This window comes from Pseudomonas sp. 43(2021) (assembly GCF_017490805.1).
Lineage (GTDB): Bacteria > Pseudomonadota > Gammaproteobacteria > Pseudomonadales > Pseudomonadaceae > Aquipseudomonas.
In genome coordinates this window covers 1-57,671 of record NZ_JAFGYJ010000022.1, presented here as the reverse complement: position 1 = coordinate 57,671, position 57,671 = coordinate 1, and the positions used below count along the sequence as shown (strand labels likewise).

Below are 57,671 nucleotides of genomic sequence, written 5' to 3'. Positions count from 1 at the left end.
ATCACCCACTCGATCTGCACCCTGGAGTTCGAAGGGCATCGTCCGCTGTACGACTGGTTCCTCGACAACCTGCCGGTGCCGGCTCACCCGCGCCAGTACGAGTTCAGCCGCCTGAACCTGAACTACACCATCACATCCAAGCGCAAGCTCAAGCAGCTGGTTGACGAAAAGCACGTCGAAGGCTGGGACGACCCGCGCATGTCGACCCTGTCCGGCTTCCGTCGCCGTGGCTACACCCCGGCCTCGATTCGTAACTTCTGCGAAATGATCGGCACCAACCGTTCCGACGGCGTGGTCGACATGTCGATGCTCGAGTTCAGCATCCGTGACGACCTGGACCGCACCGCGCCGCGCGCCATGTGCGTGCTGCGCCCGCTGAAAGTGGTCATCACCAACTATCCGGAAGGCCAGGTCGAGCAGCTCGAACTGCCGCGCCACCCGAAGGAAGACATGGGCGTGCGCGTGCTGCCGTTCTCCCGTGAGCTGTACATCGACCGCGACGATTTCATGGAAGAGCCGCCGAAGGGCTACAAGCGCCTGGAGCCGGCCGGTGAAGTGCGCCTGCGCGGCAGCTACGTGATCCGCGCCGACGAGGCGATCAAGGATGCCGACGGCAACATCGTCGAGCTGCGTTGCTCGTACGACCCGGACACGCTGGGCAAGAACCCGGAAGGCCGCAAGGTCAAGGGCGTGATCCACTGGGTGCCGGCCGAGGGCAGCGTCGAGTGCGAAGTGCGCCTGTACGACCGTCTGTTCCGCTCGCCGAACCCGGAAAAGACCGAGGAGGGCGGCAGCTTCCTGGACAACATCAACCCAGGTTCGCTGCAAGTGCTCAGCGGCTGCCGTGCCGAGCCGTCGTTGGCCCAGGCGCAGCCCGAGGACCGCTTCCAGTTCGAACGCGAAGGCTACTTCTGCGCCGACCTGAAAGACAGCCAGCCGGGGCGCCCGGTGTTCAACCGCACTGTCACCCTGCGTGACTCCTGGGGCAGCTGAGGAACCGCCGTGCTTACCATCTACAACACGCTGAGCAAAGCGAAGGAAGTCTTCAAGCCGCTGGATGGCAACAAGGTGCGCATGTACGTGTGCGGCATGACCGTATACGACTACTGCCACCTGGGCCATGGCCGCAGCATGGTGGCCTTCGACCTGGTCACCCGCTGGCTGCGCAAGAGCGGCTATGAGCTGACCTACGTGCGTAACATCACCGACATCGATGACAAGATCATCAACCGGGCCAACGAGAACGGCGAGAGCTTCGACGCCTTGACCGCCCGCATGATCGACGCGATGCACGAAGACGAGCGCCGCCTGAACATCCTGCCGCCGGACCAGGAGCCGCGTGCCACCGACCATATCGCCGGCATGCACGCAATGATCCAGACCCTGATCGACAAGGGTTACGCCTACGCCCCGGGCAATGGCGACGTGTACTACCGCGTCGGCAAGTTCGTCGGCTACGGCAAGCTCTCGCGCAAGAAGATCGAAGACCTGCGCATCGGTGCCCGTATCGAGGTCGACGAAGCCAAGCAGGACCCGCTGGACTTCGTGCTGTGGAAGGGCGTCAAGCCGGGCGAGCCGAGCTGGGAATCGCCATGGGGCCCGGGGCGTCCGGGCTGGCACATCGAGTGCTCGGTGATGTCCACCTGCTGCCTGGGTGAAAGCTTCGACATCCACGGTGGCGGTAGTGACCTGGAGTTCCCGCACCACGAGAACGAGATTGCCCAGAGCGAGGCGGCCACCGGCAAGCAGTACGCCAATGCCTGGATGCACTGCGGCATGATCCGTATCAATGGCGAGAAGATGTCCAAGTCGTTGAACAACTTCTTCACCATCCGCGACGTGCTCGAAAAGTATCACCCGGAAGTGGTGCGTTACCTGCTGGTGGCCAGCCACTACCGCAGCGCAATCAACTACTCGGAAGACAGCCTGCGTGATGCCAAGGGCGCACTGGAGCGCTTCTACCACGCCTTGCGCGGCTTGCCGCGGGTGGCGGCCAAGGGTGGCGAAGAGTTTGTCGAGCGCTTCAGCGTGGCCATGAACGACGACTTCGGCACCCCCGAAGCCTGCGCCGTGCTGTTCGACCTGGTGCGCGAGATCAACCGCCTGCGCGACAGCGACGTGGAGGCCGCTGCCGGCCTTGCCGGTCGCCTGCGCGAGCTGGGTGATGTGCTGGGTGTGCTGCAGCTGGAAGTCGATGACTTCCTGCGTGCTGGTGCCGAAGGCAAGGTGGATGCCGCTGAGGTCGAGGGCTTGATCCAGGCGCGCCTGCAGGCGCGTGCGGACAAGAACTGGGCCGAGTCCGACCGTATTCGCGACCAGCTGACCGCCATGGGTGTGGTGCTGGAAGACAGCAAGGGTGGGACTACCTGGCGTCTGGCTGACTGATCGGCTTCAAGGGGGGCCGCTTTGCGGCCCCGGCTTTTATTTGGCCAGTCCAGCCAATGGGCAATGTAGAACCAACCTGGCCCCACCCAATTCGCTTTCCCCCACCTCCAGCCCGAACCCATGCAGGTCGACGATCGCCGCAACGATCGACAACCCCAGCCCGAACCCCGCATGGCGGTGGCCTTCATCGCTACGGTAGAAGCGCTTCAGCACTGCCGCACGTTCCTCTTGCGGAATACCCGGCCCGCTGTCCTCGATGGCCAGGTGCAGGCCCTTGTCATCCTGGGTGGCAGCAATCCGCACCCGCCCACCCTCAGGCGTGAACTTGATGCCGTTGCCCACCAGGTTGGCCAGCGCCTCGAACAGCAGTTCGCGATCACCGTGCAATGCTGGCAGTTCAGCTGGCTGCTGCAGCTCCAGGCGAATGCCGCCATCTTCGGCCAACGGCAGGTAAAAGTCGTGCAACTCCACCAGCAGTTCGTGCGGGTCAAGCTGGACGAAACCGGCCCGACGCTGGCGATCTTCCAGTTCACTGATGCGCAACAACCCGCGAAAACGCGCCATCAGGGTGTCGGTTTCGCCGATGGCCTGGTCCAGCGCCTCTGCCTGGGTGGAGTCGACGTCACTTTGCTGGCGAATGCGGTACAGCTGGGCGCGCAGGCGCGTGAGCGGGGTGCGCAGGTCGTGGGCGATGTTGTCGCACACGCCCTTGACCTCATGCATCAGCCGCTCGATGCGGTCGAGCATGGCGTTGACGATGGCCGCCAGCATGTCCAGCTCGTCACGCCGGGCCGACAGCGGCAGGCGGTGGGTAAGGTCACCGGCGACGATCAGTTCGGCCTGGGCCTGGATCGCGCGGATGCGCTTGAGCGGCCGGCGCCTTAGCAGGTACCAGCCGGCAAACCCCGGGATCAGGGTCAGCGAGATCCCCCAGAGCAGGGCATGCAGGATGATCCGGGTGACCACGAACAGCGAGCCGTTGTCGCGCACCAGCACCAGCCAGCGGCCATCCTGCACCTTGATCGCCACCGCGTCGCAGCTGTCACGCGGCATGTGCGGGTCGTCGGCGTCCAGGCAGCGCTTGAGTTCGTGAACCTTGCCGTCCAGCCCCAGCTCTGGCGGGACAGCACGAATGCGCCCGCCGATCGGGTTGAGCTGGTTGTCGAACAGGCCATAGGCGTCGAAGCTGCGTTCTTCGAAGGCCTGGCTGGCAACCAGGGCGTCATCCAGCTGCTTGCCGCTCATGTGTGCGAACAGGTGCTGGCGCTGCAGCATGGAATGGCGAGTGAGTTTGTTCAGGTAGCTGGACACCTCGAAGTACAGCACCCCCATGAGGATGCTGCTCCAGGCCACGAACAGAAAGCTGTACAGCGCCAGCAGGCGGCTGGTCGAGGAGCTCCAGCCCTTAGACGGGTTCAGCAATGGCATAGCCGGAGCCCCGTACCGTACGGATCAGTGGCGACTGGCCGGGTGAGTCGATTTTCTTGCGCAGACGGCCGATGTGCACGTCGATCAGGTTGGTGCCCGGGTCGAAGTGGTAGCCCCAGACTTCCTCGAAAATCATCATCCGCGTGATCACCTGGCCGCTATGGCGCATCAGGTACTCCAGCAGCTTGTACTCGGTGGGCAGCAGGTTGAGGGTTTGTTCGCCGCGGCGGGCTTCGTGGCTGATCAGGTCCAGTTGCAGGTCGGCGACCTGCAGGCGGGTCTGGGTCATGGGCACGCTGTTGCGGCGCAGCAGTACTTCGACTCGTGCGGCCATCTCGTCGGAGGCGAACGGCTTGGTCAGGTAGTCGTCACCCCCGGCACGCAGGCCGCGTACCCGCTCGTCGACATCGGAGAGGGCGCTGATCATAAGGATCGGTGTGGCGATCTTGAGGCTGCGCAGGGTGGTAACGATGGTCAGCCCATCGACCTCGGGCAGCATGCGGTCGAGGGTGATCAGGTCGTAGCCGCCGGCAATGGCCTTGGCCAGGCCTTCACGGCCATTGTCGGCCCAATCCACCTCCAGGCCGTGGCTGGTAAGTTCGGCGACGATTTCCTGGCCGGTGACGGCGTCGTCTTCGATGGTCAGTACGCGAGGCATGCTGGTTTCCGGGCATCTAATGGAGACTTGATTGTGCCAAAGAATAGCCAAACGGCGATTTAAGAAAAATTCATCTAGCGTCTTTTGCCTGCACTGGCCTCTTGGCCGGTAAACCCGCTCCCACAGGTGCAGCGTCGCCCCCAAGAGCGGTGACATCCCTGTGGGAGCGGGTTTACCCGCGAAGCAGGCGCCGTGGTGTTTCAGCGTGCGCCAATCCCTTCGGCATGCATGATCTGCGCAATGATCGGCACCGGGGTCATCAGGTGCGAACGCATCATGGCACTGGCGCGCTTGGCGTCCCGGGCCAGAATCACTTCGACCAGTGCTGCATGCTCCTGGCGCTTGAGCTCCAGCGCCTGTTCGGAAAACACCGTCTGGGTCAGCCACAGGTGCCGGTAGCGCTCGGCCTGGTCGAACAGGTAGGTGCGCGCCTGCAGCAGGTGCTTGGAGCCGCAGCCCGAGGCAATGGCAGTGTGAAACGCCTTGTGCCGTTCGTCCCACACATCCAGGCGCTGCTCGCGGGTCTTCACTTCCACCACCTTGGCCAGGGTATGCGAGTGGGCCAGTACCGACGCCTCCCAGGCGTCGTCGCCACGCTCGATGGCCAGGGTGATGATCATCGCCTCCAGGTTGGCGCGGGCATCGTAGATGTCGTTCATCTCGTCCAGCGACATGGGCGCCACGCGGTAGCCCTTCTGGCTGATCGCGTTGACCAGGTGCTCGGCCACCAGCTGCGACAGCGCTTCGCGCAGCGGGCCCACGCCCAGGTCGTAGCGGTCCTTCAGGGTGCTCATCAACAGCTTTTCTCCGGGCTTGAACACGCCGCGGATGATGTCCTTCTTGAGCCTCTCATACCCGCTGAATGCTGAGTTTTGTCGGGGGGCGAGCGCTTCCAAGATCCTGTTCCTCAAACGGTTTTGTCGATCATACCGAAAGCGTTCGCTGGCGAAAAACAATGGACAAACAAACGTTTTGTCGTCGAACAACAAAAATGTAGACATTTTCAGTTTGTGGCGATATTTTTACCTCGCCCGCACTGATCCAGCTCATGCCCGGACGGCGCCACCCCACTTTTTTCTGCCAGGACACTGCCATGAACGCTTTTACGCAGATCGACGAACTTGTGATGCCACTGCCGCTCGAACCGCGTGGTTACACCATCGCCCCCTCGAAACAGTCGCCGCGCCTGCTTGAACTCACCTTTGCCCGCGAAACGGTCGAAGCGTTCGTCCAGGCCGTTGCCCAGTGGCCGGTGCAGGCGTTGGAGTACAAGTCGTTCCTGCGCTTCCGGGTTGGCGAGATCCTCGACGAGCTGTGCCAGGGCACCCTGCGGCCGGTGCTGCTCAATACCATCCTCAATCGCGCCAGCGGCGGCATGCTGATCACCCCGGTCGGCCTGGATGACGTGAGCCAGGCCGAGGACATGGTCAAGTTCACCACCGCCTGCGCACACCTGATCGGCCGCTCCAACTACGACGCCATGAGCGGCCAGTTCTATGCCCGCTTCGTGGTGGTCAACACCGACAACTCCGACAGCTACCTGCGTCAGCCGCACCGGGTCATGGAGTTGCACAACGATGGCACCTTCGTCAACCAGATCACCGACTACGTGCTGATGCTGAAGATCGACGAAAAGAACATGGAAGGCGGCAACTCGCTGCTGCTGCACCTGGACGACTGGGAGCAGTGCGACGAATTCTTCCGCCACCCGCTGGCCCGTCGGGAAATGCGCTGGACCGCACCACCGAGCAAGAAGGTGTCCGAGGATGTGTTCCACTCGGTGTTCGACACCGATGCCGAAGGCCGTCCGACCATGCGCTACATCGACCAGTTCGTGCAGCCGGAGAACTACGAGGAGGGCATCTGGCTGAACGCCTTGTCCGAATCGCTCGAAGGCAGCGAGAAGAAGCTGTCGGTACCGGTGGGCGTGGGAAGCTTCCTGCTGATCAACAATCTGTTCTGGCTGCATGGCCGCGACCGCTTTACGCCGCACGAAGGCCTGCGCCGCGAGCTGATGCGCCAGCGCGGCTACGTCGCCTTCCCCAAACCGCTGTACCAGCGCGGGCAATAATGACAGGGCGCGGGGCGGGCGCCCGCCCACGCGCCTTTGCACAAAACGATGCCACCATGACCCGTGCGGGCCATGGTGAGCCAGTCAGGCAATGCCTGCGTGTGAGGTAAGGCTGTGTACGATTTCATCATCATTGGCGGTGGCATTGTGGGCATGTCCACGGCCATGCACCTGATCAAGGTCTACCCGGACGCGAAGATTCTCCTGCTGGAGAAAGAGTCCGGCCCGGCCCGCCACCAGACCGGCCACAACAGCGGCGTGATCCACGCCGGCGTGTATTACACCCCCGGCAGCCTCAAGGCGCGCTTCTGCCTGGAAGGCAACAAGGCCACCAAGGCCTTCTGCACCCGGCACGGCATCCGCTTCGATGAGTGCGGCAAGCTGCTGGTGGCCACCAACGACCTGGAAATGCAGCGCATGAAAGCGCTGTGGGAGCGCACCGCGGCCAATGGCCTGGAGCGCTACTGGCTGTCGGCGGCCGAACTGCGCGAGCGCGAGCCCAATATCGTCGGCATGGGCGGCATATTCGTGCCCTCCAGCGGCATCGTCAATTACGCCGAAGTGACTGCGGCCATGGGCGCCGAGTTCCAGCGCGCCGGCGGCGAAATCCGTTACGGCGCCGAGGTGGTCGGCCTGCAGGAACTGGCCAGCGAAGTGATCGTGCGCACGCAGGGTGACGAATTGCGCAGCCGTTTCCTGGTGACCTGCTCGGGCCTGATGGCCGACCGGGTGGTGAGCATGCTGGGCTTGCGTACCGAGTTCGTCATCTGCCCGTTCCGCGGCGAGTACTACCTGCTGCCCAAACAGCACAACCAGATCGTCAACCACCTGATCTACCCGATTCCCGACCCGTCCATGCCGTTCCTGGGCGTGCACCTGACGCGCATGATCGACGGCACCGTCACCGTTGGCCCCAACGCCGTGCTGGCGATGAAGCGTGAGGGTTATCGCAAGAGCGACATCAGCCCCAGCGACCTGTTCCAGACCCTGACCACCCCCGGCATTCTCAAGGTGCTGGCGAAGAACTTCCGCCCGGGCCTGATCGAGATGAAGAACTCGCTGTTCAAGGGCGGCTACCTCAAGCAGGTACAGAAGTACTGCCCGAGCATCACCAAGGCCGATCTCACGCCTTACCCGGCCGGCGTGCGTGCCCAGGCCGTGTCGCGTGACGGCAAGCTGATCGACGACTTCCTGTTCGTCAACACTGCGCGCAGCGTCAATGTGTGCAACGCGCCGTCGCCGGCCGCCACCTCCGCCATCCCGATCGGTGCCTACATCGTCGACAAGGTCTGTGAGCAGGTTGCCCGCCAGGGCAGCGGGTTCCCCAAGGCCGACCTGGCGCCCCGGCAGCGGGCTGCCGGCTGACATAGCGGTAATACGTTCTGCGGTTTCGTTTTACTCAACCCGTACTGCCCTACTCACCATCTAGGGCAGGGCGGGCTTTTTCGCGCCTGCGTCGGTGACGTGCAAGCCGGCGGCCCCCGCGTGGGCATGACAAAAACAACAAGGTAGCGCCATGCAAACCCACAAGAACAATTTGAGTCATGGATTGAAATCACGGCATGTCACCATGCTGTCCATTGCCGGCGTGATCGGTGCCGGCCTGTTCGTCGGCTCCGGCCGTGCGATTGCCGAAGCAGGGCCCGCCACCATCCTGGCCTATATCCTGGCCGGCGCACTGGTGGTGCTGGTGATGCGCATGCTGGCCGAAATGGCCGTTGCCTCGCCGGACACCGGTTCGTTCTCTACCTATGCCGACCTCGCCATTGGCAAGTGGGCCGGCTACACCATCGGCTGGCTGTACTGGTGGTTCTGGGTACTGATCATCCCCATCGAGGCCAATATCGCCGCCACCATCATCAATTCCTGGGTCCCGCAGATGGAGATCTGGGTATTGTCGCTGGTGATTACCCTGTTGCTGACCGCCACCAACCTGTTCAGCGTGAAGAACTACGGTGAGTTCGAGTTCTGGCTGGCGTTGGTGAAGGTGGTGGCCATCGTCGGTTTCATCGCGCTGGGAGTGTGCGCCATCTTTGGCCTGCTGCCAGGCTCCGGTGTCAGCGGTGTGTCGCGCCTGTGGGATAGCGGCGGTTTCATGCCCAATGGTTTTGGTGCCGTGCTGAGCGCCATGCTGATTACCATGTTCTCGTTCCTCGGGGCCGAGGTGGTGACCATCGCCGCGGCCGAATCCGACGAAGCAGGCAAGCATATTTCCAAGGCCACCAACTCGGTGATCTGGCGGATCACCCTGTTCTACATCCTGTCGATCTTCATTGTCATCGCGCTGGTACCGTGGACCGACCCGCGCCTGGCCACCGAAGGCTCGTATGTCACGGTGCTGGACACCCTCGGGGTGCCGAATGCCAAGGCCATCATCGACTTCGTGGTGCTGACCTCGGTGACCAGCTGCCTCAACTCCTCGCTGTACACCGCCTCGCGCATGGTCTATTCGCTGAGCCGCCGCGGTGACGCCCCTGCCTGCGCCCAGGTGACCAGCCGCAGTGGCACGCCGGTGGTGGCGGTGCTGCTGTCTACCGGTGCGGCGTTCCTGGCGGTGATCGCCAATTACCTGGTGCCGGCCAAGGTGTTCGGCTTCCTCATGGCAAGCTCCGGCGCCATTGCCTTGCTGGTGTACCTGGTGATCGCCGTTTCCCAGCTGCGCCTGCGCCAGCGCCTGACCGCACAGGGCAAGACGTTGGGCTACCGCATGTGGCTGTTCCCGTGGCTGACCTGGGGCGTGATCCTGTTCATCAGCGGTGTGCTGGTGCTGATGCTGTTCCGTCCGGACCACCGCCTGGAAGTGGTATCGACCATGGTGCTGGCGGTGCTGGTGGTGTGTTCCGGGCTGCTGGTGACACGGCGTCGGGCGCGCGGGGTGGCGGTTGGCAGTGTAGGGCAGGGCGCCTGAGTCGTTCGCCCTGAAGACAGACGAGCAAGTCGCATCAGGCTGTGAGAGGATGTCCGCCAACACAGCCAGGACCCCGAACGCAGCCTGATGAAGACACCGAAAAGAATCGAACCCCTGATCGAAGACGGCCTGGTCGATGAAGTACTGCGGCCATTGATGAGTGGCAAGGAAGCCGCCGTGTATGTGGTGCGCTGCGGCAGCCAGGTACGCTGCGCCAAGGTCTATAAAGAAGCCAACAAGCGCAGTTTCCGCCAGGCCGCCGAGTACCAGGAGGGCCGCAAGGTGCGCAACAGCCGCCAGGCCCGGGCCATGGCCAAGGGCAGCAAATACGGCCGCAAGGAAGCCGAAGACGCCTGGCAGAATGCCGAAGTGGCGGCGCTGTTCCGCCTGGCCGGTGCCGGCGTGAGGGTGCCCAAGCCCTATGACTTCCAGGACGGCGTGCTGTTGATGGAGTTGGTGACCGATGCCGACGGTGACGCGGCCCCTCGCCTGAACGACGTGCACCTCGACGCCGAGGATGCCCGGGCGTTCCATGCTTTCGTGATTCGCCAGATCGTACTGATGCTGTGTGCCGGACTGGTGCATGGCGACCTGTCGGAGTTCAACGTGCTGCTTGGCCCGGACGGGCCGGTGATCATCGACTTGCCGCAGGCTGTGGACGCAGCGGCCAACAACCATGCCTTCAGCATGCTGCAGCGCGATGTGGCCAACATGGCCCACTATTTCGGGCGCTTTGCGCCGGAGCTGAAAAGTACCCGGTATGCGCAGGAAATGTGGGCCTTGTACGAGGCGGGCGAACTGCGCCCGGACAGCCCGCTGACGGGGCTGTTCGAGGATGACGAGCAGGCGGCTGACGTGGCCGGGGTGATGCGCGAGATCGATGCGGCGCGGCTGGATGATGCGCGCCGGCGTGCCGCGCGGGTCGAGGCCGAGCATGGGGTGGCCAGGGCAGAGGAGCCTGCGCCGCCCTGGCTGCAGTAACAGGTTGCTTGCAGTGGCCTCTTCGCGGGTAAACCCGCTCCTGCAAGTGCAGCGCGAATTCTGTGGGAGCGGGTTTACCCGCGAAGAGGCCGGCCCAGGAAAAATGCAGCCATTGCCTTTGACGCAAGACAATATCTCGTCATCTGGCCTTTTCACTGGCGCGAGACAGGCATAAGGTATACGCCGTTCAAATTCCCTGGAGCTGTCATGTCCAACCAATTCCCGTCCGTTCGTCCACGCCGCCTGCGCCAGAACGAGTCCCTGCGCACGATCTTCCAGGAAACCGAGTTCCGCCTTGAAGACCTGATCCTGCCGATCTTCGTCGAAGAGGGCATCGATGACTTCGTGCCGATCACCAGCATGCCGGGCGTCAACCGCATCCCCGAGAAGCTGCTGGCCCAGGAAATCGAGCGCTATGCCCGCGCCGGTATCAAGTCGGTAATGACCTTTGGCGTTTCGCACAACCTGGACGCCGTTGGCAGCGACACCTGGAACGAAAACGGCCTGGTCGCGCGCATGTCGCGCATCTGCAAGGACACCGTGCCGGAAATGGTGGTGATGTCCGACACCTGCTTCTGCGAATACACCAGCCACGGCCACTGCGGTGTGTTGCACGACCATGGCGTGGACAACGACGCCACCCTGGCCAACCTGGGCAAGCAGGCAGTCATCGCCGCCGCTGCCGGTGCCGACTTCATTGCCCCGTCGGCGGCGATGGACGGCCAGGTCCAGGCCATTCGCAGCGCGCTGGATGGTGCCGGTTTCCACGATACCGCGATCATGGCCTATTCCACCAAGTTTGCCTCGTCGCTGTATGGCCCGTTCCGTGAAGCCGGTGGTACCGCGCTGAAGGGCGACCGCAAGAGCTACCAGATGAACCCGATGAACCGCCGCGAAGCCGTGCGTGAGTCGCTGCTCGACGAGCAGGAAGGGGCGGATGTGCTGATGGTCAAGCCGGCCGGTGCCTACCTCGACGTGATCGCCGATATCCGCGCAGCATCGCGCCTGCCGCTGGCGGCCTATCAGGTGAGCGGCGAGTACGCGATGATCAAGTTCGGCGGCCTGGCTGGCGCCATCGATGAAGGCCGGGTGGTGCGTGAAAGCATTGGCGCGATCAAGCGTGCCGGTGCCGACCTGATCCTCACCTACTTCGCCATGGACCTGGCCCGCGAAGGCATCTGATTTCAGTGCGCGCCGCTTTCGCGGCGCATCGCCAACCAGCTTCCACAGGTGATCAGCGCGGCATGTAACCGCGCTGCCAGGCGCCCGGGATGAACCGCGACACCATGGCCAGTACGCAGGCCAGTGCGCAGCTGCCGGTCAGTGCCAGCAGGCCCAGGTGTTGTTGCAGCCAGGCACCCAGCGCGGCACCCAGCAGCATGCCGGCCCAAGGCACCAGTTGCACCCGCCAGCCATTGCGCCGCTCGCCCAGCAGCCAGCGCCCCAGGCCACGACCGAAGCGCGACAGGGCACCGGTGACGTAGGTCAGGCCGATAGGCAGGCCATTCACCTGTTCGACCACGGCATTGATCATGCCCATGGCCAGTGTGGCTGCGAGCAACGCCGGAAAAGTGACCGCCAAGGGCCATGCCGCCGCGAAGGCCAGCAGGGCGGCGACCACCAGCAGCACCGGCCAGGCCCGACGGCGGAAGCCGCGCGCCAGCAGCACGCCCAGGGCGTTGCCAGCGACGAAGCCCAACACCGCAGCACTCAGGCGCAGCACCAGGGCCAGGTCCGCCTCGCTGATGGCGACGGCCAGGCGCGTGGTATTGCCACTCATGAACGATACGAAGTCGCCCAGGGCCAGCAGGCCAATGGCATCGGTCATGCCGGCCAGCACCGACAGGCCGGCGACCAGGCCAAGGCCGACACGACCACGCAGAATTTGCAGGCGCAGCCGTTTGGCTGTGCGTGCGGGGAGGGCGGTAGGCAGCATGGGCGGGTCTCAGGGCAGCAGTTTTTCGCGGGCCAGGGTGCCTTTGATGGTGCGCTCCACCACATCGACCAGGACCATGGTCTGGTGGTCCACTTCGATATTGAGCAGCTCGCCGGCCTTGTAGCTGGCGAAGGTAGTCTGGCGCAGGGTTTCCGGGATCAGGTTGATGGTGATCACGTTGTCCTCGACATCGGCGACGGTCAGGCTGCAGCCGTTTACCCCGATGAAACCGCGCGGGAACACGTACTTGCCCCATTGCGGTGGCATGCGGAACTTGATGAAGGCACCGGTTTCCTTGATCGACAGCTCGACGATTTCGGCGGTGGTGGCGATGTGGCCGGCCATCAGGTGGCCACCGACTTCGGCGTTCATCTTCGCCGAGCGTTCAATGTTGACGCCCTGGCCGGCCTTGAAGTTGCGCAGGTTGGTGCGCTCGAGGGTGGCGGTCATGGCGTCGAACCTGACCTGGGTGCCGTCGATTTCGGTGACCGACAGGCAGGTGCCCTCGACACTGACGCTGGCGCCGATCTTCAGCTCGTCGAGCAGTTCCGGGGTGAGGTCGATGGTGAACTGGTTGTGGCCCGGGTAGGTGGTCACATCAAGCAGAGGGCGGACGGCCTGGACGATGCCGGTGTACATGGAGTTGCTCCTGGGCACAGTAAAGAAAACTCCCGAACGCTATGCCCGTGGAGCGGTAAAAGCAAGCCGGCCTTGGTCTGGATACTTGAAAGCCACGCGGCCCCTGTGGGAGCGGGCATGCCCGCGAAGAGGCCGGGCCGGCAAAAAACTGGTCAGCGCCGTGCCGACAACTGCTGCGGCGCCAGAAATGCATCATGGAAGTAATTGCGCACGGCCTGCATCGCCGGGCTGAACGCCCGTTCCCGGTGCCAGGCCAACCCCACGCTCATCGGCGTCACCGGGTCGCTGATGGTCACCGTCTCGATACGCTTGCCCTCCAGCGACCACGGGCGGTGCACCAGGTCCGACAGGATCGCCACACCGCTGCCATTGGCGACCATACTGCGCACGGCTTCCACCGAACTGGTCCGCACCCGCACTTTCGGCCGCTGCCCGGCCTGTTCCCAATAGCGCATGGCGCTTTGCTCGGCTTCATCCACGGTCAGCAGGATGAACGGCTCGCAAGCCACATCGGCCAGGCTTACCGCCGAGCGCTCGCACAGCGGATGGTGGCCGGGCAGCCACAGGCGGCGTTCGGAGTTGAACAGGGTTTCCGAGACGATGTCCGGGTGGGTGAGGTTGGCGGTGAGCACCACCGCCATGTCGAAACGCCCCTCCAGCAGGCCTTGCTCGATGGCGCTGCGCTCTTGTTCGTAAAGTTCCAGGGTCACGTCCGGGTGCCAGTGTTCCAGGCGTTGCAGGTGATGCGGCAGGAAGTAGCCGATCACCGTATAGCTTGCTGCCAGGCGCAGCAGGCCGCTGGCGCGCACATCCGGCAGCGGGCTGTTAAGCGCATCGTCCACGCTGCGCAGGATCACGTAGGCGCGGTTCAGGAAGTGCCGACCGGCCTCGGTCAGGCTCATGCCCTGGGCCGAGCGCTGGAACAGCATCACGCCGAGCATCGCCTCCAGCTCCTTGATCGCCGTGGTCACGGCAGACTGGGAAATGTTCAGGTGGATCGCCGCCTGGGAAATCTGGCCGATCTCGGCGGTGGCGACGAAGTAGCGGACCTGGCGCAGGGTCAGTGACACGGTAGGCTCCCTGGGTATCTGATTTTCCGAAGACACCCCATCTGTTTATAAATCTTCCCAAGGGGGTGCGGAGAATCTAACGTGGCTTGCATGCAGTCACAAGCGCCAGGAGAGACAGTCATGCAGGTGGTGGATTTCAACTCGGACATGGGGGAGGGCTTTGGCCCGTGGACCATTGGCGACGGCGTCGACAACGAGCTGATGGGCTACATCAGCTCGGCCAACATCGCCACCGGCTTCCATGCCGGTGACCCCGGCACCATGCGCCGCACCGTCCAGCGGGCCAAGGCCCTAGGCGTTGCTGTGGGGGCGCACCCTGGGTTCCGCGACCTGGTCGGCTTCGGCCGCCGGCACATCAATGCCCCGGCCCAGGAACTAGTCGACGACATGCTCTACCAGCTCGGCGCACTGCGTGAAATTGCCCGCGCCCAAGGCGTGCGCCTGCAGCACATCAAACCGCACGGTGCGCTTTACATGCATCTGGCACGTGACGAAGAAGCCGCGCGGCTGCTGGTGGAAAACCTGCGGGTGATCGAGCCGGAGCTGCTGCTGTACTGCATGCCGGGTTCGGTGATCTGCCGCATTGCCCAGGCACTGGGCCAGCCGGTGATTCGCGAGTTCTACGCCGACCGCGAGTACGACCTGAGCGGGTCGATCGTGTTTACCCGCAATGTGCGGGGCTACGAGCCCAGGGCCGTTGCTGAGCGGGTGTTGCGGGCTTGCCAGCAAGGCGTGGTGCGCACGGTCGAGGGGCAGGACCTGGCCATCGCGTTCGATTCCATCTGCCTCCACAGTGATACCCCAGGTGCGCTCGACCTGGTGGAGGCCACGCGCAAGGCGCTGGACGCTGCCGGTATCGTGGTACGCGCGCCACGCTGAGCCTGTGCAGTTTGCTTTCGCCTGCCTTTCTATAAAGACTCCAAGAAAAGGAACAGTCATGGCCGAACCGCTTGCTACAACCCCGATCCGCTACAGCTTTGGCGCCGACGAGCACCTGTTTGCCGAAGTCAGCGAGAGCATGTCGCTGGAGGCTTTTTTCAAGGGCATGGCCGTCACCCGTGCGGTGGAACGGCTGGCCCTGGATGGCGTGCTGGATGTGTGCCTGGCCAACGCCTCGTTCCAGATCCGCTACGACCCGGACCGTATCGCCCCGCAGGCGCTGCTGGCAGCGGTGCGCGGTGCTGAAGCGCAGGCGGTGGCCGAGCGCTCGTTGCAGACGCGGATCATCGAGATTCCGGTGCTGTACAACGACCCCTGGACCCATGAAACGCTGATGCGTTTTCGTGACCGCCACCAGGACCCGGGCAGCACCGACCTGGAGTACGCCGCGCGGGTCAACGGCCTGGCCGATGTCGAGGCATTCATTGCCGCACACAGCGGCGCACCGTGGTTCGTGTCGATGGTGGGCTTCGTCGCTGGCCTGCCGTTCATGTTCCAGATGGTCGAGCGCGAGCGGCAACTGCAGGTGCCCAAGTACCTGCGCCCGCGTACGGACACCCCCAAACTTACCCTCGGCCATGGCGGCTGCTTCGGGTGCATCTATTCCGTGCGCGGGGCCGGCGGCTACCAGATGTTCGGCGTGACCCCGGCGCCGATCTACGACCCGCAGCAGACACTGAACTACCTGAAGGAGCATATGGTGTTCTTCCGCCCGGGAGACATCGTGCAGTTCAAGCCCATCGATCGCCGTACCTACGACCAGGCGGTGGCGGATGTGGAAGAAGGCCGTTTCGACCTGCGCATTCGCCCGGTGGAATTCTCCCTGGACGCGTTCCTCGCCGACCCGGTCGGCTATCCACGGACCCTGCAAGAGGTGCTGGCATGATCAAGGTACTCAAACCCGGCCTGGCTACCTCGGTGCAGGACCTGGGCCGCGAAGGCTACTACCACCTGGGCATCCCGCCGTCCGGCGCGCTCGATCAGTACGCCCTGAGGGCGGCCAACCACCTGGTGGGCAACCCGGCCGGCGCCGCGGGCCTGGAGTGCGCGCTGGTGGGGCCGGAGCTGGAGTTTCAGCAGGATGCACTGGTGGCGGTGTGTGGTGCGCAGATGCCAGCCTTGCTCGATGGCCGCGAGCAACGCCCGGACACCGCATTTGCCGTGCGTGCCGGGCAGGTGTTGCGTTTCGGCTTTCCTACCGCAGGCGCCCGGGCGTATCTGGCGGTGGCCGGTGGTATCGATGTACCCGAGGTGCTCGGCAGCCGCTCAACCTATGCGCTGGGTGCATTGGGTGGCTTCCATGGGCGCAAGCTGATGGCGGGCGACCTGTTGCCGGTCGGCGTAGCCAGCGGCAAGACCCGCGCTGGTGCAAGCCTGCCGATGGCCTTGCGCCAGGCCCTGGGTGGCGAGGTGGTGCTGCGGGTGGTGCCGGGGCTGTATTTTCACCGCCTGACCAAGGCTGCGGCGCAGAGCTTTTTCACCGAGGCCTGGACGGTCGGTTCCGAGGCAGACCGTATTGGCTATCGCTACAAGGGCGGCAGTGCCTTGAGCTTTCAGCCGCGGGAGCAGCCGTTCGGGGCCGGCTCGGACCCCTCGAACATCGTCGACAGCTGCTACCCGATCGGTTCGATCCAGGTACCGGCGGGGCTGGAGCCGATCATCCTGCACCGTGATGCGGTGTCGGGTGGCGGCTACGCCATGATCGGCACGGTGATCAGCGCCGACCTGGACCTGATCGGGCAGATGCAGCCCAACCAGCAGGCGCGGTTCCTGGCGGTGAGCCTGGAGGATGCGCTGGAAGCACGGCGCTCGTACAAGAAGAAGCTGGGTTTTCTGGCCAGGTTGTTTGGCTGATTGAACGGTTGCGGCGCTGCACCGCCCACACGACGGCTGGCGCAGTCGTTGCAGGAGCGGCCTTGCGTCGCGAAAGGGCCGCAAAGCGGCCCCAGAATTCCGGCATCACGGCGACAATAGCTGGGACTCGGGGTAACCGATCAACTGCTGAGGCGTCCAGAAAAGGAGAAAAGGAGAAAATTCCTACAACGTTTTGGGACGCCCCAAGCTCCTCGAAGAATTGATTCCCCGATAGTGTTCATGTCTTCAGTCTACTGGAAGACAAGGACCTCTTCATGCCCGGCCCATCTGCTGTTCCTCCTGGAAAATTCCAGTCAGCCAACACTGCCCATGACGTAACTGAAAACAGCCTGCATGCCATGCTCGATGTCCCGGAGGGCACCGATTCACCCTATCCGCCCGGTCAGGGCAGGCGCGCAGGTCATGAGGGTTATCCGGCCGACCCGGACTTCCAGCTACGCGGCGGCTTCGCCAACCTGATGCTTGACGCGGCAAACCCGCTGTTCGGCCTGGTCATGCGCCTGCGCACGCTGGATGACTTGCCCAACATCGAATACGTGCACAAGACCCTGCAGACCCAGGTCAGCGCCATCCGCGAGGAAATACAGCAGCACGGTTATTCCACTGCGCATCTCGAAGTCTATTCCTATGCCTTGTGCCTGTATCTGGACGAGGCCGTGATGAGCCGACCCTGGGGCAACAATTCGTGCTGGAGCCAAGAACCACTGCTCAGCATCTTCCATGACGAAACTCACGGTGGCGAGAAGATCTTCCTGTTGCTGGAGCGGATGATGCAGTCGCCCGAGGAATTCCAGGATGTGCTGGAGTTCCTGTACTTCTGCTTTTGCCTGGGCCTGAAGGGCAAGTACGCCCTAGACCCAAAGTGCGATGAAATCATCAACGCCCTGATTTCGCGGATGCACAGGGTCATTCGTGAACTGCGCGGCCCCGCGCCGGAATTCCCGGGCGACGATCCCTATACCAACGTCGTCCATCGCCCACACCGCATGCGGCGCTGGGAATGGCCCTGGTGGAGCCCGTTGGTGATCTCTGCTATCGCCATGGTCTGCGCCTACTGCTACTACAGCTACCGCCTGAGCTTGATCACCGCCGAGGTTCTGGAATCGCTCAACGGCATTTTGCAGCAGTAGCAGGGGGAATCCACATGCCTAGCCAATCCGCTTTGCGTTTTACCTTCCAGCCGCTGGCTGGCCAGCATGAGTTCGAAGTGGTTTCGTTCGAATTCGACGAAGCCATCAGCACACCGTTCCAGTTGAAGCTGGAGTTGATCAGTTTCGAAGACGATGTCGACTTCGGCCAGTTGCTCGACAAGCCGGTGCTGTTCACGATCTGGCGCGGTGAGCGCCCCCTGCGCTATGTGCACGGCCTGGTCAGCAGCTTCAGCCAGGGTGAGACGGGGTTCTATCGCACCCGTTACCGCGCCTTGGTCGAGCCCGTGCTGGCCCGTGCCGGCTTGCGTTCGAACTGGCGCATCTTCCAGCAGAAAACCGTGCCGCAGATTCTCGAATTGATGCTCAAGCGCCAGGGCATTGCCCGTTTCGAAATCAAGAGTATGGGCGAGCATCAGGTGCGCGAGTTCTGCGTACAGGCCGGTGAAACGGACCTCGACTTCATCGCCCGCTTGGCTGGTGAAGAGGGTTTCGTCTATCGCTTCGAGCACACGCCGAAACACCACCAACTGGTCATCACTGACCGACTGTTGGCGCTGGGGCAGATCAGCCGGAGCGCGATCAAGGCCGACGACGAGGATGATGTCTTCTTCGATGAAGGCGACATCGGCCCCGACCAGGTGCTGTACCGCGCCAACAGCGGTGGCGACCAGGCCAGGCCTTGCCTGCGCCGCCTGCGTTACAGCGAACAGGTGCGCACCGCACGCCAGGTGCAGCGGGACTACACCTTCACCAATCCGCAGTACCGGCAGGAACACCGCGCAGGTGACAGTGGCATCACCCATCAGTCCCGGGACTATGAGCGCTTCGATTACCCCGGCCGCTACAAGCGCGATGCGGTCGGTGTACCCTTCACCGCCACCCGTCTAACGGCCCTGCGCCATGACGCCCATATTGCCGAAGTCGAGGGTGACGATGTCCGCCTGCAACCGGGGCTGAGCTTCACCCTCATCGAACATCCGCGCAAAGACCTCAACGCACATTGGCGTGTGATGCGTATACATCACGAGGGCAGCCAATTCACCAGCTTGCAAGAAGAAGCTGCCGGAGCCGAACAAGGAACGCGCTACTCGCAGGAAGCCGTGCTGGTACCCGGCCGGATCGAATGGCGTCCGGCGCCGTTGCCCAAGCCACGCATCGACGGCCCACACATGGCCACCGTCGTCGGGCCGCCCGGGGAAGAGATCTACTGCGACGAGTGGGGCCGGGTCAAGGTCAGCTTCCCCTGGGATCGGGAGAGCGAGAACAACGAATTCAGCTCCTGCTGGGTGCGCGTGTCGCAAGGCTGGGCCGGCGGCAGCTGGGGCTCGATGGCCATTCCGCGCATCGGCCAGGACGTGATCATCCAGTACGTCAACGCCGACCCCGACCAGCCGATGATCACCGGGCGTACCTACTGCGGCAACCAGTTGCCGCCGTACGACCTGCCCGAACACAAGACTCGCATGACCATCAAGAGCCAGACCCACAAGGGCGATGGCTTCAACGAGCTGCGCTTCGAGGACGAACTGGGCAAGGAAGAAGTGTTCATCCATGCCCAGCGGGACCAGAACAATGTAGTCGGTAATGATGAGACCACGCGTGTCGGGCGTAATCGTGTCGAGCAGGTCGGCAATGATGAGCACTTGAATATCGGCAATGACTTCCGCCAGGAAACCGGGCGTGACCATACCCAGCTCATCGGGCAAACCTGCAGCGTAGACATCAAGCATGACCTGATCGAGAAGGTAGGCAACGACCGTAGCGAATCAACGGGGGCCAATCACCAGGTCTTTGTCGGAAAGGACGCCGAGCTTGTCGTCAAAGGTGTGCAAAAGGTCACCGTCGGGCAGGGCATGGAGCAACGTACGACGACCTATCAGGTGCGCGCCAGTGAGCGCATCGAGTTCAGAACCGTGGGCGGTAGCATTGTACTGGATGAGCAGGGCATCACCATCAATGGGCTGAAACTCGACCTGCTGGGGCCAACCAGCGCGGCTACGTCAGGGGCTGGAAATAGCCAGTCACTCATGCTTACCCCTGACGCCAGCAACAAGTGCGAGGCCAAGGTCTGATGGACACTGATGACTTGGTCAGGCTCATCGAAAGCCACCATCGGGCGCACTTGTACTGCCATGTGCTGATAGACCCGCTTGCGACTGCTCACGATGGCGACCACGCCTTGCTTGCCCCGCTGCGCAATGCCCTGGGTGAGCAGGCATTGGCCCGTGTGTACCGGGCCGACCTGGCCCATGCCCCCCAACTGCATCCCGTACTGGTCTGCCTGGCTTCGCCCGGCACTGTCCCCAGTCGCCGTTTGCTGGAACTGACCGCCCGGGCAGCGCAGAGGGCGTTGTTTCAGCAACGGCGTTACCTGTGTGGCTGGCTGTTCAGTGAGGCACCTTCGGCCGCTGTCGCGTCCCATCTCACGGCCTTGTGTCGGCTGCCCGATTCCAATCGGGAATTTGGCTGCTACCCGGTCTACGAACCCGTCCGTCTGGAGTTGCTGGCGGCGACGTTCGAGCGGCTTGAACAAGGCCCATGGTGGCCGATCAGTGATTGGTTGTTCCTGAGTAGCGGTGGGAGGTTGGCAAGCCTGAAAGGGCAGAGCGGGCAGCGACACCCTTTGCCGCCCCCTGCGCGGCGAATTCAGGATGACGTGGGGCTGATCGAACGTGTGCTGGCTACCTGGAGAGTGTTGCGGGCGGGTTCGCAGCATATCAATCAGTGTCAGATTCCACCGTTTGCTGCGGTGCGTGCTTCGAACCATGTCGATGATGCACGCAGGTTGGGCCTGAGCGAGATGGAGGACATCGTGGCCTTCGCTCTCCATCACCTGTGCATTCACCCTAGGCTGCATACCGTACCTGTGGTGGGCGAAATGATCGACGCAGCTGCCAGAGGTCAGGCGCCTCTTGCCGCATTGCTCGCCCGCTACTCCGAGGCGCAATGGCGCCAACTGATCGAATGCCTGCCGAAACCCGAGAGTCGTTTATGACCATCAGCCAACGTATTGCCCTCGCGATCGCCGAAGCCGGGCTGCCACACGACCAGTGCATGTCCTGCGAGCGGCAGGGCCTGCCGATCTTGCCGCTGCGTCGCGCCCTGGTGCCGGATACCCGCCCCGGGTGTGTCTCCACCGTGGCGGATAACCGGCATATCTCGACCAAGATCGGCTTGCGCACTTTGCGCAGGGGCTACCTGTATGTCCTGCTCTACCAGCAGGTCTGGCACGCCTATGCCGTCAGCGAGCAAGGTCATCTGCGCCGCTTTAATCCTTATGAGCCGCCAGACGGCCCGCCTTCGCCGCTGCCCGAAAAATGCGTGAACGCAGATCACGACATTCCTTCGGCCTTTCTCAACATCGATACCAGCAGGTACGCCAGCGCCTGGCTGGCCTTCTCCAGCGATCCTTGGCCGGTGAGCGTGCTGAACGCCTACAAGAGCGGCGCGTCGCCTGCGCATCGCTTCGAGGGCCTGGACCTGATTCAGGCACGCAGCAATCCCGAACTCCTAGGCATCGCCATGACGCCCGATAAGCTTGGGGTCGACCAGCAGGTGTTCGAGTATGCCCAGCATGGCTGTGCCCCCTTCGACAGTGCGCATGGCTTCCACAGCCGCTGGTTGCGCCGGTTCGCCCTGCGTGGGTATCTGGTCAATGCGATCAACCGGCACAAGCTGGAAAACGGCGTGCTGGCGGTGGTGCTCGACGACACCGTCGGGCTGATTCAGGAGTACAACCATCAGCGCCTGAACTGGGTACTGAAGCGTCAGGCCTGGCGTGAAGAACCGATGCGGGCCTATCAACTGCAGACCTCGCAGATCCTGCAGATCATTCGTGCCACGCACAGGGAATGGGCGGCGCAGAAGGTGCCGTCGCTGGAACCGATGACGGGCGATGGGCCGCCGGTGTTCACCGACCCGGCAGTCGAGCGGCAGCTATTGGTCGAGCGTGCGCAGCAGGAGAGTGACGAGCGGCTTGAAGAGCGCTACCACGAACCGCAGCGGGCCGCGTTCCAGGCTGAATATGAGCAGCAGGAGCGCGAGTTTCAGCGTTACATCGACAAGGATGCAAAGGCGTACGCTGCCTTGTTCGATACGCCCATGTTCAAGGTGGCCGAGGCGTACGACTACGACGGTAACGATCGTGAGTCCGGGGTGGCCTATGCCAAGACCATGGCCCTGTGCCTGGGTGGCGGCGTTACGGAAGCTGTCGTCCTCCGCCTTGAACCGCATGTTCCCGCATCCGGCACCAGCGAACTGCTCTGGTTGAAATGGCTGCAGGATCCGGACAGCCCGCCCTACCGCGCCTTGCTGATGCGCGACCAGTCATTGCTGGCCGGGCTGCTGCCCAGTTTCTCCGCCACAGAAGCGATCAACTGGAACGACAGCGACAAGCTCTACGGCATGCTGAGCAAGATCATCGCCAGCGATGACGCCGGCCTGCGCATGCGCAACACCCTCAAGCAGGCCATTGCTGAAACGCAGGGTGCGCTCAATGCGGCCAGTCAGCGGCTGGCGCCATGTCTGTCGCCTGGCATTCAGAAGGCTGTGCGGCATCTGAACAGCGCCACGCAGTTTCTCTACAACGGCGTCCACCTGATCGAGCTGGAAGTGAAGATGAAGCTGGGCGAGTACTACGCCTTGCAAAGTGCCCACCTCCGGGAGTTGCAGCACAAGGCCAATGCGTCGATCGCCGAGGCGCGGGACCGGATGCGCCGCAATATCGATGACTTCGAGTTTGGCTCGATGAAGGCCATGCGCAAGGTGCGGCCGATTATCCAGCACGGCTTGATGAGCCTGGCCGTGCTCGATCCACGGCTCACCAATACGATGATCAGTGTGACGGTGTGGGTCGAAGGCAAGGCTGAGGAGGTGCATGGGCGGTTGTTCAAGGAAGTCAGCATGGGCGTGACCCAGGCGAGCAGCGCAGCGCAGCTTGCCCTGGTGGATATCTCGGTGGCGGCGGGGACGCTGGAAACCGATGCGCGCAGGTTGTTGCAGGGGATGAAGATCACGACGCAGCAGGCAGCCCGATTGGTTAGAACCGGTTTTTCCGGGTTGCGCGGGATTGCTGGCAGCTGGGAGGTTCTGCTGGCGATAGGCGGGTTGTATTTGCAACAGGACAGCCTGGGCAGGAATCAGGAAAAGGCGGAAACGGAGATTGGGCCCAAGGCGTATGAGGCCAAGTTGGCGTTGCAAGGATCGTACTTGGGAGTGTTGGGAGGGCATATCGAACTGGTTGGGCTCATGTTGCGGGCAAGTGCCTATAAGGGTATGCCATGGGCCAAAGGTGCTACTGCCACAGGCGAGACCTTGATAAAAATCGGTGCTGTAGTAGGCGCTGTCGTCGGGTTTGTTGAGGCAGCACAGGCAGTTTCTGCTGCTAAACGTGTATCGGCAGCAGGAGATGGTGCAGCAGCGATACGATACTGGTTGGCTGCAGGTTTTTACGGGGCCAGCGCCATTGCCGTCGCTGGAACAGCATTAAGCTCCACTGTATTGGGACCCGTAGGCCTCGCTGTAGTGCTGGCGTTGACTGCCTATACGCTTAGCAAAAGCGCTGAAGAGAATGAGTCATCCGCTCTGGAACGGTGGGCCCGACGGTGCTGTTTTGGAAAGGCAGATGAGACGCCAGTCATTCACTGGAGAAGCCCGGAATACGCAGACATCGCATTTGCGGAGCTCAACGCCGCCACGCTAGGTGTACAGGCAGAATTCCACTTCGAATCGAATCTGGTAAGTGACCCGGCCACTCCAAGGATCGGAGGGTTGACCGGTCTTGAACGGAAACAAAAAATAAAATTCAAGATAATCCTACCTCAGTACAAAGACGGAATGTCGGCATATCGGTGGTGCCTGACAGTCCATCGTCTAGGTGATGGCCAGTTCCCGGACTACACGGGAGGAGAGACGCTGGTTGTGGATGAGTTTCATGCACGTCGCTCAACTGGCTTTTCCAAGTCGGCCAGCTTCCCTGGCTTTTCTCCACCTAGGCTGCCCGACTATAAAGGCGACTTTAATATTGATAAAAAGTACTCTTCTTTTTCGGAGGGTAATGACCGGTCCCAATTGGCTATCTCAGGCCTTATAGAACTCATGCCGACAATTGGAGCGCACTCCATTGTCGCAGCAACATTGCTGGTAATGTACTGGCCGGACCGAGAAATTGAAAGTGCGTATATTGAGGTATGTAACCGGAGGGCAAATGACGACGCATGAGCCAAGAGTGTTAATGAGACGTGCGCCAGCCTGGCGCTACGATCTACCGAGCGCCCACGAAGCACCCACATCTCTCTTGAATTTGAATGATATCAATCCGCCACCAAACCATGCTGATGATGTATACATGGAGTTGCCTCGATCTACAGTCCGTCTACGAGGTGTATTGGCCTTGCTTGGCATTCCGACGCTGCTGTTCTTGTTTTTTGTAACTGTACAAGTGTATTGGGGTCTCATTGATTACAGTCAGGCCTTCGATTGGATTATGAAGCTAATCTTGATACTCGGGCCTCTAATCTGCATATGGGTCGTCTTTTCATTTGTCCGGCTAGACTTGGCACTTCCACGAGACGAACCAATACGTTTTAATCGCTTGCGTCGAAAGATCTATGTTTATCAATTCAGATGCAACTACCTCTTCCTGTTCAGCCGCAAACACTGGGGCGTCAAACCTGTCGCCTACAATTGGGACGACGTAACCGCCGAAGTCTACCGAGTCTACGCCCCCGGCTACGGTGGGCTGATCGAAAACGTCATGCTGTCGGTTCGCAACCCGGACACCGACGAAGTCATCGACCGCGTGTTATTCACCCACGACCTCTACCACGGAGAAGCCTACTGGGCTATCGCCCGGCTATTCATGCAGCAAGGCCCCGAAGCCCTGCCGAAATTCGTGCACCCACCCCGTGACTGGAACGATGACGATGGCCTCAGCCACATGCACTGCCTGGCGCCGAAGGTTGATTGGCCTCAGGAAATGGACCGTGAATCGCGTACTGGGCCATCAGAAGGAGAAGCTCAATGAACCCTGTCGTACTTGTAGGTCATCGACATGTCTGCCCGTTACATGGCATCAACCAGGTAGAAAGCGGCAGTGCCACGTACACCTTCAATGGCAGGGCGGTTGCCAGGGTGGGTGATCGGACCACGTGCGGCGCCGTGATCGAGAGTGGAGCGGAGCATTTCCTGATCGAAGGCGCGGCTGTGGCGCGTAAAGGTGACCGGACGGATCACGGTGGTGTGCTGGAGGAGGGCGATGCCGGGTGGATGTTGGATTGATGAAAACAGCGCAGGCTCTGTATCTTGTGCAAAATCTGGCAGCTTGCCCAGATCCCTGTGGGATCGGCCGCGAACACTGGCGTAGCCGGTGCCATGCACCGCGTGGAATTCCTCGCGGGTGAACCCGCTCCCACAAGGTGGGTGGCTTGTCGACAATGGGCCGCAAGGCGGCCCCAGTTCGCTTGACTGACAGGCATCAAGCTCAAGGCTTGCTGAACCGTTAGAACAAATTCGGCTCGCTGACCACGTACAGGTTGCCGGCATTGTCCATGGTGATGCCCTCGGGCTGCGGTGCATCGCGGCCCAGTCCACCGATAGCGGCGCGCAGCGAGCGAATGCTGACGAAGCGGCCATCGCTGTCGAGTTCGCTGATGTTCTTCGCCTGGTCGCTGAGCAGCAGCAGGTGGCCCGTGCGCGCGTCGTAGTAGCCGTCAGACAGGTCGGTGGCGAAAACACTGCGCTTGACCCAGTGACGCCGGTCATTGACGGTGAGGTGCAAGGGCCCGCCATTCAAGGCATCGACCAGGCCGGTTACCTCGAACAGCTGCCGTGGGGCACGTTCCTTGATGGCGTACAGGCGGTCGTGCTGGCGGTCGTAGGTCACGCCCTCGAAGCCCTTGTTGCTGTGGGTCGGGTTGATGCCGAGGGTGATCCACTGGGCCTGGCTGGCGTCGATTGGCTGCGGGTGGTCGGGCAGGGGTATCACGCTTAGCCGTTGCAGCTGCTCGTCACTGATGGCCAGGCGACCCTTGCCTAGGTAGGCGAGCCCCTCGGCGTCCTCGAAGCCCACCAGCGGGTAGCGGGCCTGGATGTCGCCGCTCTTGCTCAGCTCCAGCAGCTCCATGGGGTAGCTATTGGTGATGGCCAGCAAGCGGTCTTGGTCATCGTCGTAGGTGATCCCGGACAGGTTGCCCAGGCCTTGTTCCACCACCTTGGCGTCGATCGCCAGCTGGTAGGCCGGTAGCCAGATGTTCTGGCCGGGTGCGGTGTCGCCGCTCCAGCGGTTGCTCAGGTGGGCGTAGAGCTGCTGGGGCCAGAACGAGCGGGCGGCCTCGATACCGAGCACACCCATGGCCAGCAGCGTCACGGCGGCTACCTGGCGCCAGCGGTTTACCCGCTGCCACCAACGCCGGCGCTGGGCCGGCAGGGTCTGGCTGGTCATTTCCCGGGGTGCTCCGCGGCGGTTTGCAGGTTGCCGGGCGTGTGCGCCCAGGCGAAGTGGTAGACGTGACTTGGGGCTGTGGCCTGGCACTGGCCATTATCGGCATCGGCGCCGACCACATACCACTCGGCGCGCGAGGTCTCGCCCAGCCTGCGTGCCTTGTCGGCAGCGAAGCAGCGGCCCAGTTCCGAAGCCGGGATCAGGGCAAAGGCCGTGGGATTGTGGCGCAGCCAGTAGGCGGCCGCATCTGCCTTGGACTGGCCGGTGAAGCCGAAGTGCACGATGGGTTGCCGGGAAAACAGCCAATGCCCCTCGCGCCAGTCGACCAGCACCAAGTCGGCGCCGCCGGTGGCCCGTGCGGCTTCACTCATCAAGGTCTCATGCGGGTTGCGGCCTTCCTTCAGCGGCTCGACGAAGCCGCGCGCGAACCACAGCGCGAACCATGCCAGGGCCACGGCAGTGAACGCCCTGCGCCAAGCCGGTCGGCGCTGCAGCCAGCGCTTGAGCAGCCACGGCAGCAGTGGCGCGATGGCCAGCACCAGGCCCGGCAGCGCCGGGAAGATGTACAGCTTGCGCTTGCCGCTGCTGAGGCTGAAAAACAACAGCACCAGCGCCACCCAGCCAAGCAGCAACAGGAAGCGCCCGTCGCGTTTTTGCAGCTGCCGGCGCCAGGCCGGCACCAGCCAGGGCAGGGCCAGCACCAGTGGCAGCCAGTATTTGGGGATGACCATGACGAAGAAGTACCAGAACGGTTCGCGATGGTCCCAGGCATTGGCATAACGGCTGGCGGTCTGGCGCAGCAGGATTTCCTTCAGGTAGGCCAGCTCCGCCGCGCCACCGCCATGGGCGATCGATATCAGCAGTGGCAGCAGCCACACCGCGCAACCGGCCAGCAACCACAGCAGCCCCAGGCTCCAGCGCCAACCCTGGCCGGGCATGGCCACCACCCCGTGCCAGCGCTGGCGCACCGCCCAGGCATAGGGCAGCAGCATCAGCGCCGGCACAAAGCCCACGCCCTTGCTGATGATGCCCAGGCCCATGGCCGCGCAGGCCAGGTAGAACCAGCCCCAGGCCGGCCCCAGCAGCAGATGGCGAACCATGCCGTAGAAACCCAGCGCAACCCACAGGCACAGAAAGCTGTCGATCTGCCCGGTGCGCAGGATGCTGTAGCTCTGGTAGGTGGCCAGGAACAGCAAGGCGGCAATCACGCCGATGCGCCGGTGCCACAGGCGTTGCCCCAGGTCATGCAGCACCCAGGTGATGGTCGCCGCCGACAGCAGCCCCGGCAGGTACAGGGCAACCTTGGGCGAGCCGGTCAGGTGGCTGAACAGGGCCACGGTCCACATGAACAGCGGCGGCTTGTCGCCGTAGATTTCCGCCGCCCGGTGCGGAATGAACCAGTTGCCGCTCTGCAGCATTTCCAGGGCGACGCCGAGAAAGCGCTCTTCATCCACATTCATCGGCTGGCGCCAGCCGATGCCCGCGCCTACCAGCAACACCGCGAGGGCAATCAGGGCCAGGCGTTCGGCCCTGAGCGTCTTGAACCTTGGCAAGGGCTATTCCTTCTGTTCCTGGTGGCGGGCGATCAGTTGCAGGTTGCGCAGGTAGACCAGGAAGCCGAAGCTCTGGCCGATGATGAACACCGGGTCCTGGCGATAGATGGCGTAAGTCAGCAGCAGTGCGCTGCCGAGCATGCTCAGGTACCAGAAACCCACCGGGATCACGCTGCGGCGCTTCAACTCGCTGTACAGCCACTGCAACACGAAGCGCCCGGTGAACACGGCCTGGCCGGCGAAGCCGATGATCAACCACAGGGTTTCTCGGGTCATCCTTCGAGCTCCTGGGGATGCGTGTCCAGGCGGGTGCGACGGATCAGCCACCAGACCCCGAACAGGTCGAGGATACCGACCAGGGCGCGGTCCAGATTGCCGTACTTGGACACCCCGGCGTGACGTGGCCGGTGGTTGACCGGGTGCACCAGCATACGCCCGTTGTGGCGCAGGATCAGTGCCGGGATGAAGCGGTGCATGTGGTCGAAATAGGGCAGGCGCAGGAAGGCCGCGCGCTCGATCAGTTTCAACCCGCAGCCGGTGTCTGGTGTGGCGTCCTTGAGCAGGCGGCTGCGCAGGCCGTTGGCAAGGCGCGAGGCCCAGCGCTTGCTGGCGCTGTCGCGGCGGTTGACCCGGTGCCCGGCCACCAGCGTGACGCCACCGGCCAGGCCCTGGTTGGCGCGCACCAAGGCCAGCATGCCGGGGATGTCTGCCGGGTCGTTCTGACCGTCGCCGTCCAGGGTCGCCAGCCAGCGTCCGCGTGCTGCCTGGGCGGCATGCCACAGTGAGGTGCTCTGGCCCAGCGAGCGCTCGTGGCGGAGGATGCGCAGTTGCGGGTAACCCTGGCTTTTCAGTTGCTGCAGTACGCTCAGGGTGCGGTCGCTGCTGCCGTCATCGACCACCAGCACTTCATAGTCTTCAGCTGCCAGCGCGGTGCGTATTTCCATCAGCAGTGATGGCAGGTTGTCGACCTCGTTCTTGGCGGGGATGAGTACCGAGAGGTCAAGTGGATCTGTCATGAGGCTACCTGTGATCTTGTGGTGATTGCACGGCTCAAACCCGGTAGAAATCCCGGTACCAGCCAACGAAGGCGTCGACGCCGTGTTCCAGCGATGTGTCCGGGGTGTAGTCGATCCAGCGCGCCAGCGAGCCGACGTCGGCCCAGGTTTCCAGCACGTCACCCGCCTGCAGCGGCAGGTAGTCGCGCCGGGCCTTGATGCCCAGTGCACGCTCCAGGCTTTCGACGAAGTCCAGCAGCCGTACCGGCTGGCCTCGGCCGATGTTGAACAGCTGGCAGGGCGGTTGCCCCTCAGCCGGCAGTGGCGGCTTCAGGCGCAAGCGCACGATGCTCTCGACGATGTCGTCGATGTAGGTGAAGTCGCGCCCCATCAGGCCGTGGTTGTAGACCTCGATCGGTCGGCCCTCGAGCATGGCGCGGGTGAACTTGAACAACGCCATGTCCGGGCGGCCCCAGGGACCGTAGACGGTAAAGAAGCGCAGGCCGGTGGTCGGTAGCCGGTACAGGTGTGCGTAGCTGTGCGCCATCAGTTCATTGGCGCGCTTGCTGGCGGCATACAACGACACCGGTTGCTCGACCGGGTCGTCGACGCTGAACGGCAGCTTGGCGTTGGCGCCGTACACCGAACTGCTGGAGGCGTAGATCAGGTGGCGGGGGGGCTGCTGGCGGCAGGCTTCGAGGATGTTGAGAAAACCGACCAGGTTGGCCTGGCCATAGGCACCAGGGTTGTCCAGCGAATAGCGCACCCCGGCCTGCGCCGCCAGGTGGATAACTTCACTGAACGCCTGCCCGGCGAACAGCTGTTGCAATTCGCTCGGGTGGGCAATGTCGAGGGTGTGGAAGCGGAAATTGGCAAAGCCGAACAGTTGCTGCAGGCGCGCCAGTTTCAGCTGGACGCTGTAGTAGGCGTTGAGGTTGTCGATGCCGACCACTTCGATGCCTGCCTCGCACAGGCGCCGTGCAACGTGGTAGCCAATGAAGCCGGCCACGCCGGTAATCAGTACGGGCATGCTGGCTGTACCTGGCCACGGCCGATGCCGTAGTAGGTCAGGCCGGCGGCGGCCATGTGCTCGGGTTCGAACAGGTTGCGCCCGTCGAACACCACCCGGTCGGCCAGTTGTTGCGGCACCTTGTCCAGGTTGAGCACACGGTAGTCCTGCCATTCGGTGACGATCACCAGGGCATCGGCGCCGCGCAGCGCATCCTCCTTGCACGGCACCAGTTGCAGGTCGGCGCGCGGGCCATAGTGGCGCTGGATCTCTTCCATGGCCTGCGGGTCGTGGGCCTGCACCCGCGCACCGGCGGCCCACAGCGCCTCCAGCAGGACCCGGCTGGAGGCCTCGCGGATGTCGTTGGTATTGGGCTTGAACGACAACCCCCACAAGGCGAAGACCTTGCCCCGCAGGCCACGTGGGTAGTGGCGCTGGATCTTGCTGAACAGCCGGCCCTTTTGCTGCTCGTTGACCGACTCCACCGCACGCAGCAACTGCGGCTCGAAGCCTTCGGCCTCGGCGCTGCGGCGCAGGGCTTGCAGGTCCTTGGGGAAGCACGAGCCGCCAAAGCCGCAGCCGGCGTAGATGAAGTCGTAGCCGATGCGCGGGTCCGAGCCGATGCCGCGGCGCACCATTTCGATGTCGGCGCCCAGGTGCTCGGCCAGGTTGGCGATTTCGTTGATGAAAGAGATCTTGGTCGCCAGCATGCAGTTGGCGGCGTACTTGGTCAGCTCGGCGCTGCGCGCATCCATGACCATGAGCTTTTCGCGGTTGCGGCTGAACGGCAGGTACAGCTCGCGCAGCAGCTCTACCTCGGCGGGTTCCGCGCCCCCAATGATGATGCGCTCCGGGCGCATGCAGTCATCGACTGCCGAGCCTTCCTTGAGGAACTCGGGGTTGCTGATGACGTGGAAGCGGCTGGTATCGGCCACGGCCTGGGCGATGCGTGCCTTGATGCGCTGCACCGTGCCGACCGGTGCGGTGGATTTGTTGACGATCACCTTGGGGCCGTCGGCATGTTCGAGGATGCTGTCGACCACGGCGAATACGTGCTTCAGGTCGGCACTGCCATCGGCCTGTGGCGGGGTGCCGACGGCGATGAACTGCAACCTGGCGTAGTTGGCCGCTGCGCTGGCGTCGGTGGTGAAGCGCAGGCGACCGCAGGCCAGGTTCTTCTCCAGCATCGGCGCAAGGCCGGGCTCGAAGATCGGGCAATGGCCTTCATTGAGGCTGGCGACCCGCTCGGCGTCGACATCCATGCACAACACCGAGTGTCCCACCTGTGCCAGGCACACTGCCTGGGTGAGGCCGACATAACCGGTACCGAAAACCGTGACCTTCATTTGACAGCTCCTTGGCGAGAAAGCTGAAAAAAAATGTCACATTGTTGTTTAGAAATTGTTACTTGCGCCGGCCGCTGCCTCCAGGGCTACGCGCCAAAGCTGTTGGCGGAACCAGCGCCGCAAAGGATCGGCATGGGTGCGTTCGTGCCAGATCTGCATCACCTCGACTGCTGGCAGTGTCAGCGGCAGCGGGTACATGAGCAGGTCGTCATCACGCTCGGTGGCTTCGATGGCCAGCGAGCGAAGGCAGGTGAGCAGCAGGTTGGTACCGCGCAGCAGGCGCGTGGGTGCTACGAAGCTCGACAGGCCTGCCACGACCCGGCGTTGCATTCCTTGGCCGCGCAAGGCGCGGTCGACCAGGCCATCGAGGTCGCCGGTGAGGGTAGTGAGCAGGTGGTCGCTGGCGAGGAAGGTATCGAGGTCCAGGCCTTTGTCCAGGCCTGGATGGCTGCGCGAGGCCAGCACCACGAAGTGTTCGGTGAGCAGGCGCTGTTGGTGGAAGGTTTCTGGCAGGTCGGTGTAGAACCCGGCAACGGCCAGGTCACAGGTGCCTTTCTCCAGTTCTTCGCGAGGTAGCTGGCCACGGGTGTTGTGGGTGACCAGGGTCAGGTTCGGTGCCTGGCTGCGCAGGATCGGCAGCAGCCTGGGTAACAGCGTCTGTTCTACATAGTCGGTGCTGTACAGGTGCAGGTGGGCAGGGCGGGCGAGGAAATCCTGCCCTTCGCAGCGCTCATAGAATCCCTCCAGACCCACCACCAGGCGTTCTACCTCGGGCGCCAGTTCGTGGGCGCGCGGAGTCGGGGTCAGGCCCCTGGGTGCGCGGACGAACAGGGGGTCACCAAACTGATGACGCAGCTTGTTGAGCTTGTGGCTGAGCGCGGGCTGGCTCAGCGCCATGCGCTGGGCGGCAAGGGTGGCGTTGCGTTCCTGATACAGCACATGGAACAGGTACAGCAGGTTGAGGTCCTTGCTGGTGATATTCATTTTCTGGATCACAGGCATGCGAGCTTTCGAATTATCGAATCATAGCCTTGCCATTAGCATGAACGCATCCCGCCAACGTGAGCGGAAGGCCCTATTTGCCAGATCAGGAGATTGTTGCATGACCAAGATGTCCCGGCTTGCCTTGGCTGTTGCCGGCACCCTGCTTGCCGCCGGTGCCCTTGCCGCACCCAAGGGTGAAGTGCTGGTGCTGTTGTCCAGCGAGTACCAGCTGCCACTGCAGGACGGCAAGCGCTACGCCACCGGCTACTACCTCAACGAATTCGGCGTGCCTGCCGACCAGTTGCTCAAGGCTGGTTACAAGCTGGTGCTGGTTACCCCCAAGGGTAATGCCCCGCGCGTGGACCAGCGTTCGATCGACCCAAGCTACTTTGCCGGTGATGCAGCGGAGATGCGCCGGATCGAGAAGGTCGTGCAAGGCCTGCCGGGCATTGACGATACCCTGTCGGTGAAAGAAGTCCTGGCAGGTGACCTGGGGCGCTATGCCGGGCTGTTCATCCCCGGCGGCCATGCGCCGTTGATCGACCTGGCCAACAACCCGGACGTGGGCGCCTTGCTGCGGCATTTCCACCAGGCTGGCAAGCCCACAGCCGCCATCTGCCACGGCCCCATCGCCTTGCTCTCGGCCCAGCAGGATCCGGCAAGCTACCAGTCGGCGCTGGCACGTGGTGAAAAGCCGGCAGCCAAAGACTGGTTGTACAAGGGCTACAAGATGACCATTTTCTCCGACCCGGAGGAGCAGGTGTTCGAGGGATCGCTCAAGGACCAGCGGCTGTTGTTCTACCCGGCCAATGCCATGGCAATGGCAGGGGGCGACATGGGCTACGCCAAGGCCTGGCAACCCAATGTGGTGGTAGACCGCGAACTGATCACCGGGCAGAACCCGTTCTCGGACAAGGCGCTGGCCAAGGTGCTACTGGAAAAGTTGGCTGGGCAGGCAAAGCCTTCTGATCAGGGCATCTAGACTTACAAGTGGCCTGCGTTGGGCAACGCTCGGCAGGCCCACACCATTCAATCGACCACCGCCTCCCCGGAGCGGATGTCCCTCGCTGGCGATGGCCTTCTTGCAGAGGAGGGCAGGTCATGGACGAGGCAAGGCTTCACGACTTCATGGGCAAGCTGGTGGGCGACATGGGCGCTGCGGCGACCTTGGCCAACGTGATTCTTGGCGATGAGCTGGGGTTGTATCGGGCCATGGCCGACAGCCAGCCGACCACCCCCGAGGCGCTGGCGGAAAAGACCGGCTGCCACCCGCGGCTGGTGCGCGAATGGCTCAGCGCCCAGGCCGCCTCGGGTTACATGGTGCATGACAAGGGCCGTTTCGTGTTGCCCGAAGAGCAGGCCATGGCCCTGGCGCTGGAGGATTCCCCGGCCTACATGGCCGGTGGTGCGGCGGTGGTGGCAGCGCTGTTCCATGACAAGGACAAGTTGGTCGCGGCCATGCGCGGCGACGGCGGGCTGGCTTGGGGCGACCACCACCCCTGCATGTTCAGCGGCACCGAACGGTTCTTCCGGCCGGGCTACCGCACCTTCCTGGTGGCCGAATGGTTGCCGGCACTGGAGGGCGTGGTGGCCAAGTTGCAGGCGGGCGCCAAGGTGGCGGATGTGGGCTGTGGGCATGGTGCTTCCACGCTGGTCATGGCCCAGGCGTTTCCGGCATCCACCTTCGTTGGCTACGACTACCACGGGCCTTCCATCGCCACCGCCAACGAGCGTGCGCGCGAGGCGGGGTTGGCGGGACGGGTGAGCTTCCAGCAGGCCAGCGCCAAGGACTACCCGGGGCATGACCATGACCTGGTGTGCTTCTTCGATTGCCTGCACGACATGGGCGACCCGGTGGGGGCTGCGAAGCATGCTTACCGCGCGTTGAAGGCCGACGGCACGGTGATGCTGGTGGAGCCTTACGCCGAGGATTCGCTGGAGGGCAACCTGACACCGGTTGGGCGCTTGTTCTATGCGGCATCGACGTTTATCTGCACGCCGAATTCGTTGTCGCAGGAGGTGGGGCTCGGGCTGGGTGCGCAGGCCGGGGAAGCGCGGTTGCGGGCGGTGTTCGAGGAGGCGGGGTTCAGCCGGTTCCGGCGAGCGACGCAGACGCCGTTCAACCTGATCCTGGAGGCTCGGAAATAGAGGTAAGCCTGTGCCGGCCCTTTCGCGGGTAAACCCGCTCCCACAGGCATTTCACAGGTCTGTAGGAGCGGGTTTACCCGCGAAGAGGCCGGGCCTGCAAAAACAGAAGGGGCGCCTTGATGGCGCCCCTCTGTCTTGCTGCTTAGGCTTCAGCGTCCCAAGGACGATCACCTTTTTCATCCTTGACGCGGGTCGGCAGGCCCATCACGTCCAGCGCCTTGAGGAACGGCTCGGCTGGCAGCTCCTCGACGTTGACCATGCGCTTGGCATCCCACTCGCCACGGGCAACCAGCAGGGCGGCAGCCACTGGCGGTACCCCGGCGGTGTAGGAAATGCCCTGGCTGTCGGTCTCGGCGTAGGCTTCTTCGTGGTCGGCCACGTTGTAGATGAACACTTCGCGCGGCTGGCCATCCTTGGTGCCCTTGACCAGGTCACCGATGCAGGTCTTGCCGGTGTAGCCCGGGGCCAGCGAGGCTGGGTCCGGCAGCACGGCCTTGACCACTTTCAGCGGTACCACTTCCAGGCCTTCGGCGGTTTTCACCGGTTGCTCGGAGAGCAGGCCCAGGTTCTTCAGCACGGTGAACACATTGATGTAGTGCTCGCCGAAGCTCATCCAGAAACGCACGTTCGGTACGTTGAGGTTCTTCGAAATCGAGTGAACTTCATCGTGGCCGGTCAGGTACAGGTTCTGCGAACCTACCACCGGCAGGTCGTCGGTACGCTTGACCTCGAACATGGTGTTGCTGGTCCACTGGCTGTTCTGCCAGCTCCACACTTGCCCGGTGAACTCGCGGAAGTTGATTTCCGGGTCGAAGTTGGTGGCGAAGTACTTGCCATGCGAACCGGCATTGACGTCGAGGATGTCGATCGAGTCAATGCTGTCGAAATACTGTTGCTGCGCCAGCTTGGCGTAGCTGTTCACCACACCCGGGTCGAAACCGACGCCGAGAATGGCGGTAATGTTCTTTGCCTGGCACTCTTCGAGGTGTTTCCACTCGTAGTTGCCGTACCACGGCGGGGTCTCGCAGATCTTGCCCGGCTCTTCGTGGATGGCGGTGTCCAGATAGGCGGCACCGGTATCGATGCAGGCACGCAGCACCGACATGTTGAGGAAGGCGGAACCAACGTTGATCACGATCTGCGATTCGGTCTCGCGGATCAGCGCCTTGGTTGCCTCGACATCCAGGGCATTGAGCGAGAAGGCCTGGATGTCTGCGGGTACCTTGAGGCTACCCTTGGCCTTGACGCTGTCGATGATGGCCTGGCATTTGGAGATGTTCCGTGACGCAATAGCGATACGACCCAGTTCGTCGTTATGCTGCGCGCACTTGTGGGCCACCACCTTGGCGACACCTCCTGCACCAATGATAAGAACGTTCTTCTTCAATTTGTCACTTGCTCCTTACTGAAAGCCGGTCTTACGACAGGCTGGAAACGTAGTCTTCGAAACCGAACTCGCGCACCACTTCGACGCTGCCGTCGAGTTGCTTGACCACGATGGATGGCATTTTCAGACCGTTGAACCAGTTTTTCTTGACCATGGTGTAACCCGCCGCGTCGACGAACGACAGGCGATCACCGATGGCCAGCGGACGATCGAATTGGTACTCGCCGAAGATGTCACCGGCCAGGCACGACTTGCCGCAGACCATGTAGGTATGCGCGCCGTCGTTGGGGGCCATCTTGGCGTTGAGGCGGTAGATCAGCAGGTCGAGCATGTGTGCTTCGATCGAGCTGTCGACCACGGCCAGGTGCTTGCCGTTGTACAGGGTATCGAGCACGGTCACTTCCAGCGAAGCGCTGTTGGTGATGGCCGCTTCGCCCGGCTCCAGGTACACCTGCACGCCGTACTTTTCCGAGAAGGCTTTCAGGCGCGCACAGAAGGCGTCCAGCGCGTAGTCCTCACCGGTGAAGTGGATGCCGCCACCGAGGCTGACCCACTCGACCTTGTGCAGCAGGTGCCCGAAGCGTTCTTCGATGTGCGTGAGCATCTTGTCGAACAGGCCGAAGTCGCCGTTCTCACAGTTGTTGTGGAACATGAAGCCGGAGATCTGCTCGATCACCTGTTCGACCTTGGCCGGGTCCCATTCGCCCAGGCGGCTGAACGGGCGGGCCGGGTCGGCCAGCAGGTAGTCGGAGCTGCTGACCTGCGGGTTGACGCGCAGGCCGCGGACCTTGCCTTCGGACTGAGCGGCAAAGCGTTGCAGTTGGCCGATCGAGTTGAAGATGATCTTGTCGCAGTTCTCGAGCATTTCCTCGACCTCGTCGTCGGCCCAGGCCACGCTGTAGGCGTGGGTTTCGCCGGCGAATTTCTGGCGGCCGAGCTTGAGCTCGTACAGCGACGAAGAGGTGGTGCCGTCCATGTATTGTTGCATCAGGTCGAAGACCGACCAGGTGGCAAAGCACTTGAGGGCGAGCAGCGCCTTGGCACCGGAGTGTTCGCGCACGTAGGCGATCTTCTCCATGTTGCCCAGCAGCTTGGTTTTATCGATGAGGTAGTACGGCGTCTTGATCATTTAAAGGCCCCCGGCCAGGCCGGCCAAAAAAAGGACACGCATTGTGCCTTCACTTGCCGCAGACCGAAAGGGTGGGTTACGCATTTCGTCGTGGTTGACGCCGTTGCGAGGGGATTTTTCCGGTTGCGGCGGGCTTAGTAGAACAGCGGCATGTGACTATCGTAATCAGCAACCGTGTGTCTCAAGGAGAATCCGATGAGCGTTGGATTGGATGGCACCGGCTTCGCCGGTGTTCGCGGGCTTGCCCGCTCCCACAGGAACCGCGTCAGCTTACACAACCCTTGATGCCAATACAGTACTTGTGGGAGCGGGTTTACCCGCGAGGAGGCCGGTACAGGTAACCTCAATCAACCTGCTTCAACCACGCCTGGATCTGCTCCAGCGTGGCGGTAGCCCCGCCACAAACCACCACCAGCACATTCTGGTACTGCGCCAGGGCGCCTGGTGCATAGGCCAGTGCCAACGCCGCCCCACAGGCAGGTTCCACCAGCACGCGATGGTCTCGCAGGAACCGCTCGCAGGCTTCCAGGGCAGCGCGGTCACTGACCAGATGGCTGTGCACCGGATGCTGCTGCACGCACACCAGCGCCTGGTCAGCCACACGCTTGGCCCCCAGCGACGTCGCCACCGAGGCAATACGTTCCAGCTCCACCGAATGCCCCGCCTGGATGGCCGCATGCAGCGATGCCGCGCCTTCGGTTTCCACTGCCAGCACCGGCACATCGCCCCAGCCGTTGCGCTGCAGCCCCTCGACCACGCCACTGAGCAAACCGCCACCGCCGACCGACAACACAACGGCATCCGGCTTCACGCCGGCCTCGGCGACTTCATCCACCAGGCTGGCATGCCCGGCCCACAGCAGCGGATCGTCGAATGGGTGGATGAAGGCGTCATCCGGGCCGACCAGGGTCTGCGCCAGGGCGTTGGCTTCTTGCCAGGAGCTGCCATGCACCACTACCTGTGCGTCCTCCAGGCGCAGCAGTTCCTTGGCCCGCTCAGTGGTGGTCTCGGGCACCACCACGGTCACTGGTACGCCCAGCTTGCGCCCGGCATAGGCCACTGCCAGGCCCGCGTTGCCGCCCGAGGAAGACACGAAATGCCGCGCGCCACGGGCATGGTGCACCTCGCAGGCGTGGCCTACGCCGCGCAACTTGAACGAGCCGCAGGGCTGCAGGGCCTCGAGCTTGAGCCAGACGTTGCGGCCAGCGGCCAGCGAAAGCGGCCGGGATTCGATCAGGGGGGTATGAATATGCAAGGTCATTGGCTGGCTCCGCGCAGTTGCTCAAGGTAGTTGTAAACGGTGTAGCGGGTCACGCCAAGGGCGCTGGCGGCCTTTTCCACGCCGCCCTTGACGATGAACAGGCCACGCTCCTGCATCACTCGTACGGCCTCGACCTTGGCCTGCTTGTTCATCCGCCCTTGGCCGCTGCGCTGCAGGGATGCCTGGATTATCTCGCTCATCAGCAGTTCCATGTCGGCGGGTTCACTGACGGCAGGCGCCGCCCCCAGCGGCTGGAACTGCTGGAGAAAACTCATGGCGGCGTCGAGGCCGGTGACGTCGGTGTTGACACAGAGGCTGGCGAAGGGGTGCCCGCTGCGGTCGCGGAAGATCGCCGTGGCGCTGCGCAGGGTGCGGCCCTTGAGGGTGGTAGGGTAGTCGGGCAGCACTACCGGCGCGCAGCCGTGCTGGTCGGCCGACGCCTGCATCAGTGCCTTGAAACCTTGGTCCTGTTCCGGGGCGGCGAGGATCGGGCTACCGACGCTGCGGCCGGAAAGGTGGCCGTTGACGATCGCCACCACGGAGTGTTCCGGGTGGTCGAGGTCGTGCAAAAGGATTTCCATGTTGCGCGCGGCAACGCTGCCCAGGGCCTGGATGGCGGCCTTGAGGACGGTGAGGGTGAGCTGGCGTTCTTCGCTGGGGGTGATAGGCATGGCAGATCGCAAAATCAACGTTTTGTGTATTTTTACACATGAAGTTGAATTTTGCGATTTGCTTTTTCAGGTCTATTCGCGGGTAAACCCGCTCCCACAGGTTCACCACAGGTCTTGAGTACTGTGGGGGCCCTGTGGGAGCGGGTTTACCCGCGAATGGGCTGCAAAGCAGCCCCTTCAGACCTCAGCTCAGGGCCGGGGTACGCGGCGGGATCATCCGCCGCGACCCGGTCGCCTCGAAGGCTGCACCGAAGCTAAGCAGCGCATTGTCGCTGTAAGCCCGGCCCGCAAAGGTCAACCCCACTGGCATGCCGATATCGGCCATCACGCCCATCGGCACAGTCACGGTCGGCACCCCCAGGTGACGGATCGCCAGGTTGCCGTTGGCCACCCAGATTCCGTTGCTCCAGGCGATGTCGGCCGATACCGGGTTGACGTCGGAGTCAGCCGGGGCCACATCGGCCACGGTGGGGAACAGCACCGCATCCAGGCCCAGCTTGTCCATCCAGTCTTCCAGGTCCATCTTGCGGGTCTGCTCCAGACCGCGCAGGCCGTCGGGCAGGGTCTCGATCTGGTCCCAGGTCTTCAGGCCACGCTTGGCCATGTTGACGTATTCGTCCATGCCGGCAGCCAGGTCGTCCTCACGGTTGGGCAGGGTGCCCGGGTCGTGGGGGAAAATCTGCGGCCCGTCGACGTCGGCCAGGCGGTTGAGCCTGGGGTCACCATTGGCGCGCAGGAAGTCGTCAAAGGCCCAACCCGACAGCTCCCACAGTTCGTCATGCAGGAACTCCTTGCTGACGATGCCGCGGTTGTACACGGTCGGTGCGCCCGGGCGATCACCTTCGCAGTTCGACACCAGCGGGAAGTCCACTTCCAGCACTTCGGCACCGGCCGCTTCCAGTGCCTGGCGAGCCTGCTGCCACAGGTCGATCACCGTGGCGCGGGTGTTGATGCGCTGGCCGGTCGGGCCGCCAATGCCAGGCTTTTCGGAAGTACCGGCTTCGGCATCGGCATTGATGTACATGCGCGGCACGCCAAAGCGCTTGCCCTTGAGCGCGCTGGCATCAACGGCCAGGTCCAGGTACGAAGCCGGGCGCACCGTCGAAGCCGCCGGGATGGGCACCCAGGGTTGCAGGCGCCACAGGTCGCCACGCTTGTCGGCGTCGTCAGCTACGACTACATCGAGAATTTCCAGCAGGTCGGCCATGGTGCGGGCATAGGGCACCACCACGTCCATGGTCGGTGTGAGCGGCCAGTTGCCACGCACCGAAATCACCCCGCGCGACGGGGTATAGGCGCACAGGCCGTTGTTGGACGCCGGGCCGCGGCCGCTGGACCAGGTTTCTTCGGCCAGGCCGAAGGCACTGAAGCTGGCGGCGGTGGCGGTGCCGGCACCGTTGGACGAGCCCGAGGCGAACGGTGCGGTCAGGTAGTTGGCGTTGTACGGACTTTCGGCGCGGCCATATACGCCGCGCTGCATGCCGCCGTTGGCCATGGGCGGCATGTTGGTCTTGCCCAGGCACACGGCGCCGGCGGCGCGCAGGCGTTCGATGGTGAAGGCGTCGCGCTGGGCCACCAGGTCCTTGAAGGCCGGGCTGCCCGATGCAGCGGTCAGGCCCTTGACCAGATAGCTGTCCTTGGCGGTGTAAGGGATGCCGTCCAATGGGCTCAGGACCTGGCCTTTGGCACGACGGGCGTCGGAGGCCTCTGCTTCTTTCAGTGCCTCGGGGTTGCGTACCACTACGGCGTTCAGGGCAGTGGCGGTGTCGGCGCCATCGTAGGCGTCGATGCGTGCCAGGTAGGCCTGGACCAGCTCGACCGCCGTCGTGCGACCCGATTCGAGCGCGTCGCGCAGCTCGGCAATGGAAACCTCGGTTACCTCGATCATGCGTTCACCAAAAAAAAATGTGCAGGTGGGGGCTAATGCGAGGAGTGTACAAGAAGGGCTTGCCGGGCGCAGGTTTGCGCGGGGGCAAATGGTTTTTTGCAGGCGGGCATTGTCGGGGCCTTCCCAAGCACTGCACGGACTCTTGTGGGAGCGGCCTTGCGTCGCGAAAGGGCCGCAGAGCGGCCGCGGCGATTTCACAGTGATACGAAGACCCTGGGGGCGCTTCGCACCCCTTTCGCGACGCAAGGCCGCTCCCACAAGGGGGCGCGTCAACCGTCCAGGTCTGCCGCCGCATGCCGCTCCGGCACCTGGCTGGCTTCATCCCCCCAGGTCCGGTTCACCCGGGTGCCGCGCTGTACCGCCGGGCGCAAGGCAATCTCCTCGGCCCAGCGCTGCACATGTCGGTACTCGTCCACCGCCAGGAACTCCGCCGCGCCATACAGGTTGCCGCGCACCAGCTGGCCATACCACGGCCACACGGCGATGTCGGCGATGCTGTATTCCTCGCCGCCCAGGTAGCGGCTTTCGGCCAGGCGCCGGTCGAGCACATCCAGCTGGCGCTTGGCTTCCATGGTGAAACGGTTGATGGCGTACTCGAACTTTTCCGGCGCATACACATAGAAGTGGCCAAAGCCACCGCCCAGGTAAGGCGCCGCCCCCATCTGCCAGAACAGCCAGTTCAGGCTCTCGGTGCGTGCAGCTGGCGCTTTCGGCAGCAAGGCGCCGAATTTTTCTGCCAGGTACAGCAGGATCGAACCCGACTCGAACACCCGCACCGGCGGCTCGACGCTGCGGTCGAGCAGGGCGGGGATTTTCGAGTTGGGGTTGACCTGGACGAAGCCGCTGGAGAACTGCTCGCCCTCGCCAATGCGGATCAGCCAGGCATCATATTCGGCACCCTGGTGGCCCTGCGCGAGCAGCTCTTCGAGGGCGATGGTGACCTTGACGCCATTGGGCGTGGCCAGGGAGTACAGCTGCAGCGGGTGCTTGCCCAGCGGCAGGTCCTTGTCATGGGTCGGGCCGGCAACCGGGCGGTTGATGCTGGCGAACTGGCCGCCGGACGCTGCGTCGTTGCGCCAGACCTTGGGTGGTACGTAGGCGGGCTTGCTCATGCATGAATCTCCTTCAATGGCGCGAAACGGTCACGTAAGAACGTGGGTCTGCATCTATGCCACGGGTTCGACGAATAGCGCAAATGCATAGGGTGCGAGCGTGAAGTGCATGACTTCGGTTTCATCCAGGTTTCATCCGGCGCAGGCCAGGCCGGTTCTATGCTGGGCTATCTCTTCGCCCTGCAAGGAACCGCCGGCCGATGACTCTTGCACGCTGCGTGTTGGCGCTGGCCTTGCTCGGCGGCCTGCTGGCCCACGCCGAGGCCGCGCCCTGGGTTGCCGGCCTGCACTACATGACCCTGGCCGACCCGGTCGACGCCCGGCCCATGCAGGCACTGGCGTTCTACCCGGCCATTGGCAAAACCCGCACCAGCCGCATCGACGGCTACCCGGTCAACGTGACTGAAGAGGCGCCGGTAGCGTTGGGCCAGTTCCCGTTGCTGGTGCTGTCCCACGGCAACACTGGCAGCCCGCTGGCCTTGCACTACCTGGCGACGTCGCTGGCGCGCCAGGGCTTTATCGTGGTGGCGGTGGTACACCCCGGGGACAACGCCCGCGACCACAGTCGCCTGGGCACCCTGAGCAACCTGTATGGCCGGCCGCTGCAAGTCAGTGCCGCCATCACGGCCGCTCGCGCTGATGCCTTGCTGGAGCCCTACCTGAACGACGGCAAGGTGGGGGTGATCGGCTACTCGGCCGGTGGCGAAACCGCTTTGATTCTCTCCGGCGCGCGCCCTGACCTGGACCGCCTGCGCCAGTATTGCCTGGAGCGCCCGAATGACGGCGACGCCTGCAAGACCCACGGCGTACTGATTGCTGATCGCAGCGAGCTGGCGCCCGAGGCCGACCAGCGGGTGGGGGCGGTGATGCTGATGGCACCGTTGAGCCTGCTGTTCGGGCGCCATGCCCTGGCCGGGGTGCAGGTGCCGGCACTGATCTACAGTGGCGACAGCGACCAGTTGGTGGCTGTGGACCGTAACGCCGAAGCCCTGGCCCGCAAGCTGCCGGTTACACCGGACTACCGCCTGTTGGCCGGCGCCGGGCACTTCGTGTTCATGGCCCATTGCGATGCCGAGCAATACGTGCGGATGCCGGCGCTGTGCAAGGACGCCGAAGGCGTGGACCGCCGTCATATCCATCATTCACTGCAGCGTGAAACCGCGGCGTTCTTCAGCCAGGCGCTGGGCGCGCCGCAGCCGGCCGAGCGTTCAGCCGCGACCAGCGCGCCGCGCCAGCAACAGCGTTAGGCCGACACCGGCCAGGGCGAGCAGGGCCGCCACACAGAAGATCGAGGCATAGCCCAGGTGCACGGCCACCGCGCCCATCACCGGCCCGGCGATGGCCAGGGCGATGTCGAAGAACACCGCGTAGGCGCCCAGCCCTGCGCCACGACTGCTGCTAGGCACCTGCTTGATCGCCTCCACCCCCAGCGCCGGGTACACCAGCGACAGCCCGAACCCAGTAAGCCCGGCGCCGATCAGCGCCCACGATGGCGACGGTGCCAGCCACAGCAGGCTCAGGCCGAGCACTTCAGTGGCCATGCACGTGACCGCGACGTTGTAGCCGCCAAAACGGTTGACTGCGTTGACGAACAGCAGCCGCGAAATGATGAAGCACACGCCAAAGGCACTCAGGCACCAGGCCGCGCCCACCCAGCCGCGCTCCAGGTAATACAGGGTGACGAAGGTGGTCAGGGTGCCGTAGCCGATAGAAGCCAGGGTCAGGCCCAGGCCGCACGGTGCGACGCGGCCGAAGGCCGACCAGAAGGGCAGGCGCTCGCCGCGCACCACCACCGCGTCTGGCCGCCTGCGCAGCACCAGCAGGGCCGATACCGCCAGCACCAGCAATGCCGGCCCCAGCACGCTGAAGCCCAGTCCGTCCACGGCCAGTACGCCCAACGGTGCGCCGATGGCGATGGCGCCATAGGAGGCGATACCGTTCCAGGAAATCACTCTGGCGGTGTGCTCGGGCCCGACCTGGCTGATACCCCAGCTCAGCGTGGCCACGCCGATCAGCCCTTGGGCGATGCCCAGCAGCAAGCGCCCGCCGAGCAACAGCGCCAGGCTCAGCAGCGGTAGCGTCAGGGTCCAGGCCGATAGCAGGGTCAACGCCCCGCAGCCGGCAATCCCCAGCAAGCCGAAGCGAATGGCCCGCTTGCCCCCCAAGGTATCCGCCACGCGTCCGGCAAACGGGCGGCTGAGCAGGGTGGCCAGGTATTGCAGGCCAATGGTCAGCCCGGCGACCACCGCGCCATAGCCCAACTGGTCGTGCACATGGCTGGGCAGCACGGCGATGGGCAGGCCGATGCAGAGGAAGGCAATGAAGGTGTAGAAAACGATCGACAGGATCTGCAGGGTGATTTGCAGCGTGTTGCTGGCGGGGACGGGCTGTTGCGCGGTCATGGGCTCGTTCGCGGGCGGGCGGTTGGGCGTGGTCCCATCATGGCCGTTGCGTGAAGGAAATGAAAGCAGGCTAACGAATTATTCGTCGGGCAGTGCCAGACTGTGGGATTGGCGGTGGATTCTTCGCGGGTGAACCCGCTCCCACAGGATTTGCATAGGCCTCAAATGCTACGCAGTCCCTGTGGGAGCGGGTTTACCCGCGAAGAGGCCGGCCCTGCCATACAACATGGCCAGGCCGCTCCATCAATCAGACCAGTACGCCCTGGCTACGCAGGTAATCGTCGTAGGTACCGCTGAAGTCCACCACGCCATCAGCCGACAGCTCGATGATGCGCGTGGCCAGCGACGACACGAACTCACGGTCGTGGCTGACGAACAGCAGGGTGCCCGGGTAGTTTTCCAGCGCCAGGTTCAGCGCCTCGATCGATTCCATGTCCAGGTGGTTGGTCGGCTCGTCCATCACCAGTACGTTCGGCTTCTGCAGGATCAGCTTGCCGAACAGCATGCGGCCTTGCTCACCACCGGAAATCACCTTCACCGACTTGAGGATCTCGTCGTTGGAGAACAGCATGCGCCCGAGGGTGCCGCGGATCACCTGCTCGCCGGAGGTCCACTGGCCCATCCAGTCGAACAAGGTCATGTCGTCTTCGAAGTCGTGGGCGTGGTCCTGGGCGTAGTAGCCCACTTCGGCGCTGTCGGTCCACTTCACTTCACCCTTGTCCGGGGTCATTTCACCGACCAGGGTGCGCAGCAGGGTGGTCTTGCCGATACCGTTGGGGCCGATGATCGCCACGCGCTCGCCAGCTTCGATGGTGAAGCCCAGGTCCTTGAACAGCACCTTGTCGTCGAAGGCCTTGGCCATTTTCTCGACGGTAACGGCCTGGCGGTGCAGCTTCTTGGTCTGTTCAAAGCGGATGAACGGGCTCACCCGGCTCGACGGCTTGACCTCGGCCAACTGGATCTTGTCGATCTGCTTGGCCCGCGAGGTGGCCTGCTTGGCCTTGGAGGCGTTGGCCGAGAAGCGGCTGACGAAGGTCTGCAGTTCAGCGATCTGGGCTTTCTTCTTGGCGTTGTCCGACAGCAGTTGCTCGCGGGCCTGGGTGGCAGCGGTCATGTACTCGTCGTAGTTGCCCGGGAACACGCGCAGCTCGCCGTAGTCCAGGTCGGCCATGTGGGTGCAGACACTGTTGAGGAAGTGCCGGTCGTGGGAAATGATCACCATGGTGCTGTTACGCGCGGTGAGGATGGTTTCCAGCCAGCGGATGGTGTTGATGTCCAGGTGGTTGGTCGGCTCGTCGAGCAGCAGTACGTCCGGGTCCGAGAACAGCGCCTGGGCCAGCAGCACGCGCAGCTTCCAGCCCGGTGCCACTTCGCTCATCGGGCCGAAGTGCTGTTCCAGCGGAATACCCAGGCCCAGCAGCAGTTCACCGGCGCGGGATTCGGCGGTGTAGCCGTCCATCTCGGCGAATTCGGTTTCCAGCTCGGCGACGGCCATGCCGTCTTCCTCGGTCATTTCCGGCAGCGAGTAGATGCGGTCACGCTCGGCCTTGACCTTCCACAGCTGGCCGTGGCCCATGATCACCGTGTCGATCACGGTGAATTCCTCGTAGGCGAACTGGTCCTGGCGCAGTTTGCCCAGGCGAGTGTTTGGCTCGAGCATGACCTGGCCACCGGACGGCTCCAGGTCACCGCCGAGGATCTTCATGAAGGTCGACTTGCCGCAACCGTTGGCGCCGATAAGGCCGTAGCGGTTGCCGTTGTTGAATTTGACGGAAACGTTTTCGAACAGCGGCTTGGAGCCGAACTGCATGGTGATGTTGGCGGTGGAGATCAAGGAGCTTACCTATCAATAACTTACGTGGCTTCTTCGCAGCTGCGGACCAATTTCGGACCAATCTGGAGCTTTTCCGGCTCCTGCCAGTCGTTGGACGAGTTAATCCAGCGCGCATAAGTCGATAGAGCATCTGCACGCCATGCCCGAGCTGTTGGGCGATAAATGCGGGGGTTGAGACCAGACATTGAACCTATTGTCGCATATGTGAGACGGCAGTCATACGGGGGCGGCCAGGCACCGCGCTTGCCACGATGCTGGTCAAACGGATTCAGCGCCTGCCCGCAACCGGGTCAGCCCGCCGCTGCGGGCGCCGGCTGCAGGCTGGCTGACTGCTCGGGAATCCTGACGAACACGCTGTATTTGCCACCTTCCATTTCTTCGAAGGCAATCAGTTTTTTTACCAGCAGACCGCTCAGTACCTTGCCGGCATTCAATAACAGCATGCCGTTGTCGGCATTGAGGTTGCGCGCCAGTATCATGCCCTCTGCCAGCTCGTGGGTGCTCAATACCTTGATCGCCGGGTCGGTCAAGGTAATGTCACGCATGTACTCGGCACAGACATTGACGAAGTCTTCCACGAGGTCTGGGTCATACAGCTTTCCAGAATATTTGCGTATGTAGAGCAGTGCCTCATCGCTGTTGAGCTGGCGATCCAGGACCAGTCCGCGCTGCAATTCGATGAAATCCACGGCCATTTTCAGCCAGCGGGCGCCCAGTGGAATTGCCGCGCCTTTCAGGTGGCCCGGAAAACCGCTGCCGTCCCAGCGTTCCTGGTGGTGAAGTATGAGTTGTGCGGCCTCCTTCATTGGCTCCAGGGTCATGACCAGCGCTTCGCTCTGTTTCGGGTATGACCGGTATAGTTCGCGCTCTTGTGGAGGTATGAGATCGGCAGGGCAGGTGAGCATGCTGTCGGTCCAGCTCATCTTGCCGATGTTGTAGAGGGCTGCAGCCATGGTCAGGTTGCGACAGGTACCTTCGTCCAGCCCATGGCTGGCGCAATACACCCGTATCAATTCTATGACCTGCCGGTTGGTCTGCTTGGCCTTGGGCAGGCGCATGTTGCCTAACTGCGAAAAGAACTCGGTGCTGGTCACGTAACTGCGCTTGAGTTCTTCATAGGCAAGGTCAAGCATGTCGGCAGTTTGTTGCAGCTCGGCGGTGCGCGCCGCTACACGCTGTTCAAGGCTTTCGTTAAGCGCCTTGAGCTGCTTGATCTGAACCTGAGTGAGCTGTTCCAGGCGCTTACGTTCGCTTTCCGAATGTTGGTGGGCCAACGCCTGGCGCAAGGTGACCACCAGCTCTTCATCATTCCAGGGTTTGCTGATGTAACGATAGATATGCCCATCATTGATGGCTTTTGCGATGGTGTCCGTGTCAGCGTAACCCGTAAGCAGAATGCGCAACGTGTCGGGAAAACGCTCATGTACGTGCGCCAATAGCGTGGCCCCGTCCATGTTTGGCATGCGTGCATCACTCATCACCAGGTTGATCGGGCGCTGCTGGAGTAACTGCAGGGCATCGGCGCCGTTTTCAGCGAGGAGGAGTTCGTAGGGTTGGTTGCGTAGCAGACGTCGAAGGCTGTTGAGAATCGAGGGTTCGTCGTCAACCAGAAGTATCACGGCTTTGTCTGCTGTGCCATCGGTAACGGGTAGCTCCATGGGTCCCTCCTTGCCGGTCTCAGCCAGACTAGTCCCTGGCCACAGCCTAGATGATATTTGCCCCGGCTGTTAGCTTTTGTCGGTTGGCCTCACTATGCTCGGAGACAGGTGCTTCTCGCCAGGGAGGGTTGCGCTGTGCCGATCTGTCTGCAGGTTCGCATCGTTTCCGCGATGCTTGTGGTTTTGCCAGCATTGGCGTTTGCCCAGAGCATCGGTGGGCCGTTGACGCCATTGCCGGCGGTGCCTGAGCTTGACCCTGCCCGGGTGGAGCTGGGACGCAAACTGTTCAATGACCCGCGTTTGTCCCCTGATAACAGCCAGTCCTGTGCTGATTGCCATCGCCTGGACCGTGGTGGCGCGGACGGGCAGGTGCGCTCGCCTGGTGTAGATGGCAAGCCCTTGGCAGTTCACACCCCCAGCGTTTTCAACGCCAGCCTGAACTTCCTGCAGTTCTGGGATGGGCGTGCGCAATCGTTTGACGGCCTGGTGCACCTGGCAACCGGTAGTGCGGACGACAAAGGAGATGGCTGGTCTGCCGTGGTTCAACGAATTGCTGGCGATCCGGCCTACCAGGCTGGTTTTGCCCAAGCCTATGGCAAGCCAGTGACTACCCTCGATGCCAGGGATGCCCTCGTCACGTACCAGCGTACCTTGCTGACACCCGATTCACGCTTCGATCGCTATCTGAAGGGAGATACCAGCAGCCTCAGCCTGGAAGAGAAGCATGGCTATCAGCGCTTCCAGGAATACGGTTGCATAGCCTGCCATCAGGGCGTGAACATCGGCGGCAATATGCTGCAGAAGTTCGGTGTTTTCGATGACTACTTCGCCAACCGTGGCAATGTTGCCGAGGCGGATCGGGGGCACTACAACGTGACCGGTGATCCGGATGACCTCTATCTGTTCAAAGTTCCCAGCCTGCGAAACGTAGCGGTCACTGCCCCTTACTTTCATGACGGTTCGGCGCCTACCCTGGAAGCCGCTGTCGATGCCATGTTTCATTATCAGTTGGGACGTAATCCGAGCGACGATGATAAAGCGCTGATCATCAAGTTTCTGCGGACGCTCACTGGCCAGTGGGAGGGTAAGCCGCTATGAGATTGAACGCGCGGCGCAGTCTTCTGCTGTTGGCTACATGTGCCATGTCGCTGGCGTCGGTGCTGGTCTATTTGTACTGGATGTCCAAATCCGATGAGAATGGTACCTACGCCCAGGCGCGTGATCTGATTCGCCAGATCAAGCAGTACGATGCCCAGTGGGAAGGCGCAGTGCTCAAGTCGCGCACCACTACCAATTACAACTATGACCCGCTGGTGCTGCCGCTGCTGGAAATGAAACGTCTTTGGCGGGAATTCGGCACGCTGGAGGGGCGTCACCCGCAAACAGATATGCTTGCCTGGCAAACGGCCTTTCGCGATTACCAACAAGCCTTCGACGACAAGGTGCTGCTGGTCTCGCGCTTCAAGTCGCACAATGCGATCCTGCGAAACTCCCTGGCTTTTCTCCCGGCTGCAGCGGATGTAATACAGGTGCACCTTCGTCAATTGGTCGATGCCGATACACTGCGCCTGCGCAGAATCACCAGCGATACCTATGACTTGATGCTAAGCAGCCTTGAGTTTGCCCAGACCACAACCGATGATAAAGCTGCCGACATCCTGGTTGGACTCAACAATCTTTCGGTCAACAAGGAGCGCTTGCCTGTCGACTTTCAGGTGCCTATCGATACCATCAGCAAACACATAGAGTTGATTCTTCGTGAGCAACCCAAGGTCGATCAGCTGCTTGAAGCGATCGAGGCGGTTCCGATCGCCGAGCGCCTGGACGCCATTGCCCTGATGCTGGACCGCGACGAGCAAGCAGCAGCGCTAACGGCTCAGCGATACCATTTCTACCTGCTGGTGTTTTCCACCCTGCTGGTGTTGCTGTTGCTGTACATGGGGATATGGCTAATGCGCAGCTATGCCGAAATTAACCGTGTAAACCGAGCGCTGGTGAGCGCCAACGACGAATTGGAACAGCGGGTTGAACGGCGCACCCAGGCACTCACCCAAGCCAGCGCTGCACTGCAGCGCGAGGTGGATGAACGCCGGCAACTCGAAAACCAGTTGGTCCAGTCGGAAAAGCTCGCCTCGCTCGGTCAGCTGGCAGCCGGCGTCGCCCATGAGGTCAATAACCCGATTGGTTTTGTCTCGTCCAACCTCGGCGCACTGGATGATTATTTCAACCGTTTGCAGGACATGCTCAAGGCATATGCTGACGCGGAAAATACCCGGATTCCGAACGGGCTCAGCGCGGAGCTGGCGAAATTGCGCACGGAAATCGAGCTGGACTACTTGCTGGAGGACATTCCGGCGCTGATCCGGGAATCCAAGGACGGTATCAGCCGCGTTGCGCGGATCGTCAAGGACCTCAAGGACTTTTCACGAGTAGACAGCAGCCATGACTGGCAACTGGCAGACCTGCATCAAGGCATAGAGTCAACATTGAACATTGTTGCCAGCGAACTCAGGCACAAGGCAGACCTTGTCAAGAATTACGGCGCATTGCCGCAGGTCGAGTGCCTGCCTTCGCAGATCAATCAGGTAATCATGAATCTGCTGGTCAATGCCACCCAGGCGATGGGCGCCGAGCGTGGCAGAATTACCCTGCGAACCGGCGCCAGTGACAATTGGGTGTGGATCGAAGTTGCAGACAATGGGTGTGGCATTCCTGCCGAAAGCCTGCAAAAGATCTTCGATCCGTTCTACACGACGAAGCCCATCGGCCAGGGCACCGGGCTGGGATTGTCACTTTCGTACGGAATCATCAAGCGTCATGGTGGCGAGATCCGCGTAGACAGCGAGGTGGGTGTCGGTACGACATTCAGGGTCGAACTGCCCATCCGTCAGGCCAGGTCGGCCTGAACCCGCCCCCGAGGGCACCAGGGAGGGAATGCAAAATGCCGTGCCCCCTGGGACATAAGCGCAAACAAACCCTTTAAGTGTAGTGGTGAGGATAAAGCTTCATGTCGTGTTCCAGCTTTTCGGCATCCGTCACCCGTTTGCGAACCTCGGCATAAAATTGCTGGCTGTGATTCTGGAATCTTTTATAGTTCTGCGCACTTGCTTTCAGGGCTGCCTTCAGCTCGTCTCCGTTCAGGCCTTCAGCTTTTTTTTGGGAAACTACATATTTTTGCCAGCTGTTTTCTACTTGCGAGAGCCCTTGTGCTAGGGCTTGAGTCTCGATTGTCGCCATGGGTGCATCCTCTTCAAGGCCGGTTCTGGCCAGATGGTATGGATCGCTAGAGCGACGATGCAGATGCAGGGTACTGAGGCCATCGAAAAAGCGCCCGAACGTGGAGCTTAGCTTGTATGTAGAGCTTTGCGGGACAGTCCAGTGTCAGGATGTTGGAACGGGAATTGCTGCGACCCTGAGGCATCGATCATGCGGGGGTACGCAGAAATGACTCAGAATGACCGCTACTACATGATCTTCGTTGTGGTTGCTGTGCTGGTCCTGGATCTGGCAGCGACGTTTGTGTTTCTGAAGGCCATCGCCTGATCCCCGTTTGTGGGCCCAGTTGCACCCGAAATCGGGGTCTTCGGCAGGGTGACAACCCGGCTAGGGCAAGCCTTGCCCGCTCTCTGTCGGGTTCATGGCCACACGGCACTGCAGGCCCCGAGTCGAGCGCCAGCTGAAATCTCGCGCAAGAAGACCATGCGCTTGCGGCCATGCCTGTGCGAGCCCACTGGAAAACAAGGGAAGCTCGCCCAGGCTGGCCGATCTTGAACATGCCGAGTAACCCACGAACCAGGTTATCTTCGCGGGGAGAGCCCGCCCCTTGAACCGATATAGCAAACAAGCCTAATGCCCGGGTGACATTGAGCAGTAACATGGGCAAACCAAAACAAAAAAAGGGCATGCGGCTTGGCAAAACTTTACCAGGTTACTCGATGGGGTAGCAGGAGTGTGTCGCGTGAAGAGCTCAAGGTCGGTAGCAGGCGCAATACTGATGTCTACTTTCGCCACACTGTTCATGGCAGGCTGCGCACATGACCCCGATGTGCGTGAGGGCCATGGCTATGCGTCCGGAGCCACGGAAAGAAGTACGCCGGCGTACCTGGGGTGCGTCAAAAGCGAACTTCCAGGGCGTGTGAAAACCTACCAGGTCGATGGTGACAACTCGGTCAAACTGTTCGTCGATAGCACCGACCCCAACAAGGCGGGTGGCTTGGTCGAGGTGCGGGGCACGGGAGCCCGGCAACAGTTCAGGGCTTATCAACGCGATGCCTGGTACGACCACGGCAGGCTGCTGGACGCCGCGCTGATGTGTTCAAAACCAGTGGCTGGTCTCTGAGCAAAGTGGCCAAACTCAAGTTTGGCCAGGAGACTGCCAATTTTTTGCCTGCGTCCAGTTGAGTGGGTCTGACCGGGAAGTGCCATCCGTTTGCGTCCATCAACATGGCCGAAGGTACTTTTACGTACGCTTTCCCAAATAAGGTCAACTTTATTTTATTGATCAAGAAACTATTTGTGACTATTTAATTCGGAATAGCAGGGCACTCGGGTCGCCGTGTTGGCGTAGTCGTCAGCGTTGTAAGTCTTTCCGAGTTACTTATAGAAAACCGACTGGCGTTTTAGGGAGGGCATGCTATTTCTGGATATACGAGTGCGACTGCTCGGTCGTGCTGTTGACAAAGGGACTGTCAGGTATGTCGATTCAGGCCAAGGTATCTCCCCTCGCTCAAAGTGTTTCTTCTGCCGCCCCCATCGCAATCCCCAACAACGGAATACTGACACTCACCCAGAGCAGTAACGTTGTTCTGGATATTGCTCCTGAAAGCGTGACGGGCTACACAAAAAGCGGTCCCGATCTGATCGTACAACTGAAGTCCGGCGAAAGCCTGCGCATTGCCAACTTCTATGTCGAGGGGCAGCCTGCAAGCCAGTTGTATCTGGTTGACCGGGACAAACTACTGGCCGTCGACTTGCCGCCGGTTGCTGCCGATGGGCCGCTGGTGGCGGGTTATGTGCCCCAGGAAAGCCTTGCCGGGTTCGACTCGCTCACTGCTGCCGACAGCACCGTTGCCGGGCTGAGCCCTGGCGGTGCACTGCTGGCCGGCGCAGCGATCATCGGTGGCGGCGTTGCGATCGCCAATAGCAACGATGGTGGTGGTGGCGGTGGCAGTGGTGAAGGCAGCGTGCCGCCTGACACCACGGCCCCGGCCCCGGCTAGCGGCCTGCAGATTGCCACGGATGGCAGCAGCATCAGCGGCAAGGCCGAGCCGGGCGCCACCGTGGGCGTCGACAGCAACGGCGACGGGCAAACGGATGTAAGCGTGGTGGTCGGCCCTGATGGCAACTTCCAGATTCCGCTGAACCCGCCACTGACCAACGGCGAAACGGTTTCTGTAGTGGTGACCGATCCGGCCGGCAACAGCAGCCCGCCCGTGACCGTGCAGGCCCCTGACTTTCCTGATGCGCCGCAGATCAACCCGAGCAATGGTTCCAGCCTAAGCGGTACCGCCGAGCCGGGCAGCACCGTGGTGCTCACCGACGGCAACGGTAACCCTATCGGCCAGACTACCGCCGACGGCAACGGTAACTGGTCATACACCCCGGACACCCGGCTTCCAGATGGCACGGTGGTCAAGGCGGTGGTCGAGGATGCCGCCGGTAACAGCAGCCCGCCCGCCAGTACCATCATCGATGGCGTGGCGCCGTCGGCACCGGTGATCAACCCGAGTAACGGTACCGAACTCAGCGGTACCGCCGAGCCGGGCAGCAGCGTTACCCTCACCGATGGCAGCGGCAATCCGATCGGCCAGACGACCGCCGATGGCAACGGCAACTGGAGTTTCACCCCCGCGACACCGCTGCCTGACGGTACCGTGGTCAACGCCACTGCGACCGACCTGGCCGGCAATACCAGCGGACAGGGCAGCACCACCGTGGACGGCGTGGCCCCGGGCGCGCCCACCATCAACCTGAGCGATGGCAGCAGCCTCAGCGGCACCGCCGAGCCAGGCAGCACTGTGGTCCTCACCGATGGCAACGGCAATCCCATCGGACACACTACAGCCGACAGCAATGGCAACTGGTCGTATCCCACGGATAGCCAACTGCCTGATGGCACGGTGGTCAACGCGGTGGTCGAGGATGCCGCCGGCAACAGCAGCCCGCCCGCCAGCACCATTATCGATGGCGTGGCGCCGTCGGCCCCCTCGGTCAATCCGAGCAACGGCACCGTGATCAGCGGCACCGCCGAGCCGAACAGCACCGTGACCCTCACCGATGCCAGCGGCAATCCGATCGGCCAGGTGATGGCCGATGGCAGTGGCAACTGGACCTACACCCCGACCACGCCGATTGCTGATGGCACAGTGGTCAACGTGGTGGCTCGGGACGCAGCCGGCAACACCAGCATGCCCTCGAGCACCACAGTGGATTCGCAGGCCCCGGCGGCACCGGCAGTCAACCCCAGCAATGGCAGCGAAATCAGCGGCACCGCAGAACCGGGTAGCACGGTCACCCTGACCGATGGCAGCGGCAACCTGATCGGCCAGACTATTGCCGACGGCAACGGTGACTGGACCTTTACCCCGGCCACACCGCTGGCCAACGGCACGGTGGTCAACGCCGTGGCCCAGGACCCGGCCGGCAATACCGGCCCGCAGGGCAGTACCACGGTGGATGCGCTCGCACCCGCTGCGCCGGTGGTCAACCCGAGCAATGGTGCCGTACTCAACGGCACCGCCGAGCCAAACAGCACGGTGACCCTCACCGATGGCAACGGTAATCCGATCGGCCAGGTGACGGCCGATGGCAGTGGCAACTGGACCTACACCCCGGCCACGCCGATTGCTGATGGCACAGTAATCAATGTGGTGGCCCAGGACGCAGCCGGCAACAGCAGTATTCCGTCGAGCACCACAGTGGATTCGCAGGCCCCGGCCGCACCAGTGGTCAACGCCAGCAATGGCACCACGATCAGTGGCACCGCAGAACCGGGCGCGACCGTGACCCTGACCGATGGCAGCGGCAACCCGATCGGCCAGACTACCGTTGACGGCAGCGGCAACTGGAGCTTCACCCCCGGCACGCCGCTGGCCAACGGTACCGTGGTCAACGCCACGGCAACCGACCCGACCGGCAACACCAGCGCGCCGTCGAGCACCACGGTGGACTCGGTGGCCCCGGCTGCGCCGGTGGTCGAGCCGAGCAATGGCACGGAAATCAGCGGTACCGCCGAGCCGGGCAGCACCGTCATCCTGACCGATGGCAGTGGCAATCCGATCGGCCAGACCACCGCTGACGGCAACGGCGACTGGAGCTTCACACCTGGTACGCCGCTGGCCAATGGCACGGTGGTCAACGCCATGGCGACCGACCCAGCTGGCAATACCAGCGGGCAGGGCAGCATTACGGTGGACGGTGTGGCGCCAGGCGCGCCCACCGTCAACCTGAGTGATGGCAGCAGCCTCAGCGGTACCGCCGAGCCAAACAGCACGGTGACCCTCACCGATGGCAGCGGTAATCCGATTGGCCAGGTGACGGCCGATGGCAGTGGCAACTGGAGCTTCACTCCAGCGACGCCGCTGGCCAATGGCACCGTGGTCAATGCCACGGCGAGCGACCCGGCGGGCAATACCGGCCCGGCAGCGACGGTCACCGTCGACTCCAGCGCGCCGGCTGCGCCGATTATCAATCCGAGCAACGGCGTAACCATCAGCGGTACGGCTGAAGCGGGCGCCACTGTGACCCTGACCGATGGCAGCGGCAACCCGATCGGCCAAATCACCGCCGACGGCAGCGGCAACTGGAGCTTCACCCCCGGCAGGCCGCTGGCCAACGGTACCGTGGTCAACGCCACCGCAACCGACCCGACCGGCAACACCAGCGCGCCGTCGAGTACCACGGTGGACTCGGTGGCTCCGGCTGCGCCGGTGGTCGAGCCGAGCAACGGCAGCGAAATCAGCGGCACCGCTGAGCCAGGCAGCACCGTCATCCTGACCGATGGCAGTGGCAACCCGATCGGCCAGACGACCGCTGACGGCAACGGCGACTGGAGCTTCACTCCTGGTACGCCGCTGGCCAATGGCACGGTGGTCAACGCCGTGGCCCAGGACCCGGCCGGCAATACCGGCCCGCAGGGCAGTACCACGGTGGATGCGCTCGCACCCGCTGCGCCGGTGGTCAACCCGAGCAATGGCGCCGTACTCAACGGCACCGCCGAGCCAAACAGCACGGTGACCCTCACCGATGGCAGCGGTAATCCGATCGGCCAGGTGACGGCCGATGGCAGTGGCAACTGGAGCTTCACTCCAGCGACGCCGCTGGCCAATGGCACCGTGGTCAATGCCACCGCGAGCGACCCGGCGGGCAATACCGGCCCGGCAGCGACGGTCACCGTCGACTCCAGCGCGCCGGCTGCGCCGATTATCAATCCGAGCAACGGTGTAACCATCAGCGGTACGGCTGAAGCGGGCGCCACTGTGACCCTGACCGATGGCAGCGGCAACCCGATCGGCCAAATCACCGCCGACGGCAGCGGCAACTGGAGCTTCACCCCCGGAACGCCACTGGCCAACGGTACCGTGGTCAACGCCACGGCAACCGACCCGACCGGCAACACCAGCGCGCCGTCGAGCACCACGGTGGACTCGGTCGCTCCGGCTGCGCCGGTGGTTGAGCCGAGCAACGGCAGCATGATTAGCGGCACCGCCGAGCCAGGGAGCACCGTCACTCTGACCGATGGCAGTGGCAACCCGATCGGCCAGACGACCGCTGACGGCAACGGCGACTGGAGTTTCACTCCTGGTACGCCGCTGGCCAATGGCACGGTGGTCAACGCCACGGCGACCGACCCAGCTGGTAACACCAGCGGGCAGGGCAGCACCACGGTGGACGCTGTGGCGCCAGGCGCGCCCACCGTCAACCTGAGTGACGGCAGCAGCCTCAGCGGTACCGCTGAGCCAAACAGCACGGTGACCCTCACCGATGGCAGCGGTAATCCGATCGGTCAGGTGACGGCCGATGGCAGTGGCAACTGGACCTACACCCCGGCCACGCCGATTGCTGATGGCACAGTAATCAATGTGGTGGCCCAGGACGCAGCCGGCAACAGCAGTATTCCGTCGAGCACCACAGTGGATTCGCAGGCCCCGGCCGCACCAGTGGTCAACGCCAGCAATGGCACCACGATCAGTGGCATCGCAGAACCGGGCGCCACCGTGACCCTGACCGATGGCAGCGGCAACCCGATCGGCCAGATCACCGCCGACGGCAGCGGCAACTGGAGCTTCACCCCCGGCACGCCACTGGCCAACGGTACCGTGGTGAACGCTACGGCAACCGACCCGACTGGCAACACCAGCGCGCCGTCGAGTACCACGGTGGACTCGGTGGCTCCGGCGGCGCCGGTGGTCGAGCCGAGCAACGGCACGGAAATCAGCGGTACCGCCGAGCCAGGCAGCACCGTCATCCTGACCGATGGCAGCGGCAACCCGATTGGCCAGACTACTGCCGACGGTAGCGGCAACTGGAGCTTCACCCCCGGCACGGCGCTGGCCAACGGCACGGTAGTCAACGCCGTGGCCCAGGACCCGGCCGGCAATACCGGCCCGCAGGGCAGCACCACGGTGGATGCGCTCGCACCCGCTGCGCCGGTGGTCAACCCGAGCAATGGCGCCGTACTCAACGGTACCGCCGAGCCAAACAGCACGGTGACGCTCACCGACGGCAGTGGTAATCCGATTGGCCAGGTGACGGCCGATGGCAGTGGCAACTGGACGTTCACCCCGGGCACGCCGCTGCCCAATGGCACCGTGG

General features: G+C 62.9%; 46 protein-coding genes and 1 pseudogene (1 of these 47 running past the window's edge). 23 read left to right on the top strand and 24 right to left on the bottom strand.

Features of this window, described 5'->3' with window-relative positions:
• Both J5M71_RS18980 and cysS read left to right on the top strand, forming a co-directional pair.
• A protein-coding gene (locus J5M71_RS18980) for a glutamine--tRNA ligase/YqeY domain fusion protein (protein WP_087500591.1) crosses the window boundary here: on the top strand, window positions 1-993 show its 3' portion. 711 nt of this gene lie to the left of the window's left edge; the window shows 993 of its 1,704 coding nt (coding positions 712-1,704); its start codon lies off the left edge, out of view; its stop codon occupies window positions 991-993.
• Between the two features lie 9 nt (window positions 994-1,002).
• Complete coding sequence (gene cysS, locus J5M71_RS18975) at window positions 1,003-2,385, top strand: cysteine--tRNA ligase (protein ID WP_207835004.1); 1,383 nt, start codon at window positions 1,003-1,005, stop codon at window positions 2,383-2,385.
• Between the two features lie 36 nt (window positions 2,386-2,421).
• On the opposite strand, the gene J5M71_RS18970 is transcribed toward cysS, so the two are convergent.
• The 3 genes from J5M71_RS18970 to csiR form a co-directional block, all read right to left on the bottom strand.
• Window positions 2,422-3,813, bottom strand: coding sequence for a HAMP domain-containing sensor histidine kinase (locus J5M71_RS18970; protein ID WP_207835002.1), 1,392 nt, complete (start codon window positions 3,811-3,813; stop codon window positions 2,422-2,424).
• A complete protein-coding gene (locus J5M71_RS18965) occupies window positions 3,791-4,471 on the bottom strand; it encodes a response regulator transcription factor (protein WP_025338946.1) in 681 nt (226 codons plus the stop codon). The genes J5M71_RS18970 and J5M71_RS18965 overlap by 23 nt, the downstream gene beginning before the upstream one ends.
• Before the next feature lie 200 nt (window positions 4,472-4,671).
• Entirely contained in the window at window positions 4,672-5,367 is a 696-nt protein-coding gene (gene csiR, locus J5M71_RS18960) for a DNA-binding transcriptional regulator CsiR (RefSeq protein ID WP_063914834.1), read from the bottom strand.
• A gap of 197 nt (window positions 5,368-5,564) precedes the next feature.
• Here csiR and glaH point away from each other — a divergent pair, with 197 nt between their 5' ends.
• From glaH to hemB, 5 genes are all read left to right on the top strand, one after another.
• On the top strand, window positions 5,565-6,542 hold the full coding sequence (gene glaH, locus J5M71_RS18955) for a glutarate dioxygenase GlaH (RefSeq protein WP_013972903.1): 978 nt from the start codon (window positions 5,565-5,567) through the stop codon (window positions 6,540-6,542).
• 114 nt (window positions 6,543-6,656) lie between these two features.
• A complete protein-coding gene (gene lhgO / locus J5M71_RS18950; protein ID WP_207834993.1) occupies window positions 6,657-7,907 on the top strand; it encodes an L-2-hydroxyglutarate oxidase in 1,251 nt (416 codons plus the stop codon).
• A gap of 151 nt (window positions 7,908-8,058) precedes the next feature.
• Window positions 8,059-9,450, top strand: coding sequence for a GABA permease (gene gabP / locus J5M71_RS18945; RefSeq protein ID WP_063914831.1), 1,392 nt, complete (start codon window positions 8,059-8,061; stop codon window positions 9,448-9,450).
• 87 nt (window positions 9,451-9,537) lie between these two features.
• Window positions 9,538-10,431, top strand: coding sequence for a PA4780 family RIO1-like protein kinase (locus J5M71_RS18940; RefSeq protein WP_063914830.1), 894 nt, complete (start codon window positions 9,538-9,540; stop codon window positions 10,429-10,431).
• Window positions 10,432-10,638: 207 nt separating this feature from the next.
• On the top strand, window positions 10,639-11,613 hold the full coding sequence (gene hemB / locus J5M71_RS18935; RefSeq protein WP_013972900.1) for a porphobilinogen synthase: 975 nt from the start codon (window positions 10,639-10,641) through the stop codon (window positions 11,611-11,613).
• Window positions 11,614-11,665: 52 nt separating this feature from the next.
• Here hemB and J5M71_RS18930 read toward each other — a convergent pair whose 3' ends face one another.
• The 3 genes from J5M71_RS18930 to J5M71_RS18920 form a co-directional block, all read right to left on the bottom strand.
• Entirely contained in the window at window positions 11,666-12,367 is a 702-nt protein-coding gene (locus J5M71_RS18930; protein WP_207834991.1) for a YoaK family protein, read from the bottom strand.
• Between the two features lie 9 nt (window positions 12,368-12,376).
• The gene (locus J5M71_RS18925; RefSeq protein WP_207834989.1) at window positions 12,377-13,006 is read right to left on the bottom strand and encodes a riboflavin synthase subunit alpha; all 630 of its coding nucleotides are present in this window, start codon (window positions 13,004-13,006) and stop codon (window positions 12,377-12,379) included.
• Window positions 13,007-13,158: 152 nt separating this feature from the next.
• Window positions 13,159-14,076, bottom strand: a complete 918-nt coding sequence (locus tag J5M71_RS18920; RefSeq protein ID WP_063914826.1) for a LysR family transcriptional regulator — start codon at window positions 14,074-14,076, stop codon at window positions 13,159-13,161.
• A 120-nt stretch (window positions 14,077-14,196) separates the two neighbouring features.
• On the opposite strand from J5M71_RS18920, the gene J5M71_RS18915 reads away from it, so the two are divergent.
• From J5M71_RS18915 to J5M71_RS18875, 9 genes are all read left to right on the top strand, one after another.
• Entirely contained in the window at window positions 14,197-14,955 is a 759-nt protein-coding gene (locus tag J5M71_RS18915) for a 5-oxoprolinase subunit PxpA (protein WP_207834987.1), read from the top strand.
• A 58-nt stretch (window positions 14,956-15,013) separates the two neighbouring features.
• Entirely contained in the window at window positions 15,014-15,901 is an 888-nt protein-coding gene (locus J5M71_RS18910; RefSeq protein WP_207834985.1) for an allophanate hydrolase subunit 1, read from the top strand.
• A complete protein-coding gene (locus J5M71_RS18905; protein ID WP_207834976.1) occupies window positions 15,898-16,869 on the top strand; it encodes a biotin-dependent carboxyltransferase family protein in 972 nt (323 codons plus the stop codon). Before J5M71_RS18910 ends, J5M71_RS18905 begins: the two co-directional genes overlap by 4 nt.
• 275 nt (window positions 16,870-17,144) lie before the next feature.
• Complete coding sequence (icmH, locus tag J5M71_RS18900) at window positions 17,145-18,020, top strand: type IVB secretion system protein IcmH/DotU (RefSeq protein ID WP_207834974.1); 876 nt, start codon at window positions 17,145-17,147, stop codon at window positions 18,018-18,020.
• A 14-nt stretch (window positions 18,021-18,034) separates the two neighbouring features.
• Window positions 18,035-20,113: a type VI secretion system tip protein TssI/VgrG gene (gene tssI / locus J5M71_RS18895; RefSeq protein WP_207834971.1), complete on the top strand. Its 2,079-nt coding sequence runs from the start codon at window positions 18,035-18,037 to the stop codon at window positions 20,111-20,113.
• Window positions 20,113-21,036, top strand: coding sequence for a hypothetical protein (locus tag J5M71_RS18890; RefSeq protein WP_207834963.1), 924 nt, complete (start codon window positions 20,113-20,115; stop codon window positions 21,034-21,036). Before tssI ends, J5M71_RS18890 begins: the two co-directional genes overlap by 1 nt.
• Entirely contained in the window at window positions 21,033-24,260 is a 3,228-nt protein-coding gene (locus J5M71_RS18885) for a T6SS effector BTH_I2691 family protein (protein ID WP_207834961.1), read from the top strand. Before J5M71_RS18890 ends, J5M71_RS18885 begins: the two co-directional genes overlap by 4 nt.
• Window positions 24,247-25,065 (top strand): DUF6708 domain-containing protein, encoded by an 819-nt coding sequence (locus J5M71_RS29335; protein ID WP_233694178.1) that lies wholly within the window; start codon window positions 24,247-24,249, stop codon window positions 25,063-25,065. Before J5M71_RS18885 ends, J5M71_RS29335 begins: the two co-directional genes overlap by 14 nt.
• Window positions 25,062-25,319: a PAAR domain-containing protein gene (locus J5M71_RS18875; protein WP_207834959.1), complete on the top strand. Its 258-nt coding sequence runs from the start codon at window positions 25,062-25,064 to the stop codon at window positions 25,317-25,319. The genes J5M71_RS29335 and J5M71_RS18875 overlap by 4 nt, the downstream gene beginning before the upstream one ends.
• Window positions 25,320-25,539: 220 nt before the next feature.
• Here the strand turns inward: J5M71_RS18875 and J5M71_RS18870 are convergent, their stop codons facing one another.
• Genes J5M71_RS18870 through J5M71_RS18840 form a run of 7 tightly spaced genes read right to left on the bottom strand, consistent with a single transcriptional unit; the run spans window position 25,540 to window position 32,368 of the window.
• Window positions 25,540-26,481 (bottom strand): SdiA-regulated domain-containing protein, encoded by a 942-nt coding sequence (locus tag J5M71_RS18870; protein ID WP_207834957.1) that lies wholly within the window; start codon window positions 26,479-26,481, stop codon window positions 25,540-25,542.
• A complete protein-coding gene (locus J5M71_RS18865; RefSeq protein WP_207834955.1) occupies window positions 26,478-28,034 on the bottom strand; it encodes a glycosyltransferase family 39 protein in 1,557 nt (518 codons plus the stop codon). The genes J5M71_RS18870 and J5M71_RS18865 overlap by 4 nt, the downstream gene beginning before the upstream one ends.
• 3 nt (window positions 28,035-28,037) lie before the next feature.
• Entirely contained in the window at window positions 28,038-28,310 is a 273-nt protein-coding gene (locus J5M71_RS18860) for a lipid-A-disaccharide synthase N-terminal domain-containing protein (RefSeq protein WP_201201464.1), read from the bottom strand.
• Window positions 28,307-29,050 (bottom strand): glycosyltransferase family 2 protein, encoded by a 744-nt coding sequence (locus J5M71_RS18855; RefSeq protein WP_207834953.1) that lies wholly within the window; start codon window positions 29,048-29,050, stop codon window positions 28,307-28,309. Before J5M71_RS18855 ends, J5M71_RS18860 begins: the two co-directional genes overlap by 4 nt.
• A 34-nt stretch (window positions 29,051-29,084) precedes the next feature.
• Complete coding sequence (locus J5M71_RS18850; protein WP_207834951.1) at window positions 29,085-30,059, bottom strand: NAD-dependent epimerase/dehydratase family protein; 975 nt, start codon at window positions 30,057-30,059, stop codon at window positions 29,085-29,087.
• Entirely contained in the window at window positions 30,047-31,384 is a 1,338-nt protein-coding gene (locus J5M71_RS18845; protein WP_063914818.1) for a UDP-glucose/GDP-mannose dehydrogenase family protein, read from the bottom strand. The genes J5M71_RS18850 and J5M71_RS18845 overlap by 13 nt, the downstream gene beginning before the upstream one ends.
• A gap of 48 nt (window positions 31,385-31,432) precedes the next feature.
• On the bottom strand, window positions 31,433-32,368 hold the full coding sequence (locus J5M71_RS18840; protein WP_207834940.1) for a LysR family transcriptional regulator: 936 nt from the start codon (window positions 32,366-32,368) through the stop codon (window positions 31,433-31,435).
• A gap of 118 nt (window positions 32,369-32,486) precedes the next feature.
• Here J5M71_RS18840 and J5M71_RS18835 point away from each other — a divergent pair, with 118 nt between their 5' ends.
• Window positions 32,487-33,350: a type 1 glutamine amidotransferase domain-containing protein gene (locus J5M71_RS18835; RefSeq protein WP_207834938.1), complete on the top strand. Its 864-nt coding sequence runs from the start codon at window positions 32,487-32,489 to the stop codon at window positions 33,348-33,350.
• Window positions 33,351-33,469: 119 nt separating this feature from the next.
• The gene (locus tag J5M71_RS18830; RefSeq protein WP_207834936.1) at window positions 33,470-34,516 is read left to right on the top strand and encodes a class I SAM-dependent methyltransferase; all 1,047 of its coding nucleotides are present in this window, start codon (window positions 33,470-33,472) and stop codon (window positions 34,514-34,516) included.
• Window positions 34,517-34,658: 142 nt separating this feature from the next.
• On the opposite strand, the gene J5M71_RS18825 is transcribed toward J5M71_RS18830, so the two are convergent.
• From J5M71_RS18825 to yghU, 6 genes are all read right to left on the bottom strand, one after another.
• On the bottom strand, window positions 34,659-35,903 hold the full coding sequence (locus J5M71_RS18825; RefSeq protein WP_021782415.1) for a saccharopine dehydrogenase family protein: 1,245 nt from the start codon (window positions 35,901-35,903) through the stop codon (window positions 34,659-34,661).
• Window positions 35,904-35,934: 31 nt separating this feature from the next.
• Window positions 35,935-37,032 (bottom strand): carboxynorspermidine decarboxylase, encoded by a 1,098-nt coding sequence (locus tag J5M71_RS18820; protein ID WP_063914814.1) that lies wholly within the window; start codon window positions 37,030-37,032, stop codon window positions 35,935-35,937.
• A 343-nt stretch (window positions 37,033-37,375) separates the two neighbouring features.
• Complete coding sequence (locus J5M71_RS18815; protein WP_207834935.1) at window positions 37,376-38,293, bottom strand: pyridoxal-phosphate dependent enzyme; 918 nt, start codon at window positions 38,291-38,293, stop codon at window positions 37,376-37,378.
• Complete coding sequence (locus J5M71_RS18810) at window positions 38,290-38,964, bottom strand: PAS domain-containing protein (RefSeq protein WP_207834933.1); 675 nt, start codon at window positions 38,962-38,964, stop codon at window positions 38,290-38,292. Before J5M71_RS18810 ends, J5M71_RS18815 begins: the two co-directional genes overlap by 4 nt.
• A 184-nt stretch (window positions 38,965-39,148) precedes the next feature.
• Window positions 39,149-40,852, bottom strand: a complete 1,704-nt coding sequence (locus tag J5M71_RS18805) for an amidase (protein WP_063914811.1) — start codon at window positions 40,850-40,852, stop codon at window positions 39,149-39,151.
• Window positions 40,853-41,121: 269 nt separating this feature from the next.
• On the bottom strand, window positions 41,122-41,964 hold the full coding sequence (gene yghU / locus J5M71_RS18800) for a glutathione-dependent disulfide-bond oxidoreductase (protein WP_207834924.1): 843 nt from the start codon (window positions 41,962-41,964) through the stop codon (window positions 41,122-41,124).
• A 200-nt stretch (window positions 41,965-42,164) separates the two neighbouring features.
• Between yghU and J5M71_RS18795 the strand changes: the two genes are divergently transcribed.
• Window positions 42,165-43,211 (top strand): dienelactone hydrolase, encoded by a 1,047-nt coding sequence (locus J5M71_RS18795; RefSeq protein WP_207834916.1) that lies wholly within the window; start codon window positions 42,165-42,167, stop codon window positions 43,209-43,211.
• Here the strand turns inward: J5M71_RS18795 and J5M71_RS18790 are convergent.
• From J5M71_RS18790 to J5M71_RS18780, 4 genes and pseudogenes are all read right to left on the bottom strand, one after another.
• Complete coding sequence (locus tag J5M71_RS18790; RefSeq protein ID WP_207834913.1) at window positions 43,173-44,366, bottom strand: MFS transporter; 1,194 nt, start codon at window positions 44,364-44,366, stop codon at window positions 43,173-43,175. The two genes, J5M71_RS18795 and J5M71_RS18790, sit on opposite strands and share 39 nt — an antisense overlap.
• 247 nt (window positions 44,367-44,613) lie before the next feature.
• Entirely contained in the window at window positions 44,614-46,200 is a 1,587-nt protein-coding gene (locus J5M71_RS18785; RefSeq protein WP_075045122.1) for an ABC-F family ATPase, read from the bottom strand.
• 20 nt (window positions 46,201-46,220) lie between these two features.
• Window positions 46,221-46,427, bottom strand: a pseudogene (locus J5M71_RS29330) (site-specific integrase); the annotation flags it as partial.
• Window positions 46,428-46,490: 63 nt separating this feature from the next.
• Complete coding sequence (locus J5M71_RS18780) at window positions 46,491-47,858, bottom strand: HD domain-containing phosphohydrolase (RefSeq protein WP_207834900.1); 1,368 nt, start codon at window positions 47,856-47,858, stop codon at window positions 46,491-46,493.
• A 171-nt stretch (window positions 47,859-48,029) separates the two neighbouring features.
• Here J5M71_RS18780 and J5M71_RS18775 point away from each other — a divergent pair, with 171 nt between their 5' ends.
• Together J5M71_RS18775 and J5M71_RS18770 are read left to right on the top strand one after the other, a co-directional pair.
• Window positions 48,030-48,956, top strand: a complete 927-nt coding sequence (locus J5M71_RS18775) for a cytochrome c peroxidase (protein WP_207835127.1) — start codon at window positions 48,030-48,032, stop codon at window positions 48,954-48,956.
• Window positions 48,953-50,764 carry a DAHL domain-containing protein gene (locus J5M71_RS18770; RefSeq protein ID WP_207834885.1) on the top strand — a complete coding sequence of 604 codons (1,812 nt, stop codon included), beginning with the start codon at window positions 48,953-48,955 and terminating at the stop codon, window positions 50,762-50,764. The genes J5M71_RS18775 and J5M71_RS18770 overlap by 4 nt, the downstream gene beginning before the upstream one ends.
• 73 nt (window positions 50,765-50,837) lie before the next feature.
• Here the strand turns inward: J5M71_RS18770 and J5M71_RS18765 are convergent, their stop codons facing one another.
• A complete protein-coding gene (locus J5M71_RS18765) occupies window positions 50,838-51,095 on the bottom strand; it encodes a hypothetical protein (RefSeq protein ID WP_207834883.1) in 258 nt (85 codons plus the stop codon).
• Window positions 51,096-51,852: 757 nt separating this feature from the next.
• Here J5M71_RS18765 and J5M71_RS18760 point away from each other — a divergent pair.
• Together J5M71_RS18760 and J5M71_RS18755 are read left to right on the top strand one after the other, a co-directional pair.
• Window positions 51,853-52,197, top strand: coding sequence for a hypothetical protein (locus J5M71_RS18760; RefSeq protein ID WP_207834881.1), 345 nt, complete (start codon window positions 51,853-51,855; stop codon window positions 52,195-52,197).
• A gap of 355 nt (window positions 52,198-52,552) precedes the next feature.
• Window positions 52,553-57,671 (top strand): Ig-like domain-containing protein (locus tag J5M71_RS18755; protein WP_207834872.1); only part of this gene is annotated, 5,119 nt, incomplete at its 3' end.

What these genes read in the sequence shown, in the direction of transcription:
- J5M71_RS18970 (WP_207835002.1), bottom strand. Translation starts at nt 3,813, where the DNA reads ATGCCATTGCTGAACCCGTCTAAGGGCTGGAGCTCCTCGACCAGCCGC.
- J5M71_RS18965 (WP_025338946.1), bottom strand. Translation starts at nt 4,471, where the DNA reads ATGCCTCGCGTACTGACCATCGAAGACGACGCCGTCACCGGCCAGGAA.
- glaH (WP_013972903.1), top strand. Translation starts at nt 5,565, where the DNA reads ATGAACGCTTTTACGCAGATCGACGAACTTGTGATGCCACTGCCGCTC.
- gabP (WP_063914831.1), top strand. Translation starts at nt 8,059, where the DNA reads ATGCAAACCCACAAGAACAATTTGAGTCATGGATTGAAATCACGGCAT.
- J5M71_RS18940 (WP_063914830.1), top strand. Translation starts at nt 9,538, where the DNA reads ATGAAGACACCGAAAAGAATCGAACCCCTGATCGAAGACGGCCTGGTC.
- hemB (WP_013972900.1), top strand. Translation starts at nt 10,639, where the DNA reads ATGTCCAACCAATTCCCGTCCGTTCGTCCACGCCGCCTGCGCCAGAAC.
- J5M71_RS18930 (WP_207834991.1), bottom strand. Translation starts at nt 12,367, where the DNA reads ATGCTGCCTACCGCCCTCCCCGCACGCACAGCCAAACGGCTGCGCCTG.
- J5M71_RS18925 (WP_207834989.1), bottom strand. Translation starts at nt 13,006, where the DNA reads ATGTACACCGGCATCGTCCAGGCCGTCCGCCCTCTGCTTGATGTGACC.
- J5M71_RS18915 (WP_207834987.1), top strand. Translation starts at nt 14,197, where the DNA reads ATGCAGGTGGTGGATTTCAACTCGGACATGGGGGAGGGCTTTGGCCCG.
- J5M71_RS18910 (WP_207834985.1), top strand. Translation starts at nt 15,014, where the DNA reads ATGGCCGAACCGCTTGCTACAACCCCGATCCGCTACAGCTTTGGCGCC.
- J5M71_RS18905 (WP_207834976.1), top strand. Translation starts at nt 15,898, where the DNA reads ATGATCAAGGTACTCAAACCCGGCCTGGCTACCTCGGTGCAGGACCTG.
- icmH (WP_207834974.1), top strand. Translation starts at nt 17,145, where the DNA reads ATGCCCGGCCCATCTGCTGTTCCTCCTGGAAAATTCCAGTCAGCCAAC.
- tssI (WP_207834971.1), top strand. Translation starts at nt 18,035, where the DNA reads ATGCCTAGCCAATCCGCTTTGCGTTTTACCTTCCAGCCGCTGGCTGGC.
- J5M71_RS18890 (WP_207834963.1), top strand. Translation starts at nt 20,113, where the DNA reads ATGGACACTGATGACTTGGTCAGGCTCATCGAAAGCCACCATCGGGCG.
- J5M71_RS18885 (WP_207834961.1), top strand. Translation starts at nt 21,033, where the DNA reads ATGACCATCAGCCAACGTATTGCCCTCGCGATCGCCGAAGCCGGGCTG.
- J5M71_RS29335 (WP_233694178.1), top strand. Translation starts at nt 24,247, where the DNA reads ATGACGACGCATGAGCCAAGAGTGTTAATGAGACGTGCGCCAGCCTGG.
- J5M71_RS18875 (WP_207834959.1), top strand. Translation starts at nt 25,062, where the DNA reads ATGAACCCTGTCGTACTTGTAGGTCATCGACATGTCTGCCCGTTACAT.
- J5M71_RS18870 (WP_207834957.1), bottom strand. Translation starts at nt 26,481, where the DNA reads ATGACCAGCCAGACCCTGCCGGCCCAGCGCCGGCGTTGGTGGCAGCGG.
- J5M71_RS18860 (WP_201201464.1), bottom strand. Translation starts at nt 28,310, where the DNA reads ATGACCCGAGAAACCCTGTGGTTGATCATCGGCTTCGCCGGCCAGGCC.
- J5M71_RS18855 (WP_207834953.1), bottom strand. Translation starts at nt 29,050, where the DNA reads ATGACAGATCCACTTGACCTCTCGGTACTCATCCCCGCCAAGAACGAG.
- J5M71_RS18850 (WP_207834951.1), bottom strand. Translation starts at nt 30,059, where the DNA reads ATGCCCGTACTGATTACCGGCGTGGCCGGCTTCATTGGCTACCACGTT.
- J5M71_RS18845 (WP_063914818.1), bottom strand. Translation starts at nt 31,384, where the DNA reads ATGAAGGTCACGGTTTTCGGTACCGGTTATGTCGGCCTCACCCAGGCA.
- J5M71_RS18840 (WP_207834940.1), bottom strand. Translation starts at nt 32,368, where the DNA reads ATGAATATCACCAGCAAGGACCTCAACCTGCTGTACCTGTTCCATGTG.
- J5M71_RS18835 (WP_207834938.1), top strand. Translation starts at nt 32,487, where the DNA reads ATGACCAAGATGTCCCGGCTTGCCTTGGCTGTTGCCGGCACCCTGCTT.
- J5M71_RS18830 (WP_207834936.1), top strand. Translation starts at nt 33,470, where the DNA reads ATGGACGAGGCAAGGCTTCACGACTTCATGGGCAAGCTGGTGGGCGAC.
- J5M71_RS18820 (WP_063914814.1), bottom strand. Translation starts at nt 37,032, where the DNA reads ATGATCAAGACGCCGTACTACCTCATCGATAAAACCAAGCTGCTGGGC.
- J5M71_RS18815 (WP_207834935.1), bottom strand. Translation starts at nt 38,293, where the DNA reads ATGACCTTGCATATTCATACCCCCCTGATCGAATCCCGGCCGCTTTCG.
- J5M71_RS18810 (WP_207834933.1), bottom strand. Translation starts at nt 38,964, where the DNA reads ATGCCTATCACCCCCAGCGAAGAACGCCAGCTCACCCTCACCGTCCTC.
- J5M71_RS18805 (WP_063914811.1), bottom strand. Translation starts at nt 40,852, where the DNA reads ATGATCGAGGTAACCGAGGTTTCCATTGCCGAGCTGCGCGACGCGCTC.
- yghU (WP_207834924.1), bottom strand. Translation starts at nt 41,964, where the DNA reads ATGAGCAAGCCCGCCTACGTACCACCCAAGGTCTGGCGCAACGACGCA.
- J5M71_RS18795 (WP_207834916.1), top strand. Translation starts at nt 42,165, where the DNA reads ATGACTCTTGCACGCTGCGTGTTGGCGCTGGCCTTGCTCGGCGGCCTG.
- J5M71_RS18790 (WP_207834913.1), bottom strand. Translation starts at nt 44,366, where the DNA reads ATGACCGCGCAACAGCCCGTCCCCGCCAGCAACACGCTGCAAATCACC.
- J5M71_RS18780 (WP_207834900.1), bottom strand. Translation starts at nt 47,858, where the DNA reads ATGGAGCTACCCGTTACCGATGGCACAGCAGACAAAGCCGTGATACTT.
- J5M71_RS18775 (WP_207835127.1), top strand. Translation starts at nt 48,030, where the DNA reads ATGCTTGTGGTTTTGCCAGCATTGGCGTTTGCCCAGAGCATCGGTGGG.
- J5M71_RS18770 (WP_207834885.1), top strand. Translation starts at nt 48,953, where the DNA reads ATGAGATTGAACGCGCGGCGCAGTCTTCTGCTGTTGGCTACATGTGCC.
- J5M71_RS18765 (WP_207834883.1), bottom strand. Translation starts at nt 51,095, where the DNA reads ATGGCGACAATCGAGACTCAAGCCCTAGCACAAGGGCTCTCGCAAGTA.
- J5M71_RS18760 (WP_207834881.1), top strand. Translation starts at nt 51,853, where the DNA reads ATGTCTACTTTCGCCACACTGTTCATGGCAGGCTGCGCACATGACCCC.